The 57,671-nt window shown below is 48.0% G+C and carries 50 protein-coding genes (1 of these 50 cut by a window edge); 39 read left to right on the top strand and 11 right to left on the bottom strand.

The window, feature by feature from the left end:
• Positions 1–1,541: the 3' portion of a PucR family transcriptional regulator gene (locus DWV73_RS06940; RefSeq protein ID WP_107000617.1), read on the top strand. 4 nt of this gene lie to the left of the window's left edge; only the last 1,541 of its 1,545 coding nucleotides appear in the window; its start codon lies off the left edge, out of view; it ends in the stop codon at positions 1,539–1,541.
• Between the two features lie 87 nt (positions 1,542–1,628).
• Here the strand turns inward: DWV73_RS06940 and DWV73_RS06935 are convergent, their stop codons facing one another.
• The 5 genes from DWV73_RS06935 to DWV73_RS06915 form a co-directional block, all read right to left on the bottom strand.
• A complete protein-coding gene (locus DWV73_RS06935; RefSeq protein WP_107000616.1) occupies positions 1,629–2,969 on the bottom strand; it encodes an amidohydrolase in 1,341 nt (446 codons plus the stop codon).
• Positions 2,970–3,016: 47 nt separating this feature from the next.
• The gene (locus DWV73_RS06930; RefSeq protein ID WP_107000615.1) at positions 3,017–3,922 is read right to left on the bottom strand and encodes a MetQ/NlpA family ABC transporter substrate-binding protein; all 906 of its coding nucleotides are present in this window, start codon (positions 3,920–3,922) and stop codon (positions 3,017–3,019) included.
• Between the two features lie 74 nt (positions 3,923–3,996).
• Complete coding sequence (locus tag DWV73_RS06925; RefSeq protein ID WP_117796245.1) at positions 3,997–4,665, bottom strand: methionine ABC transporter permease; 669 nt, start codon at positions 4,663–4,665, stop codon at positions 3,997–3,999.
• Entirely contained in the window at positions 4,662–5,687 is a 1,026-nt protein-coding gene (locus tag DWV73_RS06920) for an ATP-binding cassette domain-containing protein (RefSeq protein WP_107000613.1), read from the bottom strand. Before DWV73_RS06920 ends, DWV73_RS06925 begins: the two co-directional genes overlap by 4 nt.
• Before the next feature lie 555 nt (positions 5,688–6,242).
• Positions 6,243–7,565, bottom strand: a complete 1,323-nt coding sequence (locus tag DWV73_RS06915; RefSeq protein WP_107000612.1) for a sodium-dependent transporter — start codon at positions 7,563–7,565, stop codon at positions 6,243–6,245.
• 314 nt (positions 7,566–7,879) lie between these two features.
• Here DWV73_RS06915 and DWV73_RS06910 point away from each other — a divergent pair, with 314 nt between their 5' ends.
• Complete coding sequence (locus DWV73_RS06910; RefSeq protein ID WP_022360005.1) at positions 7,880–8,164, top strand: helix-turn-helix transcriptional regulator; 285 nt, start codon at positions 7,880–7,882, stop codon at positions 8,162–8,164.
• 83 nt (positions 8,165–8,247) lie between these two features.
• On the opposite strand, the gene DWV73_RS06905 is transcribed toward DWV73_RS06910, so the two are convergent.
• Together DWV73_RS06905 and DWV73_RS06900 are read right to left on the bottom strand one after the other, a co-directional pair.
• Positions 8,248–9,171, bottom strand: a complete 924-nt coding sequence (locus tag DWV73_RS06905; RefSeq protein WP_117796244.1) for a LysR family transcriptional regulator — start codon at positions 9,169–9,171, stop codon at positions 8,248–8,250.
• 58 nt (positions 9,172–9,229) lie between these two features.
• Entirely contained in the window at positions 9,230–10,114 is an 885-nt protein-coding gene (locus DWV73_RS06900; protein ID WP_181986224.1) for a LysR family transcriptional regulator, read from the bottom strand.
• A gap of 651 nt (positions 10,115–10,765) precedes the next feature.
• Between DWV73_RS06900 and DWV73_RS06895 the strand changes: the two genes are divergently transcribed.
• Both DWV73_RS06895 and DWV73_RS06890 read left to right on the top strand, forming a co-directional pair.
• The gene (locus DWV73_RS06895; protein ID WP_107000609.1) at positions 10,766–12,271 is read left to right on the top strand and encodes an alanine/glycine:cation symporter family protein; all 1,506 of its coding nucleotides are present in this window, start codon (positions 10,766–10,768) and stop codon (positions 12,269–12,271) included.
• A gap of 203 nt (positions 12,272–12,474) precedes the next feature.
• Complete coding sequence (locus DWV73_RS06890; RefSeq protein ID WP_117796242.1) at positions 12,475–13,215, top strand: YoaK family protein; 741 nt, start codon at positions 12,475–12,477, stop codon at positions 13,213–13,215.
• Positions 13,216–13,346: 131 nt separating this feature from the next.
• On the opposite strand, the gene DWV73_RS06885 is transcribed toward DWV73_RS06890, so the two are convergent.
• Together DWV73_RS06885 and DWV73_RS06880 are read right to left on the bottom strand one after the other, a co-directional pair.
• Entirely contained in the window at positions 13,347–14,153 is an 807-nt protein-coding gene (locus tag DWV73_RS06885) for an ABC transporter permease (RefSeq protein WP_117796241.1), read from the bottom strand.
• Positions 14,143–14,925: an ABC transporter ATP-binding protein gene (locus DWV73_RS06880; protein ID WP_117796240.1), complete on the bottom strand. Its 783-nt coding sequence runs from the start codon at positions 14,923–14,925 to the stop codon at positions 14,143–14,145. The genes DWV73_RS06885 and DWV73_RS06880 overlap by 11 nt, the downstream gene beginning before the upstream one ends.
• A 245-nt stretch (positions 14,926–15,170) precedes the next feature.
• Here DWV73_RS06880 and DWV73_RS06875 point away from each other — a divergent pair, with 245 nt between their 5' ends.
• The 25 genes from DWV73_RS06875 (at position 15,171) to DWV73_RS06755 (ending at position 44,591) form a co-directional block, all read left to right on the top strand.
• Positions 15,171–16,004 (top strand): carbon-nitrogen hydrolase family protein, encoded by an 834-nt coding sequence (locus tag DWV73_RS06875; RefSeq protein ID WP_022358927.1) that lies wholly within the window; start codon positions 15,171–15,173, stop codon positions 16,002–16,004.
• Between the two features lie 113 nt (positions 16,005–16,117).
• Positions 16,118–17,233: a response regulator gene (locus DWV73_RS06870; protein WP_117796239.1), complete on the top strand. Its 1,116-nt coding sequence runs from the start codon at positions 16,118–16,120 to the stop codon at positions 17,231–17,233.
• A 194-nt stretch (positions 17,234–17,427) separates the two neighbouring features.
• Entirely contained in the window at positions 17,428–19,017 is a 1,590-nt protein-coding gene (locus tag DWV73_RS06865) for a sensor histidine kinase (RefSeq protein WP_117796238.1), read from the top strand.
• Between the two features lie 179 nt (positions 19,018–19,196).
• Positions 19,197–20,255: an ABC transporter substrate-binding protein gene (locus DWV73_RS06860; protein WP_117796237.1), complete on the top strand. Its 1,059-nt coding sequence runs from the start codon at positions 19,197–19,199 to the stop codon at positions 20,253–20,255.
• A 189-nt stretch (positions 20,256–20,444) separates the two neighbouring features.
• Positions 20,445–21,959: a sugar ABC transporter ATP-binding protein gene (locus DWV73_RS06855; protein ID WP_117796236.1), complete on the top strand. Its 1,515-nt coding sequence runs from the start codon at positions 20,445–20,447 to the stop codon at positions 21,957–21,959.
• Positions 21,960–21,961: 2 nt separating this feature from the next.
• Positions 21,962–23,020 (top strand): ABC transporter permease, encoded by a 1,059-nt coding sequence (locus DWV73_RS06850; protein ID WP_117796235.1) that lies wholly within the window; start codon positions 21,962–21,964, stop codon positions 23,018–23,020.
• 3 nt (positions 23,021–23,023) lie between these two features.
• Positions 23,024–24,037, top strand: a complete 1,014-nt coding sequence (locus DWV73_RS06845; RefSeq protein WP_117796234.1) for a sugar ABC transporter permease YjfF — start codon at positions 23,024–23,026, stop codon at positions 24,035–24,037.
• A gap of 456 nt (positions 24,038–24,493) precedes the next feature.
• Positions 24,494–25,696, top strand: coding sequence for a sugar ABC transporter substrate-binding protein (locus DWV73_RS06840; RefSeq protein ID WP_107000589.1), 1,203 nt, complete (start codon positions 24,494–24,496; stop codon positions 25,694–25,696).
• A 137-nt stretch (positions 25,697–25,833) separates the two neighbouring features.
• Positions 25,834–26,805 (top strand): ABC transporter permease, encoded by a 972-nt coding sequence (locus tag DWV73_RS06835; RefSeq protein WP_107000588.1) that lies wholly within the window; start codon positions 25,834–25,836, stop codon positions 26,803–26,805.
• An 18-nt stretch (positions 26,806–26,823) separates the two neighbouring features.
• A complete protein-coding gene (locus tag DWV73_RS06830) occupies positions 26,824–28,323 on the top strand; it encodes a sugar ABC transporter ATP-binding protein (protein ID WP_117796233.1) in 1,500 nt (499 codons plus the stop codon).
• A gap of 10 nt (positions 28,324–28,333) precedes the next feature.
• Positions 28,334–29,305, top strand: a complete 972-nt coding sequence (locus DWV73_RS06825) for an ABC transporter permease (RefSeq protein WP_107000586.1) — start codon at positions 28,334–28,336, stop codon at positions 29,303–29,305.
• A gap of 32 nt (positions 29,306–29,337) precedes the next feature.
• Positions 29,338–30,450 carry a GntR family transcriptional regulator gene (locus tag DWV73_RS06820; RefSeq protein WP_107000585.1) on the top strand — a complete coding sequence of 371 codons (1,113 nt, stop codon included), beginning with the start codon at positions 29,338–29,340 and terminating at the stop codon, positions 30,448–30,450.
• Positions 30,451–30,473: 23 nt separating this feature from the next.
• Positions 30,474–31,913 (top strand): L-arabinose isomerase, encoded by a 1,440-nt coding sequence (gene araA, locus DWV73_RS06815; RefSeq protein WP_117796232.1) that lies wholly within the window; start codon positions 30,474–30,476, stop codon positions 31,911–31,913.
• A 162-nt stretch (positions 31,914–32,075) separates the two neighbouring features.
• Positions 32,076–33,683, top strand: a complete 1,608-nt coding sequence (locus DWV73_RS06810; protein WP_117796231.1) for an FGGY-family carbohydrate kinase — start codon at positions 32,076–32,078, stop codon at positions 33,681–33,683.
• Positions 33,684–33,686: 3 nt separating this feature from the next.
• Positions 33,687–34,385 (top strand): L-ribulose-5-phosphate 4-epimerase, encoded by a 699-nt coding sequence (locus tag DWV73_RS06805; protein ID WP_107000582.1) that lies wholly within the window; start codon positions 33,687–33,689, stop codon positions 34,383–34,385.
• Positions 34,386–34,635: 250 nt separating this feature from the next.
• On the top strand, positions 34,636–35,292 hold the full coding sequence (fsa, locus tag DWV73_RS06800) for a fructose-6-phosphate aldolase (protein WP_022358583.1): 657 nt from the start codon (positions 34,636–34,638) through the stop codon (positions 35,290–35,292).
• Positions 35,293–35,427: 135 nt separating this feature from the next.
• Positions 35,428–35,895: a ribosome maturation factor RimP gene (gene rimP, locus DWV73_RS06795; protein WP_022358582.1), complete on the top strand. Its 468-nt coding sequence runs from the start codon at positions 35,428–35,430 to the stop codon at positions 35,893–35,895.
• A gap of 23 nt (positions 35,896–35,918) precedes the next feature.
• Positions 35,919–37,109 (top strand): transcription termination factor NusA, encoded by a 1,191-nt coding sequence (gene nusA / locus DWV73_RS06790; protein WP_117796230.1) that lies wholly within the window; start codon positions 35,919–35,921, stop codon positions 37,107–37,109.
• Positions 37,110–37,214: 105 nt separating this feature from the next.
• Complete coding sequence (locus tag DWV73_RS06785; protein ID WP_117796229.1) at positions 37,215–37,490, top strand: YlxR family protein; 276 nt, start codon at positions 37,215–37,217, stop codon at positions 37,488–37,490.
• Complete coding sequence (locus DWV73_RS06780; protein ID WP_107000578.1) at positions 37,477–37,785, top strand: ribosomal L7Ae/L30e/S12e/Gadd45 family protein; 309 nt, start codon at positions 37,477–37,479, stop codon at positions 37,783–37,785. The genes DWV73_RS06785 and DWV73_RS06780 overlap by 14 nt, the downstream gene beginning before the upstream one ends.
• A 73-nt stretch (positions 37,786–37,858) precedes the next feature.
• Complete coding sequence (gene infB, locus DWV73_RS06775) at positions 37,859–41,230, top strand: translation initiation factor IF-2 (protein WP_117796228.1); 3,372 nt, start codon at positions 37,859–37,861, stop codon at positions 41,228–41,230.
• A gap of 16 nt (positions 41,231–41,246) precedes the next feature.
• Positions 41,247–41,639: a 30S ribosome-binding factor RbfA gene (gene rbfA / locus DWV73_RS06770; protein ID WP_022360140.1), complete on the top strand. Its 393-nt coding sequence runs from the start codon at positions 41,247–41,249 to the stop codon at positions 41,637–41,639.
• Positions 41,632–42,603 carry a bifunctional oligoribonuclease/PAP phosphatase NrnA gene (locus DWV73_RS06765; protein ID WP_117796227.1) on the top strand — a complete coding sequence of 324 codons (972 nt, stop codon included), beginning with the start codon at positions 41,632–41,634 and terminating at the stop codon, positions 42,601–42,603. The genes rbfA and DWV73_RS06765 overlap by 8 nt, the downstream gene beginning before the upstream one ends.
• An 82-nt stretch (positions 42,604–42,685) precedes the next feature.
• The gene (gene truB / locus DWV73_RS06760; RefSeq protein ID WP_022360142.1) at positions 42,686–43,663 is read left to right on the top strand and encodes a tRNA pseudouridine(55) synthase TruB; all 978 of its coding nucleotides are present in this window, start codon (positions 42,686–42,688) and stop codon (positions 43,661–43,663) included.
• Position 43,664: 1 nt separating this feature from the next.
• A complete protein-coding gene (locus DWV73_RS06755; RefSeq protein ID WP_117796226.1) occupies positions 43,665–44,591 on the top strand; it encodes a bifunctional riboflavin kinase/FAD synthetase in 927 nt (308 codons plus the stop codon).
• A 21-nt stretch (positions 44,592–44,612) separates the two neighbouring features.
• On the opposite strand, the gene DWV73_RS06750 is transcribed toward DWV73_RS06755, so the two are convergent.
• Entirely contained in the window at positions 44,613–45,038 is a 426-nt protein-coding gene (locus tag DWV73_RS06750) for a DUF3842 family protein (protein ID WP_107000574.1), read from the bottom strand.
• Between the two features lie 206 nt (positions 45,039–45,244).
• On the opposite strand from DWV73_RS06750, the gene DWV73_RS12875 reads away from it, so the two are divergent.
• Positions 45,245–45,388, top strand: coding sequence for a hypothetical protein (locus DWV73_RS12875; RefSeq protein ID WP_207661063.1), 144 nt, complete (start codon positions 45,245–45,247; stop codon positions 45,386–45,388).
• Positions 45,389–45,448: 60 nt separating this feature from the next.
• Complete coding sequence (gene carB, locus DWV73_RS06745) at positions 45,449–48,661, top strand: carbamoyl-phosphate synthase large subunit (RefSeq protein ID WP_117796225.1); 3,213 nt, start codon at positions 45,449–45,451, stop codon at positions 48,659–48,661.
• 297 nt (positions 48,662–48,958) lie between these two features.
• Here carB and DWV73_RS13145 read toward each other — a convergent pair whose 3' ends face one another.
• Entirely contained in the window at positions 48,959–49,369 is a 411-nt protein-coding gene (locus DWV73_RS13145) for a hypothetical protein (RefSeq protein WP_347472254.1), read from the bottom strand.
• 27 nt (positions 49,370–49,396) lie between these two features.
• Here DWV73_RS13145 and DWV73_RS13140 point away from each other — a divergent pair, with 27 nt between their 5' ends.
• The 8 genes from DWV73_RS13140 (at position 49,397) to DWV73_RS06700 (ending at position 57,592) form a co-directional block, all read left to right on the top strand.
• Positions 49,397–49,642: a hypothetical protein gene (locus DWV73_RS13140; RefSeq protein WP_347472253.1), complete on the top strand. Its 246-nt coding sequence runs from the start codon at positions 49,397–49,399 to the stop codon at positions 49,640–49,642.
• A 396-nt stretch (positions 49,643–50,038) separates the two neighbouring features.
• Positions 50,039–50,638, top strand: a complete 600-nt coding sequence (locus DWV73_RS06735) for a methyltransferase domain-containing protein (protein ID WP_117796223.1) — start codon at positions 50,039–50,041, stop codon at positions 50,636–50,638.
• Positions 50,635–51,105: an LURP-one-related family protein gene (locus tag DWV73_RS06730; RefSeq protein ID WP_117796222.1), complete on the top strand. Its 471-nt coding sequence runs from the start codon at positions 50,635–50,637 to the stop codon at positions 51,103–51,105. The genes DWV73_RS06735 and DWV73_RS06730 overlap by 4 nt, the downstream gene beginning before the upstream one ends.
• An 828-nt stretch (positions 51,106–51,933) precedes the next feature.
• Positions 51,934–53,079 carry an ROK family transcriptional regulator gene (locus DWV73_RS06720; protein ID WP_117796220.1) on the top strand — a complete coding sequence of 382 codons (1,146 nt, stop codon included), beginning with the start codon at positions 51,934–51,936 and terminating at the stop codon, positions 53,077–53,079.
• 1 nt (position 53,080) lies between these two features.
• Complete coding sequence (locus DWV73_RS06715) at positions 53,081–54,586, top strand: hydantoinase B/oxoprolinase family protein (RefSeq protein WP_117796219.1); 1,506 nt, start codon at positions 53,081–53,083, stop codon at positions 54,584–54,586.
• Positions 54,587–54,601: 15 nt separating this feature from the next.
• Entirely contained in the window at positions 54,602–55,663 is a 1,062-nt protein-coding gene (locus tag DWV73_RS06710) for a TRAP transporter substrate-binding protein (RefSeq protein WP_117796218.1), read from the top strand.
• Positions 55,617–56,243, top strand: coding sequence for a TRAP transporter small permease (locus DWV73_RS06705; protein WP_117796217.1), 627 nt, complete (start codon positions 55,617–55,619; stop codon positions 56,241–56,243). Before DWV73_RS06710 ends, DWV73_RS06705 begins: the two co-directional genes overlap by 47 nt.
• Positions 56,240–57,592 carry a TRAP transporter large permease gene (locus DWV73_RS06700; protein WP_117796216.1) on the top strand — a complete coding sequence of 451 codons (1,353 nt, stop codon included), beginning with the start codon at positions 56,240–56,242 and terminating at the stop codon, positions 57,590–57,592. Before DWV73_RS06705 ends, DWV73_RS06700 begins: the two co-directional genes overlap by 4 nt.
• The last annotated feature ends 79 nt before the right edge of the window (positions 57,593–57,671 follow it).

Genomic DNA, 57,671 nt, shown 5'->3' with positions numbered 1-57,671 from the left:
AGCTTTCCGTTTTGACAGAGGCATTATCAGCTGAGAATATAGAAGAAATTCACATAAAAGATATGTCTCAGAACATTTGCCAAGTCTGTAATCTTTCATTGACGTCTGTAGCATTCACAAAAAATATTATTTATGTGGTAACAGCTCCGGTATTGTTAGAGGTAGGAGATGGCTGTCTGGAAGCCCCATCTATATTTATCCTTTTAGGAAATTTGAATGATTTTATTGATATGCAGAAACCAGAGAATTATATAATATATCAGAGTGATGCTCCGGGAGAAGTGTTTACAGCACTTTTATCGAAATTAAATTTGGAAAGTCGTATCTTGGAGGCAGAATTGGCGATCAGTCGTGCTTTGTTTGATTGTACGTCTATAAAGGATTTATTGGATGTTGCTGCTAGTATCCTTGGAAATCCTATTTTATTACAAGATTTTACAACAAGATTATTGGTACATTCGGCAAATGAAGTAATGGCTGCAGATGACGAGATATTAAATAGTGTATTTCGAATGGGATATGTGACAAGTGAACTATTTCAGAAATACGATTACGCTAACGTTCTGGAGCAAATAAAAAATACACCGCAGACGTTTCTTTTGAAATCACCCAAAAAAAGAGAACGTTTAATTTGCCGATTGATTGTAAATCGAAGATATTTTGGCTGGTTTTTAACGGTGGCTTATAATCATCCGTTCAAAGATAGTGATATCGAAATTATGAATTTTTTGTGTGGAGCACTTCAACTATTTCTTGAAAAAGAAAATATTTTACCTAATACAACACGAAGTGAAAATCTATTGCAAGAATTAATTCAGGATGCAAAATACTCAGAAGCAGAGTTCAAAAAACGGGCAGAAGGTTTTTCGTGGATGCTTCATGATCATTACTATATAATTGCTATTTCTGATAAAACCAGAAAGGCAGAGTCACGAATGATGATGTCATATAGAAATCATTTGTCGCTGATTTTCCCTGAAGCCATTATTCTTGAAGTCAATAGAAAACTGATTTTATTTTTTGATACAAAAGAGGTTGGAATATGCTTGAATGTGTTGGAAGCATTTCTGGAAAAATATGATTTGCTAGCAGTATGCAGCAATCAATTCCATAAAATTACAGATTTTGCATATATTCTTAATCAACTATTAATGGTTATAGGACTTGAAAAAAGTCTGCATTTTAATAAAAGCCTGATTCATTATCAAGATTATATTATGTATTGTGCTATAAAGAAGATTGGAAGGGAAGGACATATCCAATACTTTTGTATGCCTGAATTACTAGAGGTATTTAGATATGACCACAAATATGGTACTTCATTCGCATATTCTAAAAGAATTGCTTTAGAACTTGCTAGTGTAACAGCAGCTGCACAGAAATTGGGAATTCATCGAAATACAATGGAATATAGATTAAGAAAATTTAATGACTTATCAGGAATTTCAAACTATACGGCAGATATTGTAGAAAGGTTGCTATTTACATATAAAATATTGGATTTATATCCAGAAATACTAGAAGAAAAGGATATTTTGTGAGGGAGGAAAAGACAGGACGTGTTGCAATAAACAATATCTCCTGTCTTTTCTATAAAATATTAGAAATTTAGCAAATAATGAAATCCATTATGAATACGTTTCCGTCTTGATAAAGGAATCCATATATTTGATATACTCCTCTTTGGTAAAGATGGGCTGATAATTCGCCACAATTTCTTTTGCTTTCACAGCCCCGTCCCGAAGCAGGCGGTAAGCGGAGAGGGCGAAGATTTTTGCAGTGACCACATAGGCAAGTTCCTCGTCTACGATATCGAAATCAACGGAGTGGAGGCCGCTTACCTTACCGCCGGTGTTGAAGGTAAGGACCGGCTGCAGATGCTGTACATCCCCCACATCGGTGGAACCGCCGCTGTAGGCGTGGGTATCTTCCTGGACGATCTGGTAATCGTTTTCACTGGTTTGTGCGGCAATCTCAGCGGCTGCCAGAACTGATTCATCGGCTTTTTCACTCAGAGCCGGAAGATATCCGGGCATAGTGGTGATTTCGCAGGAAGCACCGACGGCGATGGCACCGGCTTTGAAGGCACGGTCGGTTTTGGCGGCAGCATCTGCGATGGCATCTTTGTTGGCGGCACGTACCAGAGTTTCGATTACCACCTCATCCGGTACTACATTGACGAGATTACCGCCTTTTGTGATAATGGGATGAATCCGGACATGGTCATCATCCCGGAAGGTTTCGCGCTGGTAAGCCAGGGCGGAAAGTCCGAGGGAGGCTGCATTTAATGCATTGACTCCCAGATGCGGGGCACCGGCTGCGTGGGCAGCCAGTCCCTTATAACGAATGACCTTGGAGACGAAACCGTTGTTGGAGTGGGAACCGACACTGATATCTTTATCACCGGTGTGGTGGACGATATCCAGGTCGATGTCATCAAAAGCACCGATGCGGATGAGTTCACATTTTCCGCCACCGTATTTGATTTTGCCCTGTGCGGTCAGGGAGTTTTTAAATTCAATCTCACCATATTCCTCTGCCGGTACGGCGAAGAATACAACCTGTCCGTCCAGCTCTTTTTTTACATCTTCATTGGTCAGAGCCAGGGCTGCACCGATGACACCGGCCAGCTGGGCATGATGTCCGCAGCAGTGAGCTCCCTGAGTCTCCGGATTGGAATATTTATGTTCCGGGATGCGGAGCGCATCCAGTTCCCCGATGAGAGCCAGACTTACATTCGTTTTCTCTTCTTCATTTAAGTAGGCTTTGACACCGGTGACAGCCAGTCCTTCCTTTGTCTCAAGACCCAGATTTTTCATGAAAGAAGCAAATTTTTCTGCAGTTCTGTATTCTTTATAACCCAGCTCTGCATGGGTGTAGATATCTTTGGCGAATGCGATGATCTCGTCGCGGTGTGCGTCGATGATATCGACAATTTTCTGTTCGGTTTTATCTAAAATGAGAGCCATGTGAAATCCCCCTGTTTCCTGCTGGTGTATTCCGATGCTGTTTCCTATTAGTTAAACAGTTCCTCCGGAACAAACCATAAACCATTGTTATTCTTGTCTAAATATTCTTTGAATTCATCGGAGTGGTAAGCAGCAACGATATCTTTTGCCCACTGAGCATCTTTATTTTCCTCTTTTACAACGACCTGCAGAATCAGATGCGGCAGGATGTCTTCCTGAAGAAGGGCAGTGGATGGATCGATTCCTGCATTGTATACAATACTTCCGGTGATAACCGCATAATCAAAGTCATCTAAAACAGCTGGAATGTTGGTGGAGTTCATTTCGGTAAATTCGATGTTGTAAGGGTTTTCCGTGATGTCTGCCTGGGTGACAGTGGAGAGATCCACATCCGGGTTTAAGGTGATCCATCCGGCTTTCTGTAAGAGTACATAAGCGCGGGCTGTGTTGGCGGCATCGTCTGGAACGGCTACTTTGGCACCGTCTTGAATGGCGTCCAGAGAGGTTTCGGTGGCAGAAAAGATGGCAGCCGGAACGGTAGGAATCGGGGAAATCGGGACCAGGTTACCCTTCTGGGCTTCGTCGAAATTTTCGGCATAAGCGGTATGCTGCTCTACATTGAAATCGATTTCGCCGTCATTTAAAGCAAGGTCATTCTGGAGAAGGTCAGAGAAATCAACCTCGGTGAGTGTATAGCCCTCTTTTTCCAGAATTGGTTTGATGGCATCCTCAAATAAGACAGTGTACGGACCGGCAGCTTTTCCGTATTTGAGCTCCTTCTTATTAGAATTGGAAGCATCGGCGGAAGCAGCAGATTCGGTGCCGGAAGAAGCAGCGGCAGTATCAGCAGCGGAGCTTCCAGCATCACTCTTTGAGCAGCCTCCCAGAACAGCAGCTGCGAGGATCAGACCGGCGGTCAGGGTGGTTCTTACATAGGCTTTTACGTTTTTCATAATGGGGTTCTCCTTTTTTCGTTTTATTATTTTGTATATAAAATAATTTAATAGCTTTTATGATATAATTTGGTTTACTGATGTGTCCGTCTCTTCTGTGACAGTCGGTTTCCCAGACTCTGGATGATCCAGACAAATGCAATCAGGATGAAAACGGTCGCAAACATCAGCGGGAAGTTAAAGGTCTGATAGCCGTAGGTCAGGGCGATGTTTCCGATGCCGCCGCCTCCGATGTAGCCAGCCATCGCAGTTGCTCCGATGAGGGCGATGGTGCCGGTTGTCAGAGCCAGGATAACCGAAGCAAATGCTTCCGGAAGCACAAAATGAACGATAATCTGGAACGTGGTCGCTCCCATCGACTGGGGTGCCTCGATGATGCCACCGCCGACTTCCAGAAGCGATGTCTCAAGAAGTCTTGCTAAAAATGGGGCGGTATAGATAACTAACGGCACGATGGCCGCCTTGGTACCGATCCGGGTGCCGACGATGATTTTCGTAAAGGGCATTACACATACCAGAAGGATGATAAACGGTGTGCTTCGGATGATGTTGATGAAACCGTTTAAAATCGTGTAAAGCAGTGGATTTTCTTTGAGCCCGCCTTTGCGGGTCAGCCATAAGACAATGGCGATGAAAAATCCGACGATGGAACCGATAATCAGGGAAAAACCGACCATATACAGGGTTTCCCAACCGGCCTTGATGAGTTTGTCCGGCGAAATGCCTAAATACTGCTGAATCATGGTAATACAACCTCCTTATATTCTTCGTTTGATTCGAGAATGTAGCGCTCGGCTTTTTTGATTTCCTCGTCGCTTCCGATGAAGAGAACGAGCATGATGCCGACGACGATGCCCTGAATAACGTTGATGGTGGAGTAGAGAATGTTGGTTTCCACCTCAAACCGCCGGTTAATATCCCACAGAAGCGGTTCCGTGCTGTCTGTATTTTCCAGCTTGATGCGGAGAAGGCGGCTGTTCCGCGTTTCTCGGCGGATGCTCTCGACGAGCGGTTCCGGAATAACGTCGTGGATGAGATTGCCGACAAACCGTTTGGCGATATCGGACTGCGGGTCTGAGAAAACCTGGATGACAGAGCCCGTTTCTACGACTTTACCGAAATCCATGACGGCGACTTTATTACAGATTTTCTGGATGACATTCATCTCATGTGTGATAATCACAATTGTAATATGAAGAGTTTCATTAATCTTCTTTAGCAAATCGAGAATGGAATCGGTCGTTTTCGGGTCGAGGGCGCTGGTCGCCTCATCGCAGAGAAGAATCGACGGATTATTTGCAAGTGCCCTTGCGATACCGACGCGCTGTTTCTGTCCGCCGGAGAGCTGTCCCGGATAGTAGGACTTCTTATCGGAAAGTTCGACGAACTCCAGCAGCTCATTCACACGCGCTTCGATGTCTTTTTTGGGGGTGCCGTTTAGTTTCAGGGCAATCGCGACGTTGTCGTAAATTGTCTTGGATTCCAGGAGGTTGAACTGCTGGAAAATCATTCCGATTCCCTTTCGGAGGCTGCGAAGCTCTTTTGCACTCAGGCTTCCAATGTCCTTATCTTCGACAAAAATCTTTCCGGAAGTCGGTCTTTCCAGGGCGTTTACCATTCGGATCAGGGTGGATTTTCCGGCACCGCTGTAACCGATGACGCCGTAGATATCGCCCTTTTCGATTTCGAAGGACACATCCTTCAGTGCTTCAAATGCACCGTCTTTCGTCTGGAATGTTTTACTTAAATGTTCAAATCGAATCATTTCTGGTCTCCTTTAACTTTGTTTATCTGGGGAAGCACATTTTTAAGGGATAATTCCTGAAAAATGACTTCTGTATGTGTCGCGTTTTTTATACGAATGATATATCTGAATGCAATATAAATATTTAATTTTGCATACTGAAATATAAATGGGTACAAAAAAGGAGGTCTGGTTGTCCAGACCTCCTAAATTGGATTGTATCTATCACTTTCCAGTGAAAGCAAGATGAGAAAAACCTCATGAAGATATCATCCAGTTATCTGTCTGCACAACAAAAGTAAGAGTGTCACAGCAACAGCAGAACATACACTCCATACAACAACACATAGCAGACATAACTGAATAAGATGTTCTCATGATGGTTTCCTCCTTTCCTTAAAATTCATAAACGATTATAAAAATATATTTCCTACTTGTTTTGTGGGTTTTAAATGATAGCTCTTATTATAGCGCGGAAATGAGATTTGTCAATCATTTTTTTATTTCATAGGAAATTGTGTCCTATGAAATAAAAAACGCTCCGCGAGAATGTGCCAAGGCACATTCTTTTTCATATCATCCAATACCGCCCAATGCGATGCCTAATATTAATACCAGCGCACATACCGGAATATAAATATAGCGGCACACCGGTACAAACCATTTTGTAAAATTCTTTTCGCGACCTTTGTTGACCTGCGTTTCTGCATAGTCTTTTCCGAATACCCAGAAGAACATGATTCCGGCGAGTCCGGCACCGAGAGGGCAGATGTAGATGGAGAGAACGTCCATCCAGTCGGAGACGATGCCCTGGATTAACAGGGAGACGGCAGCTCCGATGATACCGATAACTGCGCAGGCAGGGACGCGGCCGAGGTGGAGTTTTTCCTGGACGGTGGCGATCGGTGCTTCGTAGAGATTGAGCAGGGAGGTCATCCCGGCGAAGAGAACGGCTACGAAGAAAATAATCGCGATCAACGTACCGCCCGGCATTGAGCGGATGAGGTTCGGGAGGTAGATGAAGAGAAGTCCCGGACCACCCTGATCAAGTTTTGCGCCGGTGGTTGCCATTGCCGGGATGATGACGAGGGCGGCGAGAATCGCGGCGATCGTATCAAACAGGGCAACCCGCGCGGCGGATGCCGGGATGTTTTCCTCATCGGAGAGGTAGGAACCGTAGATTAAGGTTCCATTTCCGGCGACGGACAGGGAGAAAAATGCCTGCCCCAGTGCGAAAATCCATGTTTTTGGGTCTGCGAGGATCTCAGGATCGATGCGGAAAATGTAGCGGTAACCCTGCATCGCACCCGGCTGGAATGCTACGTAGATGCCTAAAAAGACAAACAGGATGAAGAATACCGGCATCATCAGCTTGTTGGCGTTCTCGATTCCGCTTCCGACGCCGAACATCAGAATCAGAATGCAGAAGAAGAGGGCGGCAAGCTGCCAGCCATTGTTTCCAAATGCGGACGCCATCGAGCCGAAAGCAGAGGCAAAACCGTCTGTGTCGGCCGGGGCAAGCGTGGCACCGGTAAAGGCTCCGATGGCATATTTTAGGATCCAGCCCATGACGACGGTATAGCCGATCGCCATCGCGAGGGAACCGGCTGCCGGGATGAAACCGAGCGCGTCACCCAGTTTGCGCCTGCCGCGTGTCTCGCAGGCAGCGCCGAACGCGTCGATTGGACCGGAGCGGGTGCCGCGTCCCAGGCACATTTCCCCGATGACACCCGTGGAGCCGATCAGGGCGACGAAGATAAAGTACGGGATCAGGAACGAGCCGCCGCCGTACAGGGAGACGCGGGTGGGGAACATCCAGAGATTTCCCATGCCGACCGCTGAGCCGATACAGGCGAGGATGAAGCCCCACTTACTGTTGAAAGATTCTCTTTTTTCCATGAAATTGTAACTCCTCAAACATTATATAAGATTTGCTGCAAATATCTGGGAGTCCGCTGATTGGAAGCGGTCAGGCAGATGTTTGCATAAGTCCATCTATTATACCAGAAGAGAGGCATTGCTTTCAAGTGGCAGAGCGCGCGAATCGTATGTTTTAGGGGAAAAGGCGATCTAAAGTAACTGCCGGTGAACCGTTACAGGGAAATACCTTGATTTATAGGGTGGAAAGATGGTATTCTATAGAGGACGGCAGCGGCGGGCTTTGGGAGGGTGGCGCCGCGGCAGAGCAGATTCGAAAAGGAGAAGGTAGCACAATGAAAAACGCAAACAGGATTCCGGAGACGTTTCAGACGGATGCGGAATACAGACAGTGGATGGAGCGCTGGCAGCAGGAGGCGCGGGAGGCGACGATCGAGGGATTTAAGCAGAATCGTAAGTTAAACGGCATGACACAGACGGAGCTTGGCAGAAAGGCGGGGATTTCCCAGCCGAATATCACCCGCTTCGAGAGCGGCAGCTACAATCCGTCGCTGGATTTTATGGTAAAGATCGCAGCGGCGATGGGGAAACGGGTACAGATTACATTGGTAGATGAATAAGAGGCGTGCGCCGAGGCGCACAGGGACCATTTGGGGAATAAACAGGGGAGACAGCGGTGTGTGTGAGGCTGTCTCCCCTGTTTTTAATGAGTGCATTTCAGCGACGATTCAATAAACCGTGAAATCATATTCCACTCATAGCTCTGTTCCAGCCACGCAAATTTGATCGGGTACCGCGCTTCTTTCCCGAGCGTAAAGACATGGAGTGTATCCAGCTGTTCCTTGCTGAGAATAGAAAATGCGAGGTTTTTTGGGCTGATGCAGGCACCTTTTCCCATCGCGCAGAGGGCAAGCAGGGTAGCGATGTTGTCAGAGCAGGCATGAACCGAGGGGACGAAGTTGTCTGTCGCGAGGATATTCCGCCCGATGCGTCCGACTAGATCATGTTCACGGTTTAGGAGAAACGGACATGGAGCCAGAAGGGAGTAGCGGTGATGGCGGCTGACTTCCTGGATAATGGCTTCGGTCTGTTTGCCGTAAATGTTCTGCAGCAGGGCAGTGGAGACGATGAGAACCATCTCTTCCTCATAGAAATCCCGCAGAATGATGCCGGGAATGCGAACTGAAAAATTGGCGATCGCCAGATCAATTGTGCCGTCCAGCAGGTATTTTTGCAGCACATCGTTGGAAGATTCGATGAGTTCCACATCCACGCCGGGATATTCCTTTTGAAAGGCGGCGATCAGCTCCGGCATGATGGCGTGTCCGCGCGTGAATGCGATGCCGATCCGCAGTTTTCCTGTCTGGTTATTTAAAATATCGCCAAATTCGTGAAGCATACAGTCATATTTTGTATTAAATTCCGTTGCATAGCGCAGAAATACCTCCCCCGCATAGGTAAGCTCCAGCGGGATGTGACGGATTAGGAGCGGACATCCAAGCTCCCGCTCGATTCCGGCGATATGGGCGCTTAATGTCTGCTGGGTAATATGTAGCGCATCGGCGGCCCTAGTGAAGCTGCGGTTTTTCGCAACCGCGGCAAAATATTCCATTGATTGAAAATTCATATTCGAATGACTCCTCTTTTCCCAAAACTTTCATCTTAAGTTTCTAAAAAGCATCTGACTATAAAAGTGGTCCTTCCAACTCAAACACTGTCCGCTGCAGCTGCGCGATTAGCAGGCTGGCAGCTGGGGACGCTTTTTTTGCTGACGGAATCCGGACGCCGAGCACGCGCTCCATCGGCGGATTGAGTGGCAGCCGGACAACATTTTTAGAAATATCGCGGACGACCAGCTCTGGCAGGATGCAGACCCCCAGGTTGTGGCTGACCATCGCGAGCATGGAGTAGGTGTTCTGCGAGGTAAACGACGGCTTTGGCGGTGTAATGCCGAGCTGCTGGAACTGACGCAGCAGGTCATTTTCACCTTTTTCTTCTATATAAGAAACCTTGGGGAGATCTTTTAAGTCAAAGCGCTCATATTCTGCATAAGGGGAATCGTTCGCGCAGACAGCCAGGTAGGGCTCTTTTTTCAGGGGAAGCCAGTCCATCTTTCCGTCCGGGTGGGGACCGACGATGCCGAAATCGATGGAGCCATTTTCCAGCCATCCTTCAATCTCCTGTGAACACCCCTCCAGCACTTCCACGGTCATATCCGGGTAATCGGTAAGAAACTTTTTGAGGGCGGGCGGCAGCCATTGGACGGAAGCGCTTAAGTAAGCGCCGATCCGGATGTGCCCGGTCTGGACACCCCGGATGGAGGCAGCTGTCTGATCAAAATATTCCGCCGCTGCCAGCGTCCGCCGGATCGGGGAAAGCAGTGCCTCGCCGTTCCGCGTCAGGGCAAGTCCTCTCTGGGAACGCGAAAACAGGGAAAACCCGAGTTCTGTTTCAATATTTCGCAGCATATGGCTTGCCGCCGACTGTGTGTAACCGTTTTTCTGGGCGGCACGCGTCAGGTTATTTTCTTCTGCAATGGCTAAAAAAAGCCGCATATCTTTGAGATCCAAAAAATACTCCCTCCATTTTCGTAATAAGCGTTCGGTCTGATTCATAAAATGTACAGAGCTGACAGATACCAAAGGAGGATGAGAAGATTTGTAAGAATTATGTAGAATACGAATCTGATTCATACGGAATATCCGGGCGGATTACATGGGTGCGTGTGCGGCGGACATTCATTCCGATGGCTCTGCCAAGTGTCCCTAGTATATCATATTCGTGAAAGAAATGGGAGAAAAAGATAGAAATATGCCCACGATCTCAAATACAACATAAAAAATTCATCTAAATGAAACACACAAAAAGTTAAAAAATAAACAAATGGTAAACAAAATTCATGAAACTCCGAAAGAAAATGGACAAAATTCTGAACGGGAGTCTAACGGAAAATGGCGCAGTTGTAGACAAAATATCATGATATCTTGTGCATTTATACTAATTGACGCTCGAAAAAGTGCAATTTATTTCATGAAAAAAACAGAGGGATTCATGATTCTATGCTATATCATGAAAACTCTGCATAATAAATTCAAATAATTTTGTTGAACAAATTTCACTTTAGTGATATAATTTTTTCAAAAGCAAGAAGTTTTTTGAGCGAATTGAAAAACTTGCTTAGCCAGCGCGCGGCACTACATCAAATAAAGGGGGAACTTTATATGGAAGCAATTAACAACATCGTCAGTATGTTGAACGGACCCATTTGGGGCGTTGGAATGTTAGTTCTGATTGTTGGTAGTGGTTTATACTTTACAATCCGTCTCGGCTTTTTCCAGTTTGTTCATTTTAAAGATATGTGGAGCCGAATCATTGACAAGTCGGAGTCTGAATCCGGTATTTCTTCATTCGCATCCTTCTGTACAACCATGGCGATGCGTGTTGGTACCGGTAACGTAGCCGGTGTAGCCGTAGCTCTTTACATGGGCGGACCTGGCGCACTCTTCTGGATGATCATCGCTGGTATGACAAACTCTGCTGTTTGCTTTACTGAGTGTACATTATCCGTACTTTATAAGAACCGTATCGATGGTCAGTATCGAAGCGGCGGCGCTTACTGTGCTGAGAGAGGTCTTGGCTGGAAAGCTTATGGTACCTTCTATGCAGCATTCTTCGGACTGGGCGTTGTATTATTCATGCCGGCAGCAGCTACCTTTACAATCTGCGATGGATTTAAGAACGCTTTAGGTATTCCGATGTGGATTTCGGCTCTGGTTATCGCACTGGCTATGGCAGTTGTAGTTATGGGTGGTGTTAAACGAATCAGTTCTGTAGCATCTATGCTGGTTCCGCCGATGGTAGGCATTTACCTGATTGCAACCGTTGTTATCTTAATCGCAAACGCAGGTCAGATTCCGAGCGTTATCGCTCAGGTTGTATCCTGTGCATTTGGTTCCAAAGAAGCTCTTCTGGGCGGCGGCGTTGGTATCGCTATCCAGCAGGGTGTTAAACGAGGCACATTCTCATCTGCATCTGGTATGGGTGAGTCCATGCCGACCGCAGCAGCAGCAGAGACCAGCCACCCGATTAAACAGGGTATGGCAAATGCAGCTGGTGTTTGGCTGGATACCGTTATCGTATGTACCGCTTCTGGTCTGATGATGCTCTTAAGCGGATGCTACAATACACAGTTTGGTTACATCGGTGGTACCGGTGCAATGCACGATCAGATGGCTCAGTTAGCAGCAGATGGAACATATGGCGTTATTTTCGTTCAGAATGCTTGCAGCACCGTTATGGGAAGTATTGCTCCTCTGTTCATTGCTATCATGCTGGCTCTGTTCTCCTTTACCTGCTTAATCAGCTACTATTACGAGGGCGAGACTTCGGTTCTTTACCTGTTCCAGGGCGATGATAAAGCAGCTACCCGTAAAGTGGTTATCAGAATTATGCAGATTGTTATGCCTATCCTTATCTTCATCTGGGGCAATATCGATTCCGGTCTGGCTTGGAATCTTTCCGACCTTGCACTTGGTGGATCTACATGGATCAACATGTTAGTTGTACTGCTTCTGTCTCCGAAGGTATTTGCACTGTACAAAGACTACGAAGAGCAGATGAAAGCAAAGAAAGACCCGTACTACAACCCGGATAAGCTTTGCTGGAAGGGCGTAGACGTTGAGATGTGGAAAGACATCAACAAAAAACGTATCGCAGAAGATAAATAATCGAATGTGAATCGTTACATATTATTAGATATAGAGCTTAACTCCTAGAGTCTAATATAAAAGGCAGTCCCTGTCGTGTGGCAGGGGCTGTTTTTTTGCTATTATATAGATAATGTCTATGATAGAAATGGTAATTTTTTGTAAATTGTCATTGACGATCCAGCCGCCGCGCGATACAATCAACCGCGAAAGGCGGTAATGGTATGGTACAGAAAGTGATTCGGGATCGCCTGGATGCGATCCTTCATTGGAATATATCCCTGGTCGGGGGATTTCTCGGAGCCTATGCGATTTTGCTTCATGCCGGAAACTTTGGCTCTGCTCAGACAGGCAACCTGATGGAGATGGGAGCGGAACTGGTATCGATGGAATGGTTTAACGTCCTTCTGCGCCTGGCTGCGCTGGTGCTGTTTGGACTGGGCGTGGCATCCGCATATCTGCTCACGAACTTTACGAAGATAAACATGCGGAAACTTGCCCTCTGGGTGGATGCGGCTGCGCTGGCACTGGCATCGATGCTGCCGCTTGAACCGGCGCTGGTCGGAATTTATCCGATTTTCTTTGCATCCGCATTTCAGTGGGGCGTCTATTCCGGTGCCGACGGATTTAACAGCGCGACGATCTTTATGACGAACAACTTCAAACAGTCGGTGCTTGGCTGGCTTCAGTACGGTCTGACAAAGGATAAGGAATTTAAGAGAAAAGCAATTCTTTATACCTATACGGTCATCAGCTTCTTCCTGGGCGTGATACTCGGAGCGTGGGCGGTTGGTCAGTTCGGCATCTACAGCGCCTATGTGGGTTTCCTGCCATTGGCGGCTGCGAGAACCTTTATTGCGGTCGGTACGGCTCCCCTTGAAAGCGAGACTCCGGAGGAGACGGCAGTCGAGGCGGCAGAGGAGATGGAGGAAGCAGAAAAGCTGGAAAAAGAGCAGAAGCTGTAAAGTGTGTTTCCTGCAAGCTTTCTACCAGATGCAGGAAAGAAAAGCGGCAGGAAACAGGCTTTGGCGGGAACAGGATGCGGAAAAATGCAAGCGCTTAAGAACAGCAAACCTGAATCGGTGGACAGACTGCTTTAGTGCTGGCGATGTTGCAGGAATTTTCCTAAAAGCCCTACTCCCTGATACAGCGCCGCAGACATAATACATAAAAGAATAATACTCATCACAACCATATCCATCTGGAATACCTGTGAGCCATAGATGATCAGATATCCGAGTCCCTGTTTGGCAGCGAGAAATTCACCGATGATGACGCCGACCAGGCAGAGACCGATGTTGACCTTCATGTTGGCGAGAATCAGCGGGATTGAGCCTGGCAGCAGGACTTTGGTTAAAATATGAATCCGGTTTCCTCCGAGGGACCGGATTAATTTGATCTGGTCGGGATCCATCGAGGAAAATCCGTTGTGGAGTGTCAGGATCGAGCCGAAGACAGCGACCGAGATGGAGGCAACGATGATCGTGCGGATGTTGCTCCCAAGCCAGACGATGAGAATCGGGGCGAGGGCGGATTTCGGCAGACTGTTGAGCATGACGAGATACGGCTCCAGAATCTCTGAAAGATTCCGGCTCGACCAGAGGAGAACCGCGCCGATCAGCCCGCAGAGGATGACCAGTGTAAAGCTGATCAGCGTTTCATAGAGCGTCATGCCGGTGTGGATGAGGATGCTTTTGTCCTGCATCATCCGCAGGAAACAGCGCACGGTGCGTGACGGGGAACTGAAAATAAACGCGTCGATGAGCCCCAGTCGGGCGCTCATTTCCCAGCATATTAAAAAGAAAACGAATAAGAAAATCCGGCAGAAGAGAACCAGACGGCGCCGATGGAGCTGGCGGCGGAGGTAGGCTTTCTGGGCGGTGGATTCTTTCTTACATTTCATACTTTTTGCCCTCCCCTTGCAGTGTCTTCCATAGTTCATTGAAATAAAGAGAAAAAGCCGGATCATTCCGGCGTTCCAGCGGTCGGTTAGCGGACAGCGGGAAGGTAACCGGCAGGATGCGGCAGATGGTTCCGGGGCGTTTAGTCAGAACCAGGATGCGGTCGGCGGCACTCACGGCTTCGGAGAGGTCGTGGGTGATCAGAATCGCTGTTTTGCGGCTCTCCCGGATGATGGTGCTGATATCGTCGCAGACGGTTAAGCGTGTCTGATAATCGAGCGCCGAAAATGGTTCGTCGAGAAGCAGAAGCTCCGGTTCCAGCGCCAGTGTCCGGATCAGGGCGGCGCGCTGGCGCATTCCACCGGATAGTTCGGAGGGGCGGGAATGCTCAAATTGTTCCAGTCCGTAGATTTTTAAGAGCCGGTGGAGGCGGTCTTCCGCGGCATGATCCATTTTTTTCTGGATTTCCAGCCCGAGGGCAGCATTCTGGATGATCGTCCTCCATTCAAAAAGCTGGTCGCTCTGCAGCATATAACCGATGCGGCACTGGCTTTTCGAGAGTGGAATCCCATTTATAAGAATGGAACCCTCTTCCAGAGGAAGGAGCCCGCTGATTAAGGAAAGCAGCGTGGATTTTCCACAGCCGGACGGTCCGACAATAGCGATAAATTCGCCGGTTTCTACCTGAAATGATATATCAGAAAGGGCTTTCGTCTCCCCGGATATCGTGTGGTAGGAGTAGGAAAGCCCGGAAACTTCCAGAATGGGCGGCATAAGCAAATACCTGGGTAACTGTGTATCAGTGGGACAGTTACGCTCCTTGAAATATTCTTACTTTAAAATATGCGGAAATGAAAGGCCGGGTTACTGGACACGTATGCGTGTACAGTAACAGCCGGGTTACTGGTTGTGTGAGAAGCGCATTGCCTTGGTTGACCCGTGTGGAAAAGAGATGGTATAATAAAAATACAGGTAACTGTGGAGAGGAAGCGCTTATAGACAGGATACAGGGGGTATTTATGATACGCAGATATACAGTGGCATTGATGCAGATGGATACACAGAATGATAAAGGAAAGAATCTGGAGACGGCATGCGCCTGGATTGATGAGGCGGCGGCAAAAGGGGCGAAGCTTATCTGTTTCCCGGAGGTGATGAATCTGATCGGCAAAAATATCGGTGAAGGCGGCGGACGCGAGGAAATTCCGGGGTACACGACCGAGCGCCTCTGCGCGAAAGCGAAGGAACACGGCGTCTATATTCACGGGGGCAGTATCACGCAGGCACTTCCGGGGGAAAAACGATCGGCAAATACGAGTGTGCTGATTTCGCCGGAGGGGAAGATTCTGGCGACATACAGCAAACTGCATATGTTTGACATCACGCTGGCGGACGGCACGCCGTACCGGGAGTCGGACCGGGTCAAACCGGGCGATTCGATTGTGACGGTGGAGACGGAGCTGGGCGTTTTTGGAATGTCGATCTGCTATGATGTGCGTTTTCCGGAGATTTACCGGCTCATGGCGCTTCGCGGGGCGCAGGTTATCTTTGTTCCAGCGAGCTTTACGATGCCGACGGGAAAGGATCACTGGGAGGTTCTTCTGCGGGCGCGGGCGATCGAGAACGGCTGTTACATCGTGGCACCGGGACAGATTGGACAGAAACCGGCGTATGCGGCATACGGCAACAGCCTGGTGGCAGATCCGTGGGGAACGGTGATTGCACGGTCAAAGGATGCACCGGGGATCACCTATGCGGAGATTGATTTAGATTATCTGGATAAGATACGGAAGCAGATTCCGTCGCTGGAAAACCGGCGGAGTGATTTGTATGAAGTGAGTGAGAAGAAGTAAGGTGTGAATATTTTCAGTCGGCAAAATGGCGTGTGGACGGAAATGAAAAACGGGTGTATTCGGGCAAATGGATAAAAAGGACAGAGAAAAATGGAGTCCAGGGGGGGGAAACCATGGTAAAGGTGTTTCTGGTAGAGGATGAGGCGATCATCCGGCACGGTATACGGGATAATATTGACTGGGCGAGCCACGGATTTGAATTTGCGGGGGAGGCGGGCGACGGCGAGTACGCGTATCCGCTGATATTGAAGGCACAGCCGGATATTCTGGTAACGGATATCAAGATGCCGTTTATGGACGGGCTGGAGCTGAGCCGTCTGGTGAAAAAGGCGCTTCCGCGCACGCGGATCATCGTGCTCAGCGGCTACAATGAATTTGAATATGCAAAAGAGGCGATCAAGATAGGAATCAGCGATTATCTGCTGAAGCCGGTATCCTCGGCGGGACTCATCGATGCGTTGAAAAAGGCGGCGGACGAGATCCGGGAAGAGCGGGAAAAATCAAAGCTTCTGGAGAGGTATTTTGTCAGCTACGAAAAATATACGGAATTTCTGGATAAAACGGATTACAGCGGTGTTGACCGGAAGCTCATCAACGATTTTTTAAAGCTCGGCTCAGTCGAAGAGTGCAGTCCGTTTGTCGAGGAGTATTTTGCAGCGATCGGTGAACATAATTACAAATCGCTCTTGCTGCGTCAGTATATGACGATGGATATTTTTTACTGTGTGCAGGAGTTTTTGAAGAAATTGAAAGCGGAGCCGCCGGAGGTTCCGGAAAGCGTGGTTGACATAAAACGGGTTCCGAAGGTGATCGAGAGCGTGGAGATGACGAAAGCCTATCTGATCGAGGTGTTTACGGCTGCCCTGCAGGCGCGTGACCGGGCGTCGAACGACCGTTATGGCAGCGTGATCCGGGATGCAAAGGAATATATCCGGGCAAATTTCAGCCAGAGCGACCTGTCACTGAACCGGATTGCCGTGCACATTGGCGTCAGTCCGAGCTATTTCAGCTCGATTTTCAAGCAGGAAACGGGGCAGTCCTTTGTGGAGTATCTGACGCAGGTGCGGATGGAACGGGCATGTGAGCTCTTGAAATGTACCTCCTACCGGACTTCCGAGATCGGAGAGCAGGTGGGATACAACGATTCACACTATTTCAGCGCGGCGTTCAAGAAAGCGATGGGACAGTCGCCGAAAGAGTATAAGGCGAGCCAGACGCGGCAGGAGTAAGGAAGGTATGTACTCTCGGAGTCTTTCTGCACTTGCTTTTGTGGCTGATTTTCCGCCAGCCGCACCCGAATTTCATCAACGTACGCACCGCGTACGCCTCAGAAATTTGGGCACAACTGACAAAAAATCATCTCACAAAATCAAGCACAGAAAGATTCCGAAAGTACATAGGTGTTCAAAAAGGGAGGAAAGATATGGGAGTGGAGCAGGGGCAGATTGGAAAAACAGAAGGGATGGCAGAGGTAAACAAAAATCAGGATCCGGGCGCGGATTCATTATCCGCTGCCCGTCCATATCGCCCTCTTTCTCTCCGCGCCCGTCTGATCCTTCTCCTCTTCGTGATTGCCATTCCATTGACAGGCATGGCGCTCGGATTCCAGAAGATGATCGCTTCCTATTCTGCTTCCTATGACGCGATTCTGGCGAATCTAAAGACGGCGAATGAGTACAACATAAAGTTCAAATCGGATATGGAGTATTCGATGTACCGTGTTATGATCGGGCTGATTGACGCGGAACAGTTCGAAAATGGAGATATTGTCGAGGGCGAGACGAAGTATGCGACGGTGGTCAAGAATCCCCACAGCCTGATTGCGTCGGCGAGACAGGCGTTCGGAACGACGATCGAGCGGGAACCGGGGTCGGACTGTGATATCAAGATAAGAGGTATCCTCTCCTGTCTGGATTCCCTGGAGCGGGCAGTGGATAAAATGATTGGAAATGCCGCCGCCGGTGGATATTACGATGAAAATGTCAATATCTGGGAGAATGACATCCAGGGTCTGTGCTCGATGATTCAGGATTACATCACGCAGTATACCTATTATGAGATGATCAACATGGAGCAGCTTCAGAAAGAGCTGAAGGTGCAGATGGCGGATCAGATGCAGAGCTATCTGGCACTTCTTCTGGTGGTGCTGGTGGTCGGTATGTTTCTGGCAGTTACGATCACGAAATCCATCACGGAACCGCTGCAGCAGTTACAGAGGACGGCAGAACAGCTCGGCCGCGGGAACCTGAATGCGAGGGCGAGAACGGGCGGATTGGAAGAGATCAACGTGCTGGCACGGGCGTTTAACCAGATGAGCGACCGCATCCGGCGGCTGCTTGATAAGACGAGGCAGGAGCAGAAGAACCTGCGGGAGCTGGAGTTGCGCCTCCACCAGGAGCAGATCAGTCCCCATTTCCTCTATAATACACTTGATTCGATCGTATGGATGGCAGAGGGCGGCAACAACCGCCAGGTCGTGGAGATGACGACGGATTTAAGCGACTTTTTTCGCACGGTTTTATCGGGCGGGCGCGATTTTATCACGATCGAGGAGGAAGAATCACACATCCGGAGCTATTTAAAGATTCAGAAGATCCGGTACGAGGACATTCTCGACTATTCGATCGAGATCGAGCCGTCCATCCGGCACCGGATTGTGCTGAAAATGCTGCTGCAGCCGCTGGTGGAAAATGCCCTCTACCACGGCATCAAAAATAAGCGCGGCGGCGGATGCATTGTGCTCCGCGGCTATGAGGATCGGAATGGGCTTGTCTTTGAGGTGGAGGACGATGGGATTGGCATGGATGAGGCGGAGCTTGCCGCCGTGCGCGCCAAGCTGACACTGGAGCCGGAAGAGGAACTTGCCCCCATCGGCAGCGGCGGATTTGGGTTACATAATGTGGTGCAGCGGATTCAGATGTATTATGGCGATCAGGCTGAGATCCTGGTTGAATCTGAAAAGAATATCGGCACCTGCTTTAAGGTTTATTTGGGAAATCAAAAAAAATCATAACTTTTTCGAAAAAAATTGTAATTTTTTAAAGACATACCCGGAAAAACACAGAAAACGACAAACATCGCAAAAAAATAATATACCTTTTTCCAAAGATGCCCCGTATCCATGATGCGGGGTACTTTGTTATAATAAATACGCAAAAACAAATATATTGGGTCTTATAAGGAGGAAACAGTATGAGAAAAAGATTAGTGTCCGCAGCTTTAGCAGCAGCAATGGCGTTATCCATGACCGCTTGTACAAGCAATCCGGCTGAGAAAGAGACGGAGGCAGCAGCTCCGGCTGATACAGAGGCAGCAGAAGAGGGTGAAGAGAAAGAAGCGGCAGCAGACGGCGATCTGATTACCGTAGGTTATGCACAGGTTGGTGCTGAGTCTGACTGGAGAACAGCCAACACCGAATCTTTCAAATCTACATTTACTGAGGAAAATGGTTACAAACTGATTTTCGACGATGCACAGCAGAAACAGGAAAATCAGATTAAGGCAATCCGTTCTTTCATCCAGCAGGGTGTTGACTACATTGTAGTTGCTCCGGTTGTTGAGACTGGATGGGAGACCGTTCTGGAAGAAGCAAAAGAGGCTGGTATCCCGGTTATCCTTTCTGACCGTCAGATGCAGCTTTCTGATGACAGCCTGTATGAGGCATGGGTAGGCGGAAACTTCGTAAAAGAAGGCGAGACCTGCGGCGACTGGCTGGCTAAATACTTAGAGGATCAGGGACGCGGCGACGAAGAGATCAACATGGTTACCATTCAGGGTACCATCGGTGCATCCGCACAGGTTGGTCGTACGGAAGGTATGGATAACAAGCTGAAAGAGCACTCCAACTGGAAGATGCTTGACAGACAGTCTGGTGAGTTTACCCAGGCAAAAGGACAGGAAGTTATGGAGTCCTTCTTAAAGAGCTATGATGACATCGACGTTGTTATCTGTGAGAATGATAACGAGGCATTTGGTGCCATCGATGCTATCAAGGCAGCAGGCAAGACCTGTGGTCCGGACGGCGACATCATCGTTGTAAGTTTTGACTCCGTAAAGGCAGCTTTCGAGTCCATGATCGCTGGCGACTTAAACGCAACCTTCGAGTGCAACCCGCTTCATGGTCCGCGTGTAGCTGAAATCATCCAGAAACTGGAAAAAGGCGAAGAGGTTGAGAAGATTCAGTACGTAGACGAAGCATACTTCGATACAAGCATGGATCTGGAAGAAATCTTAAAGACAAGAGCTTACTAATTCGCTTTTGAATGGTATTTTTAAATGTTAATAATCGGACAGGCAATCGCTTTTGACCGTAAGTGAATGAGTGTCAGACCGGAGGTTTCGGCGGACGGCAGGCACTTGGCAATCAGGAGGCGCGGGGCTGGAGGCTTAGGTTTCCGTCCCTGCGCTTTCTTTTTCAAAAAATAAGGAGGCAAAGCTTTTATGGAAAAGGATTCCGTTCTTGAGATGAGGCATATTTATAAGACATTCCCGGGTGTAAAAGCTCTGCAGAATGTGGATTTTACCTTAAAAAAAGGCGAAATTCATGCCCTGATGGGGGAAAATGGCGCAGGAAAATCCACGCTGATCAAAGTCCTGACGGGTGTAGAGGAGTTTGAAACAGGGGAAATCATGATAGACGGCTGCGATCATGCGATCATCAACCGCAGCCCGCAGGAGGCACAGAACCGGGGCATCAGCACCGTGTATCAGGAAGTCAATCTCTGTCCGAACTTGACGGTTGCAGAGAATCTGTTTATCGGACGCGAACCGCGAAAAGGCGGATTGATTGACTGGAAAACAATGAATAAAAAGGCCAGCAAACTGCTGCAGGACCTTGACATACATGCAGATGTAACACAGACGATCGACAATTATTCGATTGCAATTCAGCAGATGATAGCGATCGCCCGTGCAGTCGATATGTCGGCAAAGGTATTGATTCTTGATGAGCCGACCTCCTCCCTCGATGATGGAGAGGTAGAAAAGCTCTTTAATCTGATGCGCCGCCTGAAATCCGAAGGCGTCGGCATCATATTCGTTACACATTTCCTGGAGCAGGTGTATGCAGTCTGCGATAAGATCACCGTTCTTCGGAATGGGCAGTTGGTAGGACAATTTACGACGGCGGAGCTTCCGAGAGTCCAGCTGGTTGCCAAGATGATGGGAAAGGATTTCGATGATCTGGCAGCGATCAAGGATTCCAAGAGTGAGGAGAAACACGGCGAAGCGGACATCGTCATCAAGGCGGTGGGACTCGGAAAGAAAGGATACATAAAGCCGTTTGATCTGGTGATTCACAAGGGTGAAGTCGTCGGATTTACCGGGCTTCTGGGTTCGGGACGTTCTGAGACGGTCCGTGTTCTCTATGGAGCGGAAAAGCCGGATGAGGGCGAGCTGAGTGTCAAGGGAAGACCGATCGCGGCGCGCCACCCGCTGATTTCGATGAATGCCGGCATGGCATATCTGCCGGAGGATCGGAAAAACGAGGGTATCATCTCGGATCTATCCGTGCGTGAGAACCTGATCATGGCACTTCAGGCAAAACGCGGTATGTTCCACCTGCTCAGCCGCAAGCAGCAGGAAGAATTTACCGATAAATACATTGATATGCTGCAGATTAAGACCGCCAGCCGTGAGACACCGATCAAATCACTCTCCGGCGGCAACCAGCAGAAGGTAATCATCGGACGCTGGCTTCTGACCAACCCGGATTTCCTGATTCTGGACGAGCCGACCCGTGGCATCGACGTCGGAACCAAGACAGAGATTCAGAAACTGGTCGTAAAACTGGCAGAACAGGGCATGGCAGTCGTGTTTATTTCTTCCGAGATCGAGGAGATGCTCCGTACCTGCGATCGCATGGTCGTTATGCGTGATGGTGCAAAGGTAGGAGAACTTTCCGAGGATGAGATGAACCAGTCCAACATCATGTCAACCATTGCAGGAGGACAGTAGCTATGAAAAATATGACGTTCAAAAAAATTACCTCGCAGAGGCTGTTTCTCCCGATTTTCTGCCTTGCGCTGGTATTGCTGGTAAATATCGTCACGACGCCGAACTTCTTCGCGATCGAGGTGCGGAACGGCGTTCTCTACGGATACTTAATCGATATCATCAACCGTGCGTCAGAGCTGGTGATTCTGGCAGTCGGCATGACGCTTGTCGTATCGTCCTCCGCTGGAACGGATATTTCCGTCGGCGCGATCATGGCGGTCAGTGCGGCAGTCTGCTGCAACCTCTTAACCGGCGGCGAGCGCGCAGCAACTGCATATGCCAATCCGCTGATTCTTGGCTTCCTGGCAGCGCTCATCGTCGGCGCGGCGATTGGCTGCTTCAACGGTTTTCTGGTTGCAAAGTTAAACATCCAGCCGATGGTAGCGACTCTTATCATGTTTACCGCCGGGCGCGGTATCGCCCAGCTGATCACGGATGGACAGATCACATACGTGCGCGTGGACAGCTACCGTACCCTGGGCGCTTCCCTTCCGGGATTCCCGGTTCCGACCCCGTTTATCGTGGCGGTCGTCGTTGTGGCGCTGACTTCATTACTCTTGAAGAAAACGGCACTGGGTATGTACATCCAGTCGGTCGGTATCAATAAACGGGCGTCCCAGCTTGTCGGCATCAAGTCGGTTATGATTATTTTCCTCACCTACGCGTACTGTGGACTCTGTTCCGGTCTTTCCGGTCTGATTGCTTCCAGCCGTATCTACTCGGCGGATGCGAATAACATCGGTCTTAATATGGAACTGGATGCGATCCTGGCAGTTGCCATCGGCGGAAACTCCCTCGGCGGCGGTAAATTCTCGCTGGCAGGTTCCGTCATCGGCGCGTATACAATTCAGGCGCTGACGACCACCCTGTATGCGATGCACGTATCCTCGGATCAGGTTCCGGTTTACAAGGCGATCGTGGTTGTCATCATCGTAGCACTCCAGTCTCCGGGATTTGCTAGATGGAGAAAATCCCTGGCACAGAAAAAAGAACTGAGCGCGGCAGGAAAGGAGGCGGCATAAATCATGAAAGAAAAGAAGAAATTAAATCAGAACACGTTCCTGCTTCTTGTCACGATCCTGCTGTTCTTCGTGATGTACGCGATCGGCTGCGTGCTCTTTAATGCACAGGGCTTTGCCAAGACACAGAACTTCTTAAACCTCTTTATTTCCAATGCGGGTCTGATTGTCATCGGTATCGGCATGACGATCGTCATGATCACCGGCGGTATCGATATCAGCGTCGGTTCCTTCGTGGCGATGGGCTGTATGATGTTGGCATGGATGATGGAAAAAGGCGGTATCGGTGCGGTTCCGGCGGTTCTCATCGTGCTGGTGACCGGGATTGTCTTTGGTCTGGTACAGGGATTCCTGGTTGCCTACATGGATATCCAGCCATTCATTGTTACCCTGGCGGGTATGTTCTTTGCCCGCGGCATGACTGCGATCATTTCCAAGGACATGATCAGTATTACGAATGAAACTTTCATGGCATGGGCGAAGATGAAACTTTATATTCCGTTCGGCGGCTATCTCAACAAAAAAGGCATGATGATTTATCCATATATCTATCCGACGGTTGTGATTGCGCTGGTTCTTCTGGTTCTGGCATTTATCATGCTGAAATATACGAAATTTGGACGCAGCATTTATGCGATCGGCGGCAACGAGCAGTCAGCGCTGATGATGGGCTTAAATGTGCGCCGGGTAAAACTGAAAGCCTATATCCTGGACGGTTTCCTTTGCGGCGTCGGCAGTGTCCTTTTCTGTCTGAATACGCTGGGCGGCTTCGTTGAGCAGGCAAAGGGCTTCGAGATGGATGCGATCGCTTCCTCTGTTATCGGCGGCACGCTCTTAACCGGCGGCGTCGGTAATGTATTCGGAACCCTGTTTGGCGTCCTTATCAAGGCGACGATCGAGGCATTTATCACTTTCCAGGGAACACTTTCTTCCTGGTGGACCCGTATCACGATCGCGGCGCTTTTATGCTTCTTCATCGTGCTTCAGTCGATCCTTGCGATGGTAAAGAAGAAAAAGTAGAAATTCTCTTCCGGAGACAGACAAACCGGCATGAATGTCTGCTATGACAGCATCAAGATAGAACAGTCAAAATGACGGGAAATATCCATGCAAAGAGAGAGAAGACATCTGAAAAAAGTACAGTACATATTAGAAACAATATAAAGCTGTATTCTCTTGATTCGACATAATTCGAGAGGAAATCAGCAAACCTATACATGATGCATAAATATTTAGCGAAAACAGCCGCTTTGATTTATGCATCATTTGTATTCCTGTTAAAATGATGTCAAAATCAGGCGTTAAATTTATAACAATATACAAAATAAAATACAACTTTATGAAAAAATGCTCTTGTATTTACTTGCACAATTTGTCCTAGATTGTTATAATAAAGTTACTAAAAGTTGTGAAAAGCAACAAAGCAGTGCGGCTGGGGTGCCGCTTGCAAAGAAAATTTTATGGGAGGTAGTTAGAATGAAAAAAATGTTCAAACGTGCCGCTGCATCCATGACAGCAGCAGCGATGGCAGTGAGCATGACCGCATGCGGCGGCTCTGGAGCAGCAAATGCGACACAGGCAGCAGATGCTTCTGCAGCAGAAGGAAGCGAGGCAGCAGCTTCGACGATCGACAACAAAGACATCAAGATCGGTGTTTCCATCTGGTCCTCCACCGATGTACTTGGTTCCCAGTGTAAGCTGATCATCGACGAGGCAGCAAAGGCTCTGGGCGTTCAGGTTCAGTATGTTGACCAGGGTCATGTGTCGGAGAAGGTTACCGCATCCGTAGAGCAGTTAGCAGCAGCAGGATGCCAGGGTATCATCATCTGCAACTCTTCTGATACAGAGATGACATCCGCTATTAAGACATGTAATGACAATAAAGTATATCTGGCACAGTTCTTCCGTGTTATCAGCCAGGAGAACAGCAAGGATATCTATGATTTAGCAACCGCATCACCGTACTACATCGGCGCTGTTCATGAGAACGAGCCGGAGAACGGTGAAAAATTAGTTCAGATTCTTCTGGACAAGGGCGACAGAAACATCGGTCTGATCGGCTGGGAGCAGGGCGACGCTACCTGGCTTGGCAGATGGGAAGGCTACAAAGCTGGCGTTGAGAAATGGAACGCAGAGCATCCGGATGATCAGGCAAAACTGTCTGAGCCGCAGTACGCAGGTACTTCTTCTGAGGGTGGTTCCAAGGCAGCAGAGGCTCTGATGTCCGCAGATCCGACTCTGGATGCACTGATTCCGGCAGGCGGCGGCGGTGACCCGCTTCAGGGCGCTATCGCAGCAGTTGAGCGTGCAGGCAAGACTCAGGATATCGACATCGTTTCCACAGACTTCCTTCCGGATCTGGGCGAGAGACTTGAAAATGGTTCTATGGCCGGTGAGTCCGGTGGACATTATTGCGATCCGCTTATCGCTTTCATGATGGTTTACAACGCAATCAAGGGCAACTACACAGGTATCGAGGGCAACTTCGAGGACGTTCCGTTCCCGTATCTGTATGTATCTTCTCCGGACGACTACAAAGCATATGAGCAGTACTTCGTAGATCAGCTTCCATACACCGATGAGGAACTGGTAGCTATGTCCGAGCTTAGCTTGGATGACCTGAAAGCAACTGCAGCTGGTATCTCCATCGAGGATGCTGCACAGAGAGCAGGCAACTAATTAGTTCAGAAACTGATTCAAATTATAGAATTTTAAGAGGCTGAATGTAATAGAAAAGGCCGGTATCGCACGGCGCGATGCCGGTCTTTTCTTTAAAAGAAAAAAGAAACTGAGCAGTTATGAATGAGGTATAAAATATGGGTTCTTCTGTTGTTGAAACAACCGGAAAGAAAAAACTTTCGGGAACTGCCAAGGGTTATATCATCCTGGTGGGTTTGGTAGTGCTTTCCTGGGCGATTTTTAAAGCTTTGACGCCGGGCAATTTTGGTTCTCCGGCCAATATGCTGAGTTATTTTCAGGCCAGCCTGATCGCGACGGTTGGCGCTGTTGGTTTTTACTTTGTTATGGTTATGGGTATGTTCGATTTCTCCATCGGCGCGAACATCATGCTTTCAGCGATTGTAGGCTGTGTATTTGCCTCTCGTTTCGGCATGGGATATGCCGGTCTTATCATCGGCAGCGTGCTGACTGGTACGATTGTCGGACTTTTAAACGGTGTTTTTTATGTAAAACTCCGTATCCCGTCCATGATTGTAACGACGGGTCTGGCTCTTATCTATGAGTCGGTTGCCAACTACATCGCAGGCGGCGTGGAGCAGACGCTTCCGTCCAACCTCCGTGCATTCGGACAGATGCCGTGGAACATTATTCTGGCACTTCTGGCATGTGTGGCAGCTTACATTTTCTTAAATTATACAAAGATTGGTACGTATACATATGCGATCGGCAGCAACGAGTTCGTAGCGAAAAACATGGGTATCAATGTTAATAAGTACAAAGTACTTGCATTTATCTTAAGCGGCGCATTTTTAGGCGTTATGGCGATTTTAACGATCAGCTACGGTTCCTCCATGGTAGCGGTAACCGGTATGGCGTCGATGAGCCGTAACTTCGTTCCGACGATGGGATGCTTCTTCGGTCTGGCGTTTAAGAAATATGGCATGCCGCTGCAGGCGATCGTCATCGGCGAGTTTGTTATCAACATTATTTTCTTTGGTTTCATCGCGATGGGCGCACCGACAGCAATTCAGGACGTTATCACAGGTCTGGCACTGTTAATCATAATCACGCTGACCACAAAAGCGGAAAAAGGCGAGATTGTCAAGTAAATCGAGGGAGGAAATGCAATGAGCGAGGTAAGATTACAGGTAAAAAATCTTTGCAAGTCCTTCGGTATCACGAAGGCAGTTCAGAATGTGTCTTTTAATGTCAATAAAGGCGAGGTTCACGCGCTGATCGGAGAGAATGGTTCCGGTAAATCGACGCTGACCAACATGCTGACCGGCATCTACAGTATCGGAAGCGGTACCTTCATTCTGGATGGGAAAGAGATTCATCCGAAGAATCAGGTAGAAGCCAACAACGAGGGTGTTTCTATCATCGTACAGGAGTTAGGAACCTTGTCAGGACTTACAGTAGCGGAAAATATATTCCTGGGACACGAAGATCAGTTCGTACATATGGGAATTAAAAATACAAATGCCATGAATAAAAAGGCGACGGAGCTTCTGAAACAGTACGGCTTCGAGCGTATCAAGGCGGCAGACATTATCGACAACTACAATTTCGAGGACCGGAAACTGGTCGAGATCGTAAAGGCGACCTACTTCAATCCGAAGATTGTTGTCATTGATGAGACGACCACGGCACTTTCCCAAGAAGGTCGTGAAGAACTTTACAAACACATGAACCGCATCCGTGAGAGCGGCAACACAGTCATCTTTATCTCCCATGACCTTCCGGAGATTCTGGATAAATCCGATACCATCACAATCCTGCGGGATGGTGTTTATATCGACACTGTAAAGAGCAAGGATGTGACCGAGGACGATCTGAAACGTCTGATGGTAGGTCGTGAGGTAACCGGTGATTATTACCGTGCAGACTACGGCGAGAAGGTATCGGATGAAGTGGTTCTTTCAGTGAAAAATGTGACGGTTCCGGGACTGATTGAGGATGTGTCTTTTGACCTTCACAAGGGCGAGATTCTGGGCTTCGGCGGTCTGTCTGAGTCCGGTATGCATGAGATCGGCAAAGCAATCTTCGGCGCATCCTATGACAGAACCGGTACGGTAGAGCTGGCAGACGGAACGCAGATCAACGATATCCCGAGCGCGATCAAGCACAGCATCGCGTATACATCGAAGGATCGTGATAATGAGTCGGTCGTTTTAAACCAGAGCATTGGCGACAACATCTGCCTGCCGTCCCTGGATTCGCTGGCAAACAAGATTCACCTGTTGAGCGATAAGAAATTAAGAGAATTTTCCAACCAGTTTGCAAAACAGATGTCCGTCAAGATGGTAAACGTAAACCAGTTTGTTTCGGAGCTTTCTGGTGGTAATAAGCAGAAGGTCGTTCTGGCAAGATGGATTGGAAAAGATTCCGATATTGTCGTTCTCGACAGTCCGACCCGTGGTATTGATATTAAGGTTAAACAGGACATTTACCAGTTAATGAACCAGATGAGAAAGAATGGAAAATCGATTATCATGATTTCCGAGGAGCTGATGGAGCTGATTGGTATGTGCGACCGCATCATTATCATGAAGGACGGCAAGATCAGCGGTGAGCTGGAACGTGATGAGGCGATGGATGAGAACAGCCTGATCACGATGATGGTATAAGGAGGATGCAATGGAGAATCAAGTTAAGACAAGTACGGAAAATAAAGAGCAGCAGCTCAAAAAGTTATCAAAAATGACGATGATCCGTTCGCTTCTGCCGATTGCGGGACTGATTATTATCTTTCTTATGTTCAATGCCCTGACGAATTTCCGGATGATGAATAACCTTCCTCTGGTACTTTCCCAGGTGTATGTCACTATGATTTCGGCAACCGGCGTATTCTTTATCATGACGATGGGCGGTCTGGATTTCTCCCAGGGTTCCATCCTTGGTATTGCATCGATTGTTGTCTGCATGGTTTCCAAGACCAGCATTCCACTGGCGATTGTGGCAGGTATCGCGGTTGGTGCAGCGATCGGTGCCATCAACGGTTACTTCTATGTATACCGCAAGATTAAATCCTTCATCGTTACGATTTGTACGATGTTCTTATTCCGTGGATTTATCAAATATCTGACGACCAACGCGCCGGTAGCCGGCTCTGCGATGTTAATCAACTTCGACAGCACTGAATTAAAGCTGGCTTGTACGTTGGTGGTCCTGATTATCGGATTTATTTTATTCCGCTTTACCAAGTTTGGTACTTATTTAAAGGCGATCGGAGCAGGTGAGAAAGCAGCGATGTTCTCCGGCATCCGTACCGACCGCATGAAGTTCCTTATCTACACACTGGCAGGTGCGATCACAGGATTTGCCGCATTTATCAATGTTATCAAGGTTGGTTCGGTTACTTCTTCCGGTGGTAACCAGCTTGAGACCCAGATCCTGATTGCACTGGTACTGGGCGGTATGCCGATTTCCGGTGGTGCGAAGGTACGTTTTGAGAATATCATCGTTGGTTCTCTTCTGTACATCGTCCTGAACAGTGGTCTGACGATGATGGGCTTTACCACACAGATGATGCAGCTCATCCAGGGTGTTGTATTCCTGATATTCGTAGCTGTATTCGCAGACCGTCAGTCTCTGCAGGTTATCAAATAGGACAGACAAAAGCGACATCTGGAGGTTACAGTATGAGGGAGAACAGCAGCCGGAATCAGGGTGGACTTAAATATCAGAAGCTCTACAACTGGGGTCGGACGCTGATTATGAGCGGGGTGCTCCGGAATATGGACAAGTTTCCATCCGAGCATATGCTCCAGAATAAATTTGGATACTCCCGCCAGACGGTCCGCAACGCGCTCGACCGCCTGGAGCAGGACGGGCTGATTGCCCGGGTCAAGGGAAGCGGCACATACGTTTCCTATGCGCCGGAGAAGGATAAGGAAGAACGTCCCCGCATCGGACTGATTCTCAGTTATTTTTCAGATTACCTGTTTCCGCAGGTGTACGAGGGAATCGAGTCCGTCCTGCGGGAGGAAGGTTATGAGATCAGCGTTTCGGTCACGCGCAACCGCTTAAATGATGAGGCCCTGTATCTCAAGGGGATGCTGGGGCGCAATGTGTCCGGACTCATCATCGAGGGGACGCGTTCCAGTTTCCCGAATCCGAATCTGCGGCTTTACAAGGAGATACGGCGGAGAAATATTCCGACGCTGTTTATTCACAATCATTACCAGAATGAGACGTTTGACAGCGTGGAGATGTCGGATGCGCGCGCGGGCTATGAGCTGACGCGGATTTTGATACAGAACGGACATACCCGGATCGGCGGTATTTTCAAATACGATGACTGGCAGGGGATCGAGCGTTACCGCGGCTTTATCGAGTGCCTGTCGGATTTCGGGATCGATTTCCAGGAGGACTGGATCCGCTGGTATTCGACCCGGGATATGGAAGAAAAATTAAGCAAAAAAGGACTCCAGCGGATGTACCGCCGGACGAAGGACTGTACCGCGATGATCCTCTACAACGACGAGGTAGCGGGCAGCTATATGGATTTTTTAAAGGACCGCGGACTGCGCGTGCCGGAAGATATTTCCCTGGTATCGTTTGATGATGCCGGACCGGTGCAGGAGGGGGATCTCACGATCTTGTCCGTGATTCATCCCAAGTACAATCTTGGGCGGCTGACAGCGCGCAATCTTCTGCGGATGATAGAGGATTCGGATTGGCAGGAAAAGAAGTATTCGTACCGGTTTCCGGTGATGTTTAACAACGGAAATTCGGTTCGGGATATACATTGAAAATGACAAGGAGGCAGATTAAAATGAAAAAGTTATACTTTATTGTGGGTTCCCAGGACTTATACGGAGAGGAATGCCTGAAACAGGTTGCAGAAGACAGCCGTCAGATGGTTGCATTCTTAAACGAAAAAGTGGGCGATCTGGCAGAGATCGAACTTCTTCCAACCGTAGAGACTTCTGAAATCTGTATTCAGGATATGCGGAAAGCTTCCAATGATGATGACTGTGTCGGCGTTATCACATGGATGCACACCTTCTCCCCTGCAAAAATGTGGATCAAAGGTCTGCAGGAATTAAGAAAACCGCTGCTTCATTTACATACACAGGCAAATGAGAAGCTTCCGTATGATGAGATCGACATGGATTTCATGAACCTGAATCAGTCCGCACATGGCGACCGTGAGTACGGCTTCATCGTTGCCAGAATGGGTATTCCGCATGAGGTTGTAGCTGGATATTACAAACATGATGATGTGGTAGCAAAGATCCGCCAGTTTGCATCCGTTGCAAAGGCTATCTCCTACTCTAAGTCCTTAAAGGTAGCTTCCTTCGGCAACAACATGCGCGAGGTGGCGGTTACCGACGGCGACCGCGTAGAGAGCCAGATCAAATACGGCTGGGAGTGCAACTACTATGCACTGGGCGATCTGGTTGACATCATCAACCAGGTAACCGAGGAAGAGATCGACGCGAAGATGAAAGAGTATACCGATAAGTATACAATGAAGACCGACCGCATTGATTCTGTCCGCGAGCAGGCTAAATACGAAGTGGGTCTGGAGAAATTCCTCTTCACGAACGGAATCGGTGCATTTGCAGACACCTTCCAGGATCTGCACGGCTTAAAGCAGCTTCCGGGTATCGCAGCACAGAACCTGATGGGCAAAGGCATCGGCTTTGGTCCGGAGGGTGATTACAAGATTTCCGCTCTGTCTGCAGTCCTGATGAAGATGTCCGAGGGCAAAGAGGGCGCAACCGGCTTTATCGAGGATTACACCTACGATCTGACTCCGGGACAGGAGTTAGAGTTAGCTTCCCATATGCTGGAGGTTCCGCCGGCATTTGCAGCAACCAAACCGGAGATCGATGTAATTCCGCTGGGTATCGGCGGCAAGGAGGATCCGGCAAGACTGATCTTCGACGGCGTGACCGGCGATGGTATCCAGGTAACGATGGTAGATATGGGCGACCATTTCCGCATCATCTGTGCAGATATTGAGCTTGTAAAACAGCCGAAACCGATGCCAAAACTTCCGGTGGCGAGAATTATGTACCGTCATAAACCGAACTTCCAGATCGGTACGGCTGCATGGTGCTACGCAGGCGGCGCTCATCACTCCGTTGTATCTACCGCTCTGACAAGAGATGACATCGCTATGTTCGCGCGTCTGACCGGTACCGAGTTAATTACAATCGGCGAAGATACGACAGAGGCTGATTTACAGAAATTCTTTATGAAATAATAGGGTGTTTGAAAGATAAAAAAATTTGAAAAAGACGTAACTGCATAAGTTTTCGCCACAATTGTGAAAATAAAATAGTTATGAATGACGGGGCGTGCCGCAGCCAAGGGGATGATAATTCCGGCGGCGGTGCGCCTTTTTGCTACAATGAGGAGGATGGATATGGGCCGCAGTGCGGAAGAGATCAAGAAAGACATAGAGAGCGGAAATACAGCGCTCGGAATTGAATTTGGCTCGACCCGAATCAAGGCAGTATTGACGGACGGCACGACCGCGCCGATCGCGCAGGGGAGCTATGAGTGGGAAAACCGTCTGGAAAATGGTATCTGGACCTATTCCCTGGAAGATATCTGGAAGGGCTTAAAGGACTGCTATGCGGATCTGGCTGCCGATGTGAAGAACCAATACGGTTTAACGCTTAAAAGGGTTGGTGCGATGGGCGTCAGCGCCATGATGCACGGCTATATGGCATTTGATGCGGACGGAAAGCTGCTCGTTCCGTTCCGTACCTGGAGAAATACGATGACCGCCGAGGCAGCAAGACGCCTGACGGACCTGTTTAACTACAATATCCCGCAGAGATGGAGTATTGCACACCTGTATCAGGCAGTGATCAACGGCGAGGAGCACGTATCCCACGTGCATTTTCTGACCACCTTAGCCGGATATGTACATTGGAAACTGACTGGCAAGCAGGTACTTGGCGTCGGCGATGCTTCGGGTATGTTCCCGATCGACCCGGCAACCGGACAGTATGATGCTGAAATGCTGGATAAGTTCGAAGAAATGATGGTTCCGAAGGGATATCCGTGGAAGCTGCGCGACCTTCTGCCGGAGGTTCTGAGCGCTGGCGATGAGGCGGGAACGCTGACTGAGGAAGGCGCGAAGCTGCTGGATGAGAGCGGCAATCTGGAAGCTGGCATCCCGCTGTGCCCGCCGGAGGGCGATGCAGGAACCGGTATGACTGCAACCAATAGTGTGGCAGTTCGCACCGGTAACGTATCTGCCGGAACTTCCGTGTTTGCGATGGTTGTTCTGGAAAAGACTCTGGAGACGGTTCACCAGGAGATTGACATGGTAACTACGCCGGACGGCCATCTGGTCGGTATGGTTCACTGCAACAACTGTACCTCCGATCTGAATGCCTGGGTAGGTCTGTTTGAAGAGTTCTATGAGCTGATGGGTCAGAAAACAGACCGCAACACCCTGTTTGGAACCCTGTATCGCAAGGCGCTTGAGGGCGATGAAGACTGCGGAGGACTGATGTCCTACTGCTACCTCTCCGGCGAGCCGATCACCGACTTCGAGGAGGGACGCCCGCTGTTTATGCGCCATCCCGACAGCAAGCTGGGGCTGGCAAACTTCATGCGTACCCACTTATACAGTTCCCTGGCAACCCTGAAATATGGTCTGGACATTCTGTTCAAGGAAGAGCACGTGACACTGGATAAACTGATGGGCCACGGCGGATTCTTCAAGACCAAGGGCGTTGGACAGCGTATCATGGCGGCAGCGGCTGATGTGCCGGTATCCGTTATGGAGACAGCCGGTGAGGGCGGTGCCTGGGGTATCGCGGTTCTGGCGGCATACCGCAAGGATAAGAAGCCGGGACAGAGCTTGTCCGATTACTTAAATGAGCAGGTATTTGCAGATGCAAAGGCGGAGACGATGGAGCCGGATGCAAAGGATGTCGAGGGCTTCAATGCGTTTATGACAAGCTATATCAATGGTCTGGCTGCCGAGAGAGGCGCCGTAGAAGGAAGGTTTTAATCGATGCTGGAAGAATTAAAAAAAGAAGTATACGAAGCCAATATGCTGCTTCCGAAATACGGTCTGGTTACCTTTACCTGGGGCAATGTTTCCGGGATTGACCGCGAGAAGGGGCTGTTTGTCATCAAACCGTCTGGCGTGGACTATGACAAACTGACGCCAGATGATATGGTTGTCATGGATCTGGAAGGAAACCGCGTTGAGGGAACGCTGAATCCGTCCTCTGATACAAAAACCCACCTGATTCTTTATAACCGTTTTCCGAAGATCGGCGGCGTGGTTCACACGCACAGCCCGTGGGCGACTTCCTGGGCGCAGGCGGGACGCGACATTCCGTGCTACGGAACGACCCATGCAGATTATATTTATGGTTCCGTTCCATGCGCGAGAAACTTAAATGAGGAAGAATTAAAGAATTATGAGTGGAACACAGGCGTGCTGATTGCAGATTTGTTTGAGGAGAGGAAGCTCGACCCGATGGCGGTGCCATGTGTGCTCTGTAAGAACCATGGACCGTTTACCTGGGGCAAGGATGCGCATGAGGCGGTTCACAACGCGGTTGTACTCGAGGAGGTTGCCAAGATGGCGGCGCGCTGCGAGATGATCAATCCGGATGTGAAGGAAGCGCCGCAGTGCCTGCAGGATAAACATTATCTGCGGAAGCATGGTCCGGGGGCGTATTACGGACAAGGAAATTTATAGTTACTGTTCACGGGTAGGCACTTTTGAAACCGAAAGTGCCGTAAGAAAACGTGGTGGCAGCAGGAATTTGCCGTATTTAAATGCGAAGCCACGGCAAATTCCGTTACTGGGCACGTATGCGTGAACAGTAACAATTTGTAAAATATAGATTCAAGTATGGAAATAGATGGGACAAGTATGGTATACTTATGCATAGTAGATATAGGAGATACTGGCTATCTATCTTATAAAAATTAGGAGGATATGGGAAATGAAATTTTTTATTGATACCGCGAATGTTGATGAGATCCGTGAAGCGAATGATATGGGTATTATCTGTGGCGTTACCACAAACCCGTCTCTGATTGCAAAAGAAGGCCGTGATTTTAATGAGGTTATCAAAGAGATTACCAGCATTGTAGATGGACCGATTTCCGGTGAGGTTAAGGCTACGACTGTGAAGGCAGAGGATATGATCGCCGAGGGTCGTGAGATCGCTAAGATTCATCCGAACATGGTTGTTAAAATCCCGATGACTACCGAGGGCTTAAAGGCTGTGAAAGCTCTGTCCGCTGAGGGCATCAAGACCAATGTAACCCTGATCTTTACTGCCAACCAGGCACTTCTGGCTGCAAGAGCAGGCGCTACATACGTTTCTCCATTCTTAGGCCGTCTGGATGACATCTCCACCAACGGTACAGACCTGATTTACGATATCGTAGAGATCTTTGACAATTATCCGGAGATTTCCACCGAGATTATCTGTGCTTCCACCAGACATCCGATGCACATCATCGAGTGCGCGAAGGCTGGCGCTGACATCGCAACGGTTCCGTTCAAGGTTCTGATGCAGATGGTAAAACACCCGCTGACCGATGCTGGTATCGAGAAATTCAAAGCAGATTATGAGGCTGTATTCGGTAAATAAAAAGAAACAATAGGAAATACCTCTTGAACTTCCGAAAAAAGCATGTTATACTAGGCACGATAACATAATAGACTGACTGGAAAGAGTGGACAAAAAAGTCCACTCTTTCTAATTTCATAGAAAGGTGGTGGGGGTGTGGCAAAGGGAGAGCAGTACGAAGCACGGGTAGAGGCGTGGATCACGCCGGTTCTGGAGCAGCATCAGTTTGAGCTGGTTGATGTGGAGTATGTCCGTGAGGTCGGCGTCTGGTATCTGCGGTGCTACATTGACAAAGAGGGCGGTATTACCGTTGATGACTGCGAGGTAATCAGCCGTCTGCTTGGTGAATGGCTGGATAAGGAAGATTTCATCGAGGACAGCTATATACTGGAGGTGAGTTCTCCGGGACTGGGACGTCCTCTGAAGAAAGAGAAAGATTTTGCAAGAAGCATCGGCAAAGATGTGGAGATCCGCCTGTATAAAGCGATCGACAAACAGAAGGAATTTACAGGAACGCTTACGTCCTATGACGCGGATTCCGTGACACTCACGATGGAGGACGGCAGCGAGCGTACATTTGAAAAATCAGGGATTGCTTTGATTCGTTTAGCCTTTGATTTTTAGACGGTAGGAGGAGATAAAATAAAATGAATAAAGAGTTGATTGAGGCAATAAATCTGCTGGAAAAAGAAAACAATATCAGCAAAGATGTTCTTTTAGAAGCGATTGAAAATTCTCTGCTGACAGCATACAAAAACAATTATGGCCGGGCAGATAATGTCAAGGTAAACATCAACCGTGAAACAGGAGATTTTTCCATCGTGGCAGAGCGTGAGGTTGTGGAGACCGTAGAGGATCCGATGACCCAGGTAAGCCTGGCAGAGGCAAAGCTCTTAAACAGCAAGTATGAGCTGGGCGACATCGTTCAGTTCTCTGTCAATTCCAAGGAGTTTGGACGTATCGCCGTTCAGAACGCGAAGAATGTTATCTTACAGAAGCTTCGTGAGGCAGAGCGCAACGCCCTGTATGAGGAGTGGCACTGCAGAGAGAAAGATATCGTAACGGGTATCGTACAGCGCTATGTAGGACGCAACATCAGCATCAACTTAGGCAAGATCGACACGATCTTGAACGAGAGTGAGCAGGTAAAGGGCGAGGTATTCAAACCGACCGAGCGTATCAAACTGTATGTCATCGAAGTAAAAGAGACACAGCGCGACCCGCGTATCACCGTATCCAGAAGCCATCCAGATCTGGTAAAACGCCTTTTTGAGTCTGAGGTTGCCGAGGTCCGAGACGGTACCGTAGAGATCAAGGCGATCGCACGTGAGGCAGGTTCCCGTACGAAGATGGCAGTCAGCTCCAACGACCCGAACGTCGATCCGGTCGGTGCATGTGTCGGCTTAAACGGCGCGCGTGTTAGCGCGGTTGTCAATGAGCTGCGCGGTGAGAAGATCGATATCATCAACTGGGATGACAACCCTGCATTCCTGATTGAGAACGCGTTAAGCCCGGCAAAGGTTATCCTGGTTGCAGCAGATGAGGAAGCACGCGAGGCACAGGTGATCGTTCCGGATTACCAGCTTTCCCTGGCAATCGGTAAAGAGGGGCAGAATGCACGCCTGGCAGCCCGCCTGACCGGCTTCAAGATCGATATCAAGAGCGAGACACAGGCAAGAGAGTCCGGTCTTTTAGATGAGCTTGAGAGCGGTTATGAGGAAGGCTTCGAGGGCTACACCGATGACCCGCTGATCAGCGTGGCAGAGGAAGACACAGCCGAGGCAGCAGAAAATGAGGCGGCTGAGGGCACAGAAGAGCCGGTAGCGGAGCAGGAATAATCCTGACAGATAATGTGCGGGGATGCTGATTTCGGGCGGAACGAGCAGATTTGGCAGAAAGAAAGCAGCAGAACCGGGATTTGACAGAAATGGAAGTGATAGACAGTGGGAGCAAAGAAAGTGCCGCTCAGACAGTGCATCGGATGCGGAGAAATGAAGAGCAAAAAAGAAATGATCCGCGTTTTAAAGACAGCCGACGATACGATCGAGATTGACGCGACAGGCCGTAGGAATGGACGCGGCGCCTACCTCTGTCCTTCGATGGACTGCTGGAAAAAGGCGGTAAAGAGCAAAGGACTGGAGCGGTCGCTCAAGATGGCGATTCCGAAGGAAGTCTATGAGGCGCTGGAAAAGGAGATGGAGCAGTTTGGAGAATCGTAAAAAGGTGCTGAATCTTCTGGGACTGGCGACGCGCGCCGGAAAGACGGCAAGCGGCGAGTTCATGACCGAGAAAGCGATCAAGAGTGGAAAAGCGTATCTGGTGATCGTGTCAGAAGAGGCGTCGGATAATACAAAAAAGATGTTTGAAAATTCATGTGCATACTACAAGGTTCCCGTGTACCAGTTCGGCATGAAAGAAGAGCTGGGACACGCGATGGGAAAAGAGATGAGAGCGTCTCTGGCCGTTTTGGATTCCGGTTTTGCAAAGGCGTTAAGAGAGAAGTTAGATGATTAACGCTTTTCTGGGCGGGCTCTTTTAGGAGCTTATGCAGAACGGGAAGGCAGTGCCGGAACGGAGGTAGCAAAACATGAGAGTTAATGAGTTGTCAAAACAGATTGGCAAATCAAATAAAGAAGTTTTAGAGATACTGCAGAAAAATCATTTTGACGTAAAAAGCCATTCTTCCAAGGTGACGGAGGAACAGGCAGAAGCAGTCAGATACTTCCTTGCAGGAGCAAAGAGACAGACGACAGCGTCAAAGACAGATACAGGAAAGGCGGAAACAAATCGAGTGGAAGATATAAAGAAAGAGCCGTTAGAGGCAGAGAAGAAAGAGGCGGAGAAGACAACTGAGCCGCCGAAAAAGCGGATTGCAGCGGTTTATCGTCCGCAGAACAGCGTACAGAGAGGAAGCCGTCCGGCAGGCAAGGCCAATACAGGAAACGCAGCCAAGACCGGCGCACCGGCAAGCCGTCCGGCAGCAGCAGGCGCAGATCAGACCGTACAGCCGGCTAAGAGCGCAGCTCCGGCGGAGAACCGTGACGGACAGAGAAGCGGCTATCAGGGAAACCGCGACGGACAGAGAAGCGGCAGCTACCAGGGAAGCCGTGACGGACAGAGAAGCGGCGGCTATCAGGGAAACCGCGACGGACAGAGAAGCGGCGGCTATCAGGGAAACCGCGATGGACAGAGAAGCGGCGGCTACCAGGGAAGCCGCGACGGACAGAGAAGCGGCGGCTATCAGGGAAACCGCGACGGACAGAGAAGCGGCGGCTATCAGGGAAACCGCGACGGACAGAGAAGCGGCGGCTATCAGGGAAACCGCGACGGACAGAGAAGCGGCGGCTATCAGGGAAACCGCGACGGACAGAGAAGCGGCGGCTATCAGGGAAACCGCGACGGACAGAGAAGCGGCGGCTATCAGGGAAACCGCGACGGACAGAGAAGCGGCGGCTATCAGGGAAACCGCGACGGACAGAGAAGCGGCGGCTATCAGGGAAACCGCGACGGACAGAGAAGCGGCGGCTATCAGGGAAACCGCGACGGACAGAGAAGCGGCGGCTATCAGGGAAACCGCGACGGACAGAGAAGCGGCGGCTATCAGGGAAACCGCGACGGACAGAGAAGCGGCGGCTATCAGGGAAACCGCGACGGACAGAGAAGCGGCGGCTATCAGGGAAACCGCGACGGACAGAGAAGCGGCGGCTATCAGGGAAACCGCGACGGACAGAGAAGCGGCGGCTATCAGGGAAACCGCGACGGACAGAGAAGCGGCGGCTATCAGGGAAACCGCGACGGACAGAGAAGCGGCGGCTATCAGGGAAACCGCGACGGACAGAGAAGCGGCGGCTATCAGGGAAACCGCGACGGACAGAGAAGCGGCGGCTATCAGGGAAACCGCGATGGACAGAGAAGCGGCGGCTATCAGGGAAACCGTGACGGACAGAGAAGCGGCGGCTATCAGGGCGGCCGTGATGGTCAGAGAGGCGGACGCGATGGACGCGGCGGTTTAAATATTCCGAAGCCATCCTTTGACAGCCCGGTTGTACAGAAACCGCAGAACAACAAGCAGAATAAGAATAATTACAAGAACGATAAATACAGCAAGATCGACCATGAGGAAGAGATGCACTCCAAGGGAAGAGGCGGAAAGAACGTAAAGAGCGCTGTTCAGCCGCCGCAGAAGAAGGAGGCAAAGGTTGAGGAGATCAAGACAATCACGATCCCGGAGGTAATCACCATCAAGGATCTCGCAGACAAGATGAAACTTCAGCCGTCTGTGATTGTAAAGAAGCTCTTTTTACAGGGCAAGGTTGTCACCATCAATCAGGAAGTAGATTACGAGCAGGCAGAAGAGATCGCGATGGAGTTTGACGTACTCTGTGAGAAAGAGGTCAAGGTTGACGTCATCGAGGAACTTCTGAAAGAGGAAGAAGAGGATGAGAAGGACATGGTAACCCGTCCGCCGGTTGTATGCGTTATGGGCCATGTCGATCATGGTAAAACCTCCCTTCTGGATGCAATCCGCCAGACCAATGTAACTGCAAAAGAGGCAGGCGGTATCACCCAGCACATCGGTGCGTACATGGTAGAGATCAACGGACAGAAGATCACATTCCTCGATACGCCGGGACATGAGGCATTTACCGCAATGCGTATGCGTGGTGCAAAATCCACTGATATTGCAATCCTCGTTGTTGCAGCAGATGACGGTGTTATGCCGCAGACCATCGAGGCGATCAACCATGCGAAGGCAGCAGGTGTTGAGATCATTGTAGCGATCAACAAGATCGATAAGCCGAGTGCCAATATTGAGAAGGTAAAACAGGAGCTTATCGAGTACGAACTGGTTCCGGAGGACTGGGGCGGCAGCACCATCTTCGTTCCGGTATCTGCACATACCAAGGAAGGTATCAAGGAACTGCTTGAGATGATCCTTCTGACCGCAGAGGTCAAAGAGTTAAAGGCAAACCCGAACCGTAATGCGAGAGGTCTTGTCATCGAGGCGGAGCTGGATAAGGGTAAAGGTCCGGTTGCAACCGTCCTGGTACAGAAGGGTACCCTGCATGTCGGTGATCCGATCGCGGCAGGCGCCTGCTACGGCCGTGTCCGTGCGATGATGGACGATAAGGGACGCCGCGTCAAAGAGGCTGGTCCGTCCACTCCGGTCGAGATTCTGGGTCTTAATGACGTGCCGAACGCCGGCGAGGTATTTGTACAGCCGGAGAACGAGAAAGAGGCAAGAAGCTTTGCAGAAACCTTTATCTCTGAGAGCAAGAATAAGTTAATTGAAGATACAAAGATGAAGCTTTCCCTGGACGATCTGTTCTCCCAGATCAAGGCAGGAAATGTAAAGGAACTTCCACTGATCGTCAAGGCAGACGTACAGGGTTCTGTCGAGGCAGTAAAACAGAGCCTGATGAAGCTGTCCAACGAGGAAGTCGTAGTCAAGGTCATCCACGGCGGTGTTGGTGCGATCAACGAGTCCGACGTCAGTCTGGCAGCCGCATCCAACGCGATCATTATTGGTTTCAATGTGCGCCCGGACGCAACCGCGAAGTCCATCGCAGAGCGTGAGAAAGTAGACGTTCGTCTCTACCGCGTCATCTATCAGGCAATCGAGGATGTCGAGGCAGCGATGAAGGGTATGCTTGACCCGATTTACGAGGAGCAGGTAATCGGTCACGCCGTTGTACGTCAGACCTTCAAGGCTTCCGGCGTTGGTACTATCGCTGGTTCCTACGTCCTGGATGGTAAATTCCAGAGAGGCTGCAAGGCACGTATTACCCGTGACGGCGAGCAGATCTTCGATGGTCCGCTGGCATCCTTAAAGCGTTTCAAGGACGACGTGAAGGAAGTTGCTTCCGGATACGAGTGTGGTCTTGTATTTGAGAAGTTCAACGATCTGCAGGAAGACGATATGATCGAAGCATATGCGATGGTAGAGGTTCCGCGCTAGAAAGGCAGAGGGATTCATGCGTAAAAATAGCATTAAAAATACAAGAATTAACAGTGAAGTACAGAGAGAGCTGAGTTCCATCATCAGCCGTGAGCTGAAAGATCCGCGGATTCATCCGATGACAACGGTTGTCTCCGTGGAGGTAACTCCGGATCTCAAGTACTGCAAGGCGTATATCAGCGTGTTAGGCAACGAGGAAGCGGCGAAGGATACGATCCAGGGACTGAAAAGTGCTGTCGGATTTGTCCGCACCCAGCTTGCAAAACGCATTAATTTACGGAATACGCCGGAAATTACATTTATTCTCGATCAGTCGATTGAGTACGGTGTACACATGACCCGCCTGATCGATGAAGTAACTGAAAACCTCAGAGACTCAGAATCGGGAGATGAGGAAGAAAATGAGTAAAAATATCTTAGAGGCGTCACTGGAAGGGGCAGAGCACATCGTGCTGCTTGGTCACATCCATCCGGACGGGGACTGTATCGGAACGACTCTGGGACTGCTTAACTATCTGCGGGAGAATTATCCGCAGATAGAGGCAGAACTGTTTCTCGACCATCCGGCTGCTAAATTTTCTTATATGAATGATTTTGAGAAAATTCATACCGAGATTGTGCCGGAAAAACAGTTTGATCTGTGCATTACACTGGATGCCAGCGACAAAGAGCGTCTGGGCAGCTACGCGGTCTATTTTGACAACGCCGCCAAGACACTCTGCATCGATCATCACAGAACCAATACAGGATTTGCAGAACAAAATTACATCATTCCGGACGCAAGCTCCTGCAGCGAAGTGTTATACACGCTTCTTGATGAGGCAAAGATCAGCAGGGAGGCGGCAGAGTGTCTCTATACCGGAATTGTGCATGACACAGGTGTATTTAAGTACAATTCAACGACCCGGAAAACGATGGAAATCGCGGGCGCGCTGATGGAAAAAGGCGTGAACGCGGCGAAGATCATCGACGACAGCTTTTACCGCAAGACCTACGCACAGAACCAGATTCTCGGAAAAGCGCTACTTGGCAGTACACGGATTCTGGATGGAAGATGTATTTTCAGTGTGGTTTCCCAGAAAGAAATGGAGTTTTACGGTGTCGATACGAACGATCTGGATGGCATTATCGATCAGCTCCGGATTACCGAAGGAGTGGAATGTGCCATTTTCATCTATGAAAAGGCGTTCAACGAGTACAAGGTCAGCCTTCGTTCCAACGACTATGTCGATGTGAGCAAGGTGGCGGCGTATTTCGGCGGCGGCGGACACATCCACGCGGCGGGCTGCACGATGCAGGGACATCCGAGGGATGTGATCAACAACCTGACGGGACATATTGAGAAACAGATGGATGCCCGTAGGGAGGAATAGGAGGTTCTGTTGCTGATTGCGCTGCCTGCTTTCAGGTGCACAGCGCATGGACGGTAATAGTTCTGATTTTTTAGGAGATTTTATGTTTCACGGTGTGATAAACATTTATAAAGAACCGGGGTTTACGTCCCACGATGTGGTGGCGAAGCTCCGGGGCATTTTGAGACAGAAAAAGATCGGTCATACGGGTACGCTCGATCCGGCAGCGGAGGGCGTACTCCCTGTATGTCTGGGGAAGGGCACGAAGCTGTGCGACCTTTTGACGGATAAGAGGAAGACGTATCAGGCAGTTCTTTTGCTGGGAACCGAAACTGATACGCAGGATATGACAGGAACGATTCTTTCGGAGAAACCGACGGAACAGCTGACAGAACCGGCAGTCCGCGGGGCGGCGGAGAGCTTTGTTGGTCCGTATATGCAGGTACCGCCGATGTATTCGGCGCTCAAGGTCAACGGAAAGAAGCTCTACGAGCTGGCGAGAGCCGGAAAAGAGGTAGAGCGGGCAGCACGCCCGGTGGAAATCTATGATCTTCAGATAGATGCGGTGGAACTGCCGCGTGTGACGATGACCGTGACCTGTTCCAAGGGAACCTACATCCGTACCCTGTGCCATGACATCGGTGAAAAGCTGGGATGCGGCGGCTGTATGGAAAAACTGATCCGCACCCGCGTCGATCGATTTGCGATCGGGGACAGCCTGCGCCTGTCCGAGGTGGAAGCGCTGGCGAAAGCCGGTCAGATCGAGGATAGGATTGTGCCGGTGGATGGAATGTTTGAGGACTGCCCGGCGTATGTGTCGGAGAGCGAAGTTCTGGATAAGCTTCTGCAGAATGGAAATCCATTCCCGAAGGGGCTGGGACCGAGAGACGGCTGCTTGGTGCAGATCGGAAGCAGTTTGGCTGAACACCAGGTTTCTGCGGATGGAAACTCAGAGATGGTACTTCCGGATTCTGGAATCATCCGCGTCTATGACAGCGCAAACCAGTTTATCGGTCTCTATGCCTATCAGCCGGAGAAGAAACAATGGAAACCACGTAAGATCTTTCTGGGAGGAGAGTAAGATGCAGTATTTTGCCGGAACCAGAGAATTTCAGATAAAAGAGCCGACTGCGGTCACGATCGGTAAGTTTGACGGTCTTCACAGAGGGCATCAGAAGCTGCTGCGGGAAGTGATGCGGTATCGGGAAAAAGGATATAAACCAGCGGTGTTTACCTTTGAGACGGCACCGGGAACCTTGATCCGGGGAAAGCTGCAGACGATGATCACGACCAACGAGGAGCGCGAGGAGAACCTGCGCGAGGCGGGGGTGGAGTATCTGGTGGAATATCCGTTCAACCAGGAAGTCGCACATATGGACCCGGAACAGTTTGTTGCCGAGATTCTGGTCGGCAAGATGGGCGCAAAGGCGATCGTGTCCGGTCCGGACTGCCATTTTGGCTACCAGCGGAAGGGCGATGCTGAACTGCTTCGGAAACTGGCACCGAAATATGGATATGAGGTATCGATCGTTGAAAAGGCGATGGATGGCGAACGCGAGATCAGCAGCACCTATATCCGGGAAGAGCTGGCGAAGGGAAATATCCGCAAGGCGAATGAACTGTTGGGATACGAGTACCGGATCAGCGGACAGGTGGTACACGGGGAGCATTTAGGCTCCACCCTAGGGTTTCCGACGGCGAATATCCTGCCGGGAATCCAGAAACATCTTCCGGCGTTCGGGGTATATCTCTCCCGGACGGTGATTGATGGTGCTTCTTATGGAAGTATCACGAATATTGGAAAAAAACCGACGATTGCCGGAGAACGACCGGCGGGGGCGGAGACATATATCTATGATCTGGATGAAAACCTGTATGGGAAAAAGATAGAGGTTCATTTTTTAGATTTTATGCGGCCGGAGATGAAATTTTCCGGGGTGGATGAGTTGAAGATGCAGGTTTTGAAGGATAAAGAGACCGGGAGAAAAATGCACGGAGCGGAACGATGAGAGTTCAGCTTCGTGCATTTTTTAAATATGATTCAGGTAGGCAGCTGCTTCCTCTGCCGCCAAATGGATATATTCATTCATTGGTAAATTCTGTGTTCCTACTAAAATATGGCGGCAATAGGAGCTTCCACTGACAGGAATCAGGATTTTCTGGGCGCGGCTTTGTCCGATGGCGGCTGCCATGGCGGGGGTGATTTCTCCTAAGAGGGAGTCTGCAATGACGATGCCGATTGGTCCGATGATTAGGTCGGCATCGCGGCAGGCGACGAGAACGGGGTTTTCTCCGGTGGCGCCCATGGCAGCTCCGGCTTTCATCATCGCGGCAGTGGCAGTGGTGTTGGCACCGAGCGCGAGAAGCGGCTGTCCGGGACAGAGTTTCTGGATTTCTTCTACGAGAGCGCGCCCCATGCGTCCGCCCTGACCGTCGATGATGACAACTTTTTTCATAATGGATACCCCCTTTCCTTTTCGTAGGATTTTCGTAGGACAAGATAATAAAAAAGAATATGCCTTGGCACATTCTCGCGCAGGAACGAAAATAAGAGGGTCTAAATCTGCCTTTTGGACAAAATAAACACCCCAGTATATCTTTACTATAATATCATACATTTTGAAAAAAGAAAAGCAAAAAAGATCGATTTTTGTAAAATTTTTTGTTTACAAATAAAGCGCTTTCTATTATAATGCTGATAATGGCTAACTGGGGTCTGGCAGAGCTGCGATTGGCGGAGGCTGTCAGGGTGACGGAAGATCAGACAGACGCGCGTGAAGGCACCGCGGAGGTGCTTGATTTTTAGTTGATCCGGGAGGCCGCTTTTTTAAAGCCAAAAAACAGCAGACAATGAGAGGGAGAAAACATGAGGAGAAATGACATTCACAAAGTATTGATTATCGGTTCCGGTCCAATCATTATCGGACAGGCGTGTGAGTTCGATTATTCGGGAACACAGGCGTGCAAGGCACTGAGAAAACTCGGCTATGAGATTGTGCTGGTCAATTCCAATCCGGCTACGATTATGACGGATCCGGAGACAGCAGATGTGACTTATATTGAGCCGCTGAACGTAGACCGTCTGACTCAGATCATTGAAAAAGAGCGCCCGGATGCGCTGCTCCCGAACCTGGGTGGACAGTCCGGACTGAACCTCTGCTCCGAATTGGCAGCAGCAGGTGTTCTGGATAAATATGATGTTAAAGTAATCGGCGTTCAGGTTGATGCTATCGAGCGTGGTGAGGACCGTATCGAGTTTAAGCATACAATGGAAAGCCTGGGCATCGAGATGGCTAGAAGTGAGGTTGCCTACAGCGTTGAGGATGCACTGGCAATCGCAGATAAACTGGGTTATCCGGTTGTTCTTCGTCCGGCTTACACCATGGGCGGCGAAGGCGGCGGTCTTGTATATAACGTAGAAGAACTGAAGACCGTGTGTGCAAGAGGCCTGCAGGCCAGCATGGTTGGTCAGGTTCTGGTAGAGGAGTCTATCCTTGGATGGGAAGAGCTTGAGCTGGAAGTTGTCCGCGATGCGAAGAACAACATGATCACTGTCTGCTTTATTGAAAATATTGATCCGCTGGGCGTACACACCGGAGATTCCTTCTGTTCTGCTCCGATGTTAACCATTTCGGAAGAAGTGCAGAAACGTCTGCAGGAGAAATCCTACAAGATCGTAGAAGCAATCCAGGTAATCGGCGGTACCAATGTACAGTGGGCACACGATCCGAAGACAGACCGTGATATTGTTATCGAGATCAACCCGAGAACCTCCCGTTCGTCCGCACTGGCATCCAAGGCAACTGGTTTCCCGATTGCACTGGTATCAGCGATGCTGGCAACCGGTATGACTCTGGATGAGATTCCATGCGGCAAGAGCGGCACTCTGGATCAGTATGTTCCGTCCGGCGACTATATTGTTATCAAGTTTGCACGCTGGGCATTTGAGAAGTTCAAAGGCGCAGAGGACAAGCTGGGAACCCAGATGAAGGCAGTCGGCGAGGTTATGAGTATCGGAAAAACCTACAAAGAGGCATTCCAGAAGGCGATTCGAAGCCTGGAGAGAGGCCGCTACGGTCTTGGTCATGCGAAAGACTTCGATAAGAAGACAAAAAAAGAACTGCTTGCGATGCTGCATGTTCCGAGCAGCGAACGTCAGTTTATTATGTACGAGGCACTTCGTAAGGGCGCTACCGTAGACGAGCTGTTCGAATTAACCAAGATTAAACATTACTTCATCCAGCAGATGAAGGAACTGGTAGAAGAGGAAGAAAGCCTGATGCAGTATAAGGGCGAGGTTCCGCCGGCTGAGGTTCTCCGCCAGGCGAAGCTGGACGGTTTTGCAGATAAATATTTAAGCGAGCTGTTAGGCGTTACAGAGGAAGAGATCCGCGATGCAAGAACCAAAGAAGGTATCGTAGAAGGCTGGGAGGGCGTACACGTAAGTGCCACACCGGATTCTGCATACTACTTCTCCAGCTATCACATCAAGGATCAGAGTCCGTGCAGCGACAACAAGAAGATCATGATTCTGGGCGGCGGTCCGAACCGTATCGGTCAGGGTATTGAGTTCGACTACTGCTGCGTACATGCAGCTATCGCTCTGAAAGAGCTTGGATTTGAGACAATTATCGTTAACTGCAACCCAGAGACCGTATCTACAGACTATGATACCTCCGATAAACTGTATTTCGAGCCGCTGACTCTGGAAGATGTATTAAGCATCTATCATAAGGAGAAACCGCTGGGAGTTATCGCACAGTTTGGTGGCCAGACACCGCTGAACCTGGCAGCAGACCTGAAGAAATATGGTGTCAATATTCTGGGTACAACTCCGGAAACCATCGACATGGCAGAGGATCGTGACCTGTTCCGTGCGATGATGGATAAACTGCAGATTCCGATGCCGGAGTCAGGCATGGCAGTTACCGTTGATGACGCATTAGAGATTGCGAATAAGATCGGTTACCCGGTTATGGTTCGTCCGTCCTATGTACTTGGCGGCCGCGGCATGGAGGTTGTTCATGACGATGAAGCGATGACCTTCTATATGAGAGCAGCTGTCGGTGTAACTCCGGATCGTCCGATCCTGATTGACCGTTTCCTGCATCATGCAACCGAGTGTGAGGCAGATGCTATCAGCGATGGCGAGAACGTATTTGTTCCGGCTGTTATGGAGCATATTGAGCTGGCAGGTATCCACTCCGGTGACTCCGCTTGTATCCTTCCGTCCAGAAATCTGACCAAGGATCAGGTAGAGACAATCCGCGATTACACAAGCCGTATCGCAAAAGAGATGCACGTAGTAGGTCTGATGAACATGCAGTATGCAATCGAGGACGGCGAAGTATACGTGCTGGAGGCAAACCCGAGAGCATCCCGTACCGTGCCGCTGGTATCTAAAGTATGCAACATCAAGATGGTAAAACTGGCAACGGATATCATGACTTCCTACTTAACAGGCCGTCCGTCACCGGTTCCGGCACTGAAAGAGAAGAAGATTCCGCACTACGGTGTTAAGATGCCGGTATTCCCGTTCAAGATGTTCCCGGAGGTTGACCCGGTACTTGGACCGGAGATGCGTTCCACCGGTGAGGTTCTTGGTATGTCCGCCAGCGTTGGTGAGGCTATCTACAAGGCACAGGAAGCAACCCAGACACGTCTTCCTTCCTCAGGAACTGTCCTCCTGAGTGTCAATGACAAGGATAAGATAGAGCTGATCGAGGTTGCAAGAGGCTTCTACGAGTGTGGCTTTACCCTGATGGGTACAGGCAGAACCTGTGATGTGATGGTAGCAGCAGGACTTCCGGCTGAGAAGGTATGCAAGATCAACGAAGGCCGTCCGAACATTTTAGATAAGATTACCAACGGAGAAGTGGCAATCATTATCAATACCCCGAACGATAAGAAGGGCAGAGGCGATGACAGCTACATCCGTAAGGCAGCTGTAAAGGCGAAGATTCCGTACTTCACCAACATGGCAGCAGCAAAGGCTACCGTACAGGCTTTGAGAAGTATCAAGAAGAACGGACATCTGGAGGTTAAGTCCCTGCAGGAGTTCCATAGCGAGATTCAGTAAATAAAAATAAAAGGGTAAAATCCATTGTTACAGAGTCGTTTCAGTGGATTTTACCGTGACAGTGAATTAATTGAGCTGTTATAGAAGAGAGCGTCTGCCCGGCTGTGAATGCGGGGCTGGCGCTCTTTTAATTGCAGATAGAAATTTTCTGAACTGAAAATTCCGTATGATATCATATCGATAGCAGATTTTGCCGATTTGAAATGCGAAGCATCGGTAAAATCCCGTTGATGTGCACGGAATGAGTGAGCAGCAACGAATATATCAGCTTTGCTGACCAGAATCACGCGCCAAGTCTCACGGACGTTCGACTTGAAATACGAGATGCAGCAGCCATGCTCCCAAAATGATTGAAAGCACATACACCGCGTTTCCGGCAAAAATTCCAAATTTAGCAGCGATCTGGGAGTACATAATCTGCGTGGTCGCGTAGTACGGCGTGATATAAAACATATCTGCGTTTCCATACGGATGCGAGGTAACATTGATGATGGTTGCGATGACACATCCGACCGCAAATACAGCTGTAGACTGCCAAAATCCTTTGGCGGTTGGCAGCACCATGCGGGAAAAGGCGATGAGCAGTCCGATGAAGATCAGAAGGATATGCCAGATAAATCCATGCAGGGTCAGCGTCCAGTACGGGTGCATCAGACCGGACGGATCGATGAACACCATGACGGCGCCGAGCAGATTGTAATTATACATAAAAGTGCAAAAAATACGTTGATATTTATGCGGAACAAAGGGCAGCAGCAGGCAGAGGTACATCGGCAGGCTGCAGAGCTGAAATGGAAAATACCACCAGTCGTAGTGCCGGTTGTTTTCTATGTAATAGAGAAAAAGCTGTTTGTAGACCTCGGAAAACGCCAGAAAGACGCCGCAGGCAAAGAGCAGACGCAGGCGGAATGTTTCGGAGCGCGCCCGCAATTTCCATGCGGCAAAGGCGGCGAGCGGGATGCCGATCAGCATAAATACTAAATGAAAGGGAGACCAGACTGCGGGCGGTGTCATGGACCAGGCAGTTAAGGTAAGTAGACGGGAAATCATAAAAAGCCTTCTTTCGTAATAAAACCTAAGGAATGGTTCCGTATCTTGTGAATCATGCTGCAAGCGACCGCGCCCGGCGAGAGAATGTGACAAGGCACATTCTCTTTACGGAAGCAGATGCCCAGTACAGAGAAAACGGTACAGAATAGTTATAGTACGAAATATTAGATTTGCCAAGAATTAACAACAAGATCTGCCCATAATAAGACGATGGGAGATTTACATATTTGCAATTTTTTTCTTTCCAAAGCTGCAAGTTGACAAGCGCCGTCAATTTCCTATATTCTGTAGATATAAGAATCGAGTAAATGATACGGGAGATATACCATGAACCAAAATGAGACCCAATGGGATAGATTTCTGAAAATCCGAACAAGCGGCAGAGATGATTCGCATGCGGATCAATACCGATACCCATACGAACCGACGGCATACGTGGTTCTGGAACGGTTGGCGAACAGCGGATTAATTCGGAAGAATAATACCTTATTGGACTATGGAACCGGCAAGGGAAGAGTCTGTTTTTACTTGTCCTATCAGACAAGGAGTAAAACAATCGGAATCGAATACGATGAACGTATTTATCAGGGGGCAGCAGAAAATAAGGAGACGGCAGTGTCCGGAAACCGTACTTCCTTTATCTTAAGCAGTGCGGAGAACTATGAGCTTCCTCCAGAAGTGGACCGGTGTTATTTTTTCAATCCATTTTCGGTAGAGATATTGCACTCTGTTCTTGCCAGGATATATGAGTCCTATTACGAAAATCAGAGAGAGATACTGCTGTTTTTTTATTATCCATCGGAGGAATATATCAGTTGTCTGATGACGGAGGAACAGCTAATGTTTTATGATGAGATCGACACATCGGATTTGTTTCCGGGCGAGGACAAAAGAGAACGGATTATGATATTTGAGGTGATTTTATGAAGCTTTTATTTAAACAGCGGTTATTTTCGTGGTTTGACAGTTATGATATTTATGATGAGTTTGGCAATACAGTATATGTGGTAAAAGGCCAGTTGTCCTGGGGCCATAAGTTGGTGATATATGATGCAGACGGCAATGAAATTGGAATGGTTGTTCAGCGTGTACTGACATTTCTGCCAAAATTTGAGATATATAAAAAAGGCACCTATATCGGATGCTTGAGTAAAGAATTCTCTTTCCTGATGCCGCATTACAATATTGATTACAATGGCTGGCATATCGACGGTTCGATTATGGAATGGGATTATAATATCCTCGATCAAAGGGGATATTCGGTTGCCAGTGTCAGCAAAGAGCTGTTCCATATGACGGACACGTATGTTATTCAGGTAAATGAGCCGGAATATGCACTGGATGCATTAATGTTTGTGCTGGCGATCGATGCGGAAAAATGTTCGAGGACGTAAGAAAGGGTGCGTCTGCTTTTTGCTACAAGAGCACCGAGGCATTCTTGAATAATGACAGGACGATATGGTGAACACAAAAAAGAAACGAGCATCCCGCTTAAGCAATAGCTGTACGGTAACAAACCCATTTCTTGATTATATGATACATTGAACAGTATTAAATGTCAACGAAAAAAAGCATAAGAAATTTCAATGAAAAGCCAGCCAAGCTATTCATCGGAAAGACCATAGAAAAGCTAGGTTCAGATACACTGATTACTCTCCGTGCGTCCGGACCTGTTTTTTGTTGCTATCGTTTCTTTCAGTTGCCTTTGCCACGCCTGCTCTTGGGAGATTTCAGCATATCAGATTTACGAAGAATGCCCATGTTCGATATGGAGAATGTACAAGCCGCCTGGGAAGAGCGAGATAAGGAAATGTTGAAAGTTCTACTGCATGGGTATGTGTGGAACCATATAGAAGGTTAGTAAAAACATTCTTGAAATTGTTGATTCGTTACAGGTTGACAGTTACTGTCATCTTTGGTTTGTAATTGCATTTTTGTTAGATATAATTGATTTTATGAATTATCAATTGCATTGCAAAAAGAGTTCAGCATATATAGACGTGTATCTTGAAAATGACATTTAGTTTTCTGAAGAAACAAATTATGTGAAACGCGTTTTGGTAATTTTTACGAAAATATAAAGATATTTTGTTGAAAAATCCTATTGAAAACAGAATAATAAAAGTGTATTTTATATATAAATCCTCTTGCTTAATACGAGAGGTAATTTTTAAAAGAATTAGTAAGTGCACTGAACTAATTAAGTGAGTAAGGGGTGTAATATGGAGAAGAATGGAAATTTAGGGCATTTAGAATTAATACGAAAAATTAATCGGACATTGATTCTGAATATGGTCAAGGAGAAACAGCCGATTAGCCGTGCACAGATATCAAAGGCATTAAATTTAAGTAAAACAACAGTTAGTGCGATTGTAGATGAATTAATTAAGAAAAAGCTCCTAGTTGAGTATGGAGACTGTATGTCTCCATCAGGGGTTGGACGCCCATCTACTATGTTGGGATTTAATCCAAAATCTGCGTATTGTATTGGCATGGATATTGGCGGAACAAAACTTTTGTTTTTGATAACAGATTTGGTGGGTAATATTGTGTACGAAAAAAAAATACCAACCAAAAATCAGTTTGAGGAATTAGTCCAGATTGTAGAGGAGTCATTAGAAGCAGCAGGAATTAAACGAGAAATGATATTTGGCATGGGAATTGGAGTCCCGGGAACGGTGGATTCAGATGGAACAGTGGTGCGTGCCAAAGCATTATCGTGGAATCAATTTCCTTTGCAAAGTTTAATGAATGAATATTTTTCATTTCCAGTGTATGTCGGAAATGATGTGAATCTGGCAGCATTAGGTGAACGTTGGATAGGTTCAGGTGAACAGACGGATGATATGTTGTTTATTGCATTGGGAACAGGTATTGGCGGAGCATTAGTATGTGGTGGACAGTTGGTATTGGGGGCTCAAGGAAGAGCAGGAGAATTAGGATATTATTTAGAAAGTTCTGATGTGGAAAAAGGGGAAATTAATAAATTAGGACAACAGGGAATTTTAGAAAAAAAATGTTCTGGCTCGGCACTGGATCAAATTGTTGGTTCGGCAGAAGCATTATTTACAGCATATAGCCGAGGAGATGCCTCAGTAATACCGGTAATAGACAAATTTGTTCGTGATTTTTCAGTTGCGATAGCCAATACGATTAGTCTTTTAAATCCAGAGAAGGTTGTAATAGGCGGTGGAGTTTCTGATTCTATGGGATCTGTGATTCAGCGGATTCGAGAGGAGGTTGGCAGGCTTACGCCAATTCAGGCGGATATTTGTTTGGCAAACTTGGGAGGAAAAGCAGGAGCTCTAGGAGCAATTAATTTTGCTTCAAAAAAAATCGAAGAGCAGGATATACAGGTAAAAAAATAAAATAGAGAAAAATACAAGAGTTCATTCAGGAGTGTTGCCTTGGGGAGTAAAGGGAGCTTTAAAGCATATTAACAAAAAAGAACTGAAACCTGGAGATGCTATCATGCACAATGATCCATTCATTGGTGGAACTCATTTGCCAGATATTATTATCTTTTCTCCGATCTTTTTTAAAGGAGAGCTAGTAGCTTTTGTAGGAAATCTGGCGCATCATGTAGATGTGGGAGGAAAGGTTCCGGGTTCGTTAACACCAGATGCAACGGAAATTTTCCATGAAGGGATTTGCTTCCCACCAGTAAAGATAAAAAAAGAAGGAAAAGTAGATCCTGAGATTTTTGCTATGTTTCGCTCTAATATCCGAACAAAATACGAAAGTAGTGGAGATTTGATGGCTCAGATTGCAGCAAATAATGTAGGAGAAAAGCGGTTTGAGGAATTATGTGATGAGATGGGCGTAGAAGTAGTTCTTGAGGCAATTGCAGAGTTAGAGAACTACTGTGACCGGCGAATGGGAGCAGAGTTAGAAAAACTTCCGAAAGGGACATTTGAATTTGAGGATTTCTTAGAGGGAGATGGAATTACTACAACAGAGCCATTAAAAATCAAGGTAACAATTACTACAGGAGGTCCACATATTAAAATTGATTTTACGGGAACATGCCCTCAGGTAAGAGGACCTTTGAATTGTGTTCGTCCGATGGCGTTGGCTTGCATTTATTATGTTGTTCGAGCAGTGACGGATCCCACGATTCCACCGAATTCTGGAACATATCGCCGCTTTGAGGTTATAACACCGGAAGGTTCCTTGGTAAATGCGGTATATCCAGCAGCTACCGGTTCTGGAAATTCTATTACGTGTCAGCGTTTGGTAGATGTACTGCTTGGTGCACTGGCTCAAGTGGTTCCAGAAAAAGTATGTGCGGCTGCTTGTGGATCTATGAATGGAATTCAGCTGGGTGGTTATAATCCAGAAACACATTCGTTCTTTGCTAATGGTGAAACTGTTGGAGGAGGATATGGTGGAATGTGCGATCAAGATGGAACCAGTGGAGTTAATACGCATATGACTAATACCAGAAATACACCAGTAGAAGTTCTTGAAAGAATCATGCCGGTTAAGGTAATACGATATGGTTTAGCTCCAAATTCTGAAGGACCTGGTAAGCACAGGGGTGGATTTGGAATTGAGCGAGTCCTGGAATTCCAGACAGATGAGGTGGACTGCTTTATTGCCTCTGATCGTGTTAATACGGCACCGTGGGGATTGAATGGTGGAAAAGCAGCATTAGGAGCTCGTTTTACAGTAAATAGAGCTGATGGAACGGAAGAACATTTGCCTTCGAAAGCAAGGGTGCGTTTTTATAAGAAAGATAGACTCTATATTCAGACAAGTGGCGGCGGAGGTTGGGGTAATCCGCTTGAGAGAGATAAAAAAGCATTAAAGTGTGATGTGAAAGATGGCTTGATCAGCCAGGAACGAGCAGAAAAAGAATATGGTGGATGTTGAAAAAGGAGGAGTACAATGAAAAAATTAATTGCAACGACAATGGCAGCAATGATGGCATTAACTATAGTTGGATGTGGAGGTAATAATACAGTTGCACTGCAGAGCGATAAAGCGGAAGAAACTACGAAAGCAGATTCAGATGCAACTCATCTTGTTTTGACAACATCAGCGTTAGATCCAGAGGTTGCCCCGGATTATAATCCCTGGGCTGATGGACTACTGAAATTTAAAGAAGAGGTGGAGAAAAATAGTAATGGCCGTTATGTAGTAGATATTTATTGGTATTCCAGTTATGCCAGCGATGCGGAATCCTTTCAGATGATTCAGGATGGGGAGACGGATTTTAACTTTGGTGCCGGAATGTCTAATGTAGATAAGAGATTTGCATGGCAAAGAATTCCATTTTTATTACCTGATTTAGACACAGTGAGGGAAAAGCTTGCTAATCCGAATGCAGAAGGATTTGCTATTAATACAAAGCTTTATGAAGAAAATGGAATTAAACTTTTGGCACAAAACAGTGGCTTACAGCGCCACATCTTTTCGACAGATAAATTGATTAAAGTGCCGAAGGATCTGGCGAATGAAACGTTTCGAACATATGAAGATGCTATTGTTAACGAATTTTATGGCGGTTTGGGAAATATCGCAATTATGCCATACGGAGAGTTATATACATCGCTGCAGAATGGTTTGATTACGGCTACGGATCAGCAGATACCTTCATATATTATTGAAAATTATTATGAAGTAGCACCATTTTATTCATATGTTGGAGCTCAGTGGACTTCGTATAGTTTGATGATGAATTTAGATAAGTTTAATCAGTATAGCGAAGAGGATCAAAAGATATTTGTGGATGCTGCCTGGGCGTGTTCAGAGGCTGAATATGAATCTTATAAAGATATGAAAGCAGACGCAGAAAAATTCTTTGATGAAAAAGGAATTACATATTATCAGCCAACAGATGAGGAATTGAATCAATGGAAAGAGTATGCGGCTTCTCTGTCGGATAAGTGGAGAGAACTGATTGGAGAAGAATTATACAATCAGGTATCTGAGCTGTTTAATTATTAATGGTATGGGGGATGCTGCAAGTGGATTGATATCTATGTTTGTAGTATCCCCTGCTTTTTTATTTACCGTTAAAGAGAGGAGGAACGTGGTGAAATTTTTAAAAAAATTAGATCATATAGTTGAATTTGTGGTTGGAAATTTAGCGGGTATTTTGTTGATTGTGATGATGATTATGGTTAATCTGACAATCTTCAGTCGTTGGGTATTTAATATTAATATGCACGGCTATGAGGAATTGCCAACAATTCTATTTATTGTATTTGTATGGCTTGGAGTAATACTGGTTGTGCGTGATGACAATATGCTAAAAGTCGATTTCTTCTTGAATCTGTGTAAGACGGAAAAGTCAAAAGAAGCACTTCATTTGTTTAGTTTGATTATTTCTACTATAATATGTGGATTATTTATGCCATTAACATTTAATTTAATGATGACACATATTGAACGTAATACGGTGTCTCCAGCTGTTGGATTTAGCATGTGGTGGGTATATGCTTCTGTATTTTTAGGAGCTTTGGGGATGATGGTTTATTATGTGGTGAATGTTTGTAAATCTATAAGGAGGTTACGCACATTATGATATTTGGAATAGCTGCAGTATTAATTTTACTCATGATTTTTTCCGGCGTTGCAGTTCCGTTAGCATTTTTGGGCGGCTCCTTTTTTGTGGCATATATGGGGCTTGGAAGTACAGGAACGTTTGCAACGAATGCGTTTTACATTTTGAACTCTATTTCTATGTTGGCGATTCCGCTTTTTATAGTAGGAGGTTCTTTGATTGAGCGAAGCGGAATTGCAAATGTGCTGATTCGGGTAGCGGATAAGATGCTACATAATGTAAAGGGAGGATTGACGGCCACAATTCCAGTAGTTTCCTGCTTTTTTGGAGCCCTTTGCGGTTCGGCATTGGCAACGGCTAATACACTGTCAACAGCTATGGTGCCAGAATTGGAAAAGAAAGGATATGATAAAGCATATTTAGCGGCATTAATTGCAGCTTCCAGTCCTTTTGGCTTTATGATTCCACCAAATGTAAATGCTATTATTTTTGCATCCGTGTCCTCGGCATCGGTTGGTGCTTTATTTATGGCTACGATTGTGCCGGGATTAATATGGGCAGGGCTCTATTTGATCATTAATCGGATTATTTATATAAAATATTATCATCCAGAATATGCGGGTAAAACAGTTGCATCCGTTTCTGCATGTACTGAAGATAATGAGCCTAAAGAAGAATCAGAAAAAAATGCGCGTGAGACTATAAGCCGGAATAGATTTTTTTTAGAGCTTGTTGTAGCAGTTTTAATGCCGGTAATTGTGTTAGGGGGTATCTATGGCGGCATTTTTACAGCGACAGAAGCAGGTGCAATTACCTGTTTATATGGAGCGATCATGGGAGTGGTAGTTTATAAAAAGCTTTCTCTGGTTCAATTGATGGGCGTTTTTTCTAAGGGAGTCAAGGATGTTTCGGCATTGGTTATAATGTTTCCAATGACTTTGATTTTCAGTCGCTTGATGACACTTAACCATATTCCTGAGTTGGTGGCAGAGTTAATGTTGGGAATTACCAATAATCGTATTGGTCTTATCCTGTTAATAGATCTTCTGCTGTTTTTTATAGGTTTTTTCTTGGATGGAAATGTTATTATTTTGACGCTGGTGCCGCTTCTTACACCGATTGCTACTGCATGTGGGATTGATACAATTCAGTTAGCAGTAATCGTTTTTGTTTCGATCGGTATTGGCTCAATTACACCGCCAATGGCTACTTGTCTGATGGCATGTTCCAGAGTTTGTGATGTTCCGATTCATAAACTTATTAAACCTATTCTTCCATTTTTGCTTTTTGGTGCATTACCTATTTTGCTGCTGGTATCGTTTGTTCCTGTCGTATCAACCTGGTTGCCGGGCTTGTTTTATAGTTTCTAGTCAACGCTATTATAACGAATGGATTGCTTTTATGCGTTTTTTTAGCTGAGGCGCTGAACTATCAAGGTGTTGTCAAGTG

The organism is Clostridium sp. AF12-41, assembly GCF_003461685.1.
In the GTDB taxonomy this organism is placed as follows: domain Bacteria; phylum Bacillota; class Clostridia; order Lachnospirales; family Lachnospiraceae; genus Otoolea; species Otoolea fessa.
Note: the sequence above shows the minus strand (reverse complement) of the source record. Positions and strands in the feature narration are given on the sequence as shown.

Bases quoted from the DNA above. Each gene is read 5' to 3' on its own strand.
- DWV73_RS06935 (WP_107000616.1), bottom strand. From the start codon at position 2,969: ATGGCTCTCATTTTAGATAAAACCGAACAGAAAATTGTCGATATCATC.
- DWV73_RS06930 (WP_107000615.1), bottom strand. From the start codon at position 3,922: ATGAAAAACGTAAAAGCCTATGTAAGAACCACCCTGACCGCCGGTCTG.
- DWV73_RS06925 (WP_117796245.1), bottom strand. From the start codon at position 4,665: ATGATTCAGCAGTATTTAGGCATTTCGCCGGACAAACTCATCAAGGCC.
- DWV73_RS06920 (WP_107000613.1), bottom strand. From the start codon at position 5,687: ATGATTCGATTTGAACATTTAAGTAAAACATTCCAGACGAAAGACGGT.
- DWV73_RS06915 (WP_107000612.1), bottom strand. From the start codon at position 7,565: ATGGAAAAAAGAGAATCTTTCAACAGTAAGTGGGGCTTCATCCTCGCC.
- DWV73_RS06910 (WP_022360005.1), top strand. From the start codon at position 7,880: ATGAAAAACGCAAACAGGATTCCGGAGACGTTTCAGACGGATGCGGAA.
- DWV73_RS06905 (WP_117796244.1), bottom strand. From the start codon at position 9,171: ATGAATTTTCAATCAATGGAATATTTTGCCGCGGTTGCGAAAAACCGC.
- DWV73_RS06895 (WP_107000609.1), top strand. From the start codon at position 10,766: ATGGAAGCAATTAACAACATCGTCAGTATGTTGAACGGACCCATTTGG.
- DWV73_RS06890 (WP_117796242.1), top strand. From the start codon at position 12,475: ATGGTACAGAAAGTGATTCGGGATCGCCTGGATGCGATCCTTCATTGG.
- DWV73_RS06885 (WP_117796241.1), bottom strand. From the start codon at position 14,153: ATGAAATGTAAGAAAGAATCCACCGCCCAGAAAGCCTACCTCCGCCGC.
- DWV73_RS06880 (WP_117796240.1), bottom strand. From the start codon at position 14,925: ATGCCGCCCATTCTGGAAGTTTCCGGGCTTTCCTACTCCTACCACACG.
- DWV73_RS06875 (WP_022358927.1), top strand. From the start codon at position 15,171: ATGATACGCAGATATACAGTGGCATTGATGCAGATGGATACACAGAAT.
- DWV73_RS06870 (WP_117796239.1), top strand. From the start codon at position 16,118: ATGGTAAAGGTGTTTCTGGTAGAGGATGAGGCGATCATCCGGCACGGT.
- DWV73_RS06865 (WP_117796238.1), top strand. From the start codon at position 17,428: ATGGGAGTGGAGCAGGGGCAGATTGGAAAAACAGAAGGGATGGCAGAG.
- DWV73_RS06860 (WP_117796237.1), top strand. From the start codon at position 19,197: ATGAGAAAAAGATTAGTGTCCGCAGCTTTAGCAGCAGCAATGGCGTTA.
- DWV73_RS06855 (WP_117796236.1), top strand. From the start codon at position 20,445: ATGGAAAAGGATTCCGTTCTTGAGATGAGGCATATTTATAAGACATTC.
- DWV73_RS06850 (WP_117796235.1), top strand. From the start codon at position 21,962: ATGAAAAATATGACGTTCAAAAAAATTACCTCGCAGAGGCTGTTTCTC.
- DWV73_RS06845 (WP_117796234.1), top strand. From the start codon at position 23,024: ATGAAAGAAAAGAAGAAATTAAATCAGAACACGTTCCTGCTTCTTGTC.
- DWV73_RS06840 (WP_107000589.1), top strand. From the start codon at position 24,494: ATGAAAAAAATGTTCAAACGTGCCGCTGCATCCATGACAGCAGCAGCG.
- DWV73_RS06835 (WP_107000588.1), top strand. From the start codon at position 25,834: ATGGGTTCTTCTGTTGTTGAAACAACCGGAAAGAAAAAACTTTCGGGA.
- DWV73_RS06830 (WP_117796233.1), top strand. From the start codon at position 26,824: ATGAGCGAGGTAAGATTACAGGTAAAAAATCTTTGCAAGTCCTTCGGT.
- DWV73_RS06825 (WP_107000586.1), top strand. From the start codon at position 28,334: ATGGAGAATCAAGTTAAGACAAGTACGGAAAATAAAGAGCAGCAGCTC.
- DWV73_RS06820 (WP_107000585.1), top strand. From the start codon at position 29,338: ATGAGGGAGAACAGCAGCCGGAATCAGGGTGGACTTAAATATCAGAAG.
- araA (WP_117796232.1), top strand. From the start codon at position 30,474: ATGAAAAAGTTATACTTTATTGTGGGTTCCCAGGACTTATACGGAGAG.
- DWV73_RS06810 (WP_117796231.1), top strand. From the start codon at position 32,076: ATGGGCCGCAGTGCGGAAGAGATCAAGAAAGACATAGAGAGCGGAAAT.
- DWV73_RS06805 (WP_107000582.1), top strand. From the start codon at position 33,687: ATGCTGGAAGAATTAAAAAAAGAAGTATACGAAGCCAATATGCTGCTT.
- fsa (WP_022358583.1), top strand. From the start codon at position 34,636: ATGAAATTTTTTATTGATACCGCGAATGTTGATGAGATCCGTGAAGCG.
- nusA (WP_117796230.1), top strand. From the start codon at position 35,919: ATGAATAAAGAGTTGATTGAGGCAATAAATCTGCTGGAAAAAGAAAAC.
- infB (WP_117796228.1), top strand. From the start codon at position 37,859: ATGAGAGTTAATGAGTTGTCAAAACAGATTGGCAAATCAAATAAAGAA.
- rbfA (WP_022360140.1), top strand. From the start codon at position 41,247: ATGCGTAAAAATAGCATTAAAAATACAAGAATTAACAGTGAAGTACAG.
- DWV73_RS06765 (WP_117796227.1), top strand. From the start codon at position 41,632: ATGAGTAAAAATATCTTAGAGGCGTCACTGGAAGGGGCAGAGCACATC.
- truB (WP_022360142.1), top strand. From the start codon at position 42,686: ATGTTTCACGGTGTGATAAACATTTATAAAGAACCGGGGTTTACGTCC.
- DWV73_RS06755 (WP_117796226.1), top strand. From the start codon at position 43,665: ATGCAGTATTTTGCCGGAACCAGAGAATTTCAGATAAAAGAGCCGACT.
- DWV73_RS06750 (WP_107000574.1), bottom strand. From the start codon at position 45,038: ATGAAAAAAGTTGTCATCATCGACGGTCAGGGCGGACGCATGGGGCGC.
- carB (WP_117796225.1), top strand. From the start codon at position 45,449: ATGAGGAGAAATGACATTCACAAAGTATTGATTATCGGTTCCGGTCCA.
- DWV73_RS13145 (WP_347472254.1), bottom strand. From the start codon at position 49,369: ATGTATAATTACAATCTGCTCGGCGCCGTCATGGTGTTCATCGATCCG.
- DWV73_RS13140 (WP_347472253.1), top strand. From the start codon at position 49,397: ATGCGGAACAAAGGGCAGCAGCAGGCAGAGGTACATCGGCAGGCTGCA.
- DWV73_RS06735 (WP_117796223.1), top strand. From the start codon at position 50,039: ATGAACCAAAATGAGACCCAATGGGATAGATTTCTGAAAATCCGAACA.
- DWV73_RS06730 (WP_117796222.1), top strand. From the start codon at position 50,635: ATGAAGCTTTTATTTAAACAGCGGTTATTTTCGTGGTTTGACAGTTAT.
- DWV73_RS06720 (WP_117796220.1), top strand. From the start codon at position 51,934: ATGGAGAAGAATGGAAATTTAGGGCATTTAGAATTAATACGAAAAATT.
- DWV73_RS06710 (WP_117796218.1), top strand. From the start codon at position 54,602: ATGAAAAAATTAATTGCAACGACAATGGCAGCAATGATGGCATTAACT.
- DWV73_RS06700 (WP_117796216.1), top strand. From the start codon at position 56,240: ATGATATTTGGAATAGCTGCAGTATTAATTTTACTCATGATTTTTTCC.